Here is a 57,671-nt window from a genome sequence, read left to right on the forward strand (position 1 = left end):
TCGGCCGCAGCGATCATGCGGTCCGCAGCGGCCACACTCACCGCGATCGGCTTCTCGCACAGCACATGCATGCCCGCCTCGGCGGCAGCGACGACGATCTGCTCGTGCACGGGATGCGGAGTGCACACCGTGCACGCGTCCAGGCCGAGCGCGAACAGCTCCTCCGCCGAGCCGGCGGCGTGGGCAATGCCGTGCCGACCCGCGAAGGTGCCGGCGCGCTCCGGATCGGCGTCAGCGCAACCCACCACCTCGACACCACGACACCACGACTCTGCTGCAGAGCCCGGACATGATTGTCGGCGATACGTCCGCATCCGACGATGCCTACCCGCAACGACATCAGAAGTGCTCCTCTCGCTCGACATCGCGTGCGGCGCTCTCGCCGCGGTCGAGGGCGTCGAGTGCCGCGATGTCGGCAGGTTCGAGCCGCACCTGGACGGCGGCAAGGTTCTCCGCTTGCCGCTGCGGGTTCGCCGAGCGCACGATCGGGACCACCTCATGCGCCCGGTGCCACGCGAGGATCACCTGAGCGGGGGTGGCGTCGAGACGGTCGGCGATCGCCGTGACCACCGAAGAGTCCAGGACCTCACCCCGCCCGAGGGGGCTCCACGACTGGATGAACACACCGAGTTCGTCGGCAGCGCGCCGCACGGGGACCCGCGCGATGGTCGGGTCCATCTGGATCTGGTTGACCGCCGGCGCCTCTCCGGTCTCGGCGACCACCCGACGCAGATGGTGTTCGAGAAAGTTGGACACCCCCGCGTAGCGGACCAGACCGGCGTCGCGGCACTCGAGAATCCCTTCGAAGGCCGCGACATACCGGTCGAGGCGAGGCATCGGCCAGTGGATGAGGAACAGGTCGAGACAGTCGAGACCCAACCTGTCGAGACTGCGTTCGACGGCACCGCGGATACTCCCGGACACATGGTCACTGCCACGAAGTTTCGTGGTGACGAACAGTTCGTCACGGGGCACACCACAGGTCGCAAGGGCTGTGCCGACATCATCCTCGTTGTCGTAGACCGTGGCGGTGTCGATCAGGCGATAGCCGGATTCGATACCGGTGAGCACCGCGCCGGTGGCGGCCGGTCCCGTCAGCGGCCAGGTGCCCAGGCCGATGGGCGGCAACGCATCACGTACGGCAGCACCGTAGGTCTGTGCAGCGATGTCGGTTCCGGGTTTCATGCGATGGCCTCCACGCGAGCCTGTGCGGCCGCGGTGATGCGAGCAGCGACGTCGGCCGCGGTGACGTTGGCGGCGTGAATGGACCCGCCGTCACCGCTGGCGTCGCCCACGCTGTGCACGCCGAGTCGCGCGCCGAGCCCGCGTAGCGCAGTCAGTAGCTCGGCGCGGGGTTCGATGCCCTGGGAGACGAGAAGTTCTCCCGGTGCGGGCACCGTGTGTTCCCGACCGTTGGTGGAGATCACCATGTGGTCCGCTTCGACACGGACGATGATCGACGACAGGTGGGCGGTGAAGTTCTCGGCCGCGGCCAGTCTGGGCAGCAGCACGATCTTGGCGCGCCGGCCGACGTCGTGGGCGATGGTTTCCTGCGGTCCGATCATCACCACCTGCGTGCCCTTGTGCAGCAGGTCGTCGGCCACAGCCGCGGCTTCGCGGTCGGCACCGAAGATAGTGATCGCATCGGGCGCCGGATCTCCCGAGGCCAGATATTCCCGCACGTCCCGTACCCGACGGGTGTCCAGACCGGGCACCTCCAGCGTGGGTCCGACGCCGCCGGTCGCAAGGACGATCGCGTCGAAATCTTCGGTCGTCAGGGTCTGAGCCTCGACCCGGACACCGGTGTGACACACCACGTCCAGCTCGGCGAGCTCGGCGAGATACCAGTCGACGATGCGGCGGTACTCGGGATACTCGTGCAGATCCGAGGCCAACGCGAAATCCCCGCCGAGCGTGCCACGTTCATCGTAGAGGGCGACATGATGGCCGGCGGAGGCAAGTTCCCGTGATACCGACAGCCCGGACGGTCCGCCGCCGATCACCGCGACCCGAACCGGGGTCGCAGCAGGTTCGGTGGGCTGCTCGAGTTCGCGGCCCACCCACGGGTTGACCGAACATGGGACAGGTCCGGCGGCCAGGCTGTCGATGCAGTAGTTGCAGGCGATGCACGGCCGATACCGGGTGCCGGCGAGCGCCCGGTTCGGGAACTCCGGGTCGGCGTGCAGGGTGCGGGCCATACTCACGAAGTCGGCCTGGCCGGAAGCGATGATGTGTTCTGCCGCCTCGGGAGTGTTGATGCGGCCGGCGACGCCGACGGGGATGTCGAAGTCACGCGTGTACGGCGCCGCGTGGGGAGCCAGCAGACCGCGGGGCCACTCCCCCGGCTGGATGATCCACTGGCCCGCTTCGTAGTTGCCCGCAGACACGTCGAGAAAGTCGAGGCGAGCGGTGTCGATCGCGTCGATGCGGTCGCGCGTCGTGCGTGCGTCGAGACCCCCGTCGACGCCCTCGAACGCGGAGAACCGCAGTCCCAGGGCCACCCCCGGAGCCATCGCACGGACGGTGTCGATGACGCGATTGACGAACAACGTGGGCTCGGCCCACGTGTCATCTCGCTTGTTGTAGGCCGGTGACAGGAACTGATGGATGAGATAACCGTGTCCGCCGTGCAATGAGATCACATCGACACCGGCCTTTTCGCACCGCGCCGCTGCCTCGCCGAAGCATTCGATGATGTGCTCGATATCGTCGTCGTCGAGTTGTTCGGGCATCTCACCACCGACCACCGCGCACGGGATCGGCGACGGCGCGACGGGCACGAATCCGCTGACGGCTCCTTGTGCGGTGCGGCCACCGTGGTTGAGTTCGACGCCGACGAGCGCGCCGTGAGCGTGCAGCGCTTCGGCCATGCGTGCGATCCCGGGGATGCGGTCGTCGTCATCGACACCCATCTGTCGGATGCGGCCCTTGCCGTCGGCACGCACATAGCTGGCCTCGGTGAATACGAGTGCCGCTCCCCCTGCGGCGCGGCGTTCGAGGTAGGCGATGTACTCGTCGGTCATGCCCCCGTCGGGGGCACAGTAGTTGCGTTCCATCGGCGCCGAAACGAAGCGGTTGCGGAGCCGGACCGGTCCGAAGTCGAGCGGCTGCGCGAAGGCGGAGGTGGTCATCGGATCTCCTCGGTCGTCAGGAGTACGGCAGGACCGGCGGCGGTTGCGGCGGCGAGATCCCGTTGCTCGATCAGTTCGTCGAGGTGGCGGCGCATTCGGCTCGCGTCCGGGGAGACGCCGGTGAGCAATGTGAACGTGTCGGCGGCCTGCGCCACGAGCATCTGGCCACCGTCGAGCACGTCGCACCCGAGTTCCATTGCAGTGGCGAGGAGTTCGGTGCGCAGGGGTCGGTAGACGATATCGGCGACCCACTGGTCGCAGCGCAGCGCGGCGGTGTCGAAGGGCGTTCCGAGGTGTCCGGTCATGCCGATCGGCGTCGCGTTCACCACCCCGCGACACGTCCGCAGCACGGTCGCGACGTCCGACGCCGTGACCGGGGTGACCGACGCGGCGGGAAACGCCGCGGCGACGCGAGCACACACATCGGTGGCGCGGGTCGGGTCGACATCAGAGATCCTCAGCTCGCGTACGCCCGCCGCGGCGAGCGCGTACGCCACGGCGGAGCCGGCGCCGCCCGCCCCCACGAGCAGCACCGAGTCCAGCGCAGCGCCCGGCAGCCCCCGCTGCAACGCTGTGAGGAACCCGCTGTGGTCGGTGTTGTGACCGATCAGCCGGCCGTCACGGACGACGACGGTGTTGACGGCACCGAGCAGTCGCGCGTTGTCGGACAATTCGTCGAGCGTCGGAACGACCAACTGTTTGCACGGGTGGGTGATGTTCAGTCCCGTGTAACCCTCGCGCACAGCGTCGCGAACGAACTCGGCGGTGTCCTCGACCGGCACGGACAACGCGTCGAGGTCGAGCAGCTCATAGCGATAACCGGTGAGGCCCAGTTCCGCGGCTTCACGTTCGTGGAGTGCGGGTGAGAGCGATGAAGCGATCCCGGCACCGACGAGACCGATGCGGTGCGCAGCAATGGTGGACACGATGTGCTCCTACGTCAGGGTGGGCCTCGGTGCTCCGCTCGAGCACCGAGGCCGGTCGAACGGTCAGGCGTCGGCGCGGATGAAATTCTCGGTCGGCTCCGCCGGGGCCGAACGGCGCGGTTCGCCGAGTTCTTCGGTGGGGGTCCGGTACGTCTCGGGTCCGGTCTGCGCCGCGATTGCGGACAGCGCCGCAAAACTCATGCACATGATCGCGACGGGCATCCAGTTGGCTGTGTCGCCTGCTGAAATCAGTTGGGCGATAGCGGGGGTGAACCCGGCGACGAGCAGACCGAGCATGAGACTCACAGCCATGCCCGTGTACCGGACCTTGGCGGGGAATTGCTCAGGGAAGTAGGCGGGATAGATGCCGTTGGGCATCGAGTAGGAGAAGCCGATGAGGATGATGCCGCTGGCGAACACCATCGGTACGCTGCCGGTTCCGATCGCGTAGAAGAATGCGAAGACCATGACACCGGAGCCGAGAGCGCCGAACACGAAGACCGGCTTGCGGCCGATGCGGTCGGCGAGGATGCCGAAGAGCGGCGTGGTCAGCACCGCGACGAAGTTGGCCGCGGCGATCGCCCACAGCATCGTGGAACGTTCCATGTCCTGGACCTCGACCGCGTAGGCAAGAGCGAAGACGTTGACGATGGTGTTGATCATCGCGAATGTGGCGCTCAGACCGATGCGGATCACAGTGCGCCAGTGGGAACGGAACATCTCCACCACGGGCAGCGCGGCGGTCTCACCACTGTCCTGCATCTCTTCGAACACTTCGGGCTCGTCGAGTTTGCGGCGCAACCACACGGCAACCACGGTCACGAAGATGCTGAGCCAGAACGGCACCCGCCAACCCCAGGAATAGAGCGCGTCGTCGGGAAGCGAGGCAACCGGAATGAACACCAGGCTCGAGATGACGATGCCGAACATGATGCCGCTCATGGTGAACGAGGTGAAGAACGCACGACGCCGTGCCGGAGCATGTTCGAGCGTCAGTGACGACGACCCCGGGGATTCGCCGCCGGCCGACAGGCCCTGCAGCAACCGGAGCAGCACCAGGATGACGGGTGCGGCCATACCGATCTGGTCGTAGGTGGGCAGGCAGCCGATGATGAATGTCGAGATACCCATCATGAGCAGGCAGGCGAGCAGGGCGTTACGCCGGCCGAATTTGTCGCCCCAGTGTCCCCACAGGACCGCGCCGAGCGGGCGGGCCACATAGGCGACGCCGAGGGTGCTGATCGACAGCAGCGTTGCGGTGGCACCGCCGCCGGGGAAGAAGATGTGGCCGAAGACCAATGCCGCGGCGGAGCCGTAGATGAAAAAGTCGTAGTACTCGAGGGTGCTGCCGAGAAAACCGGAGACGGCTGCCCTGCGGGCATTGGCGTTCCGGTGCCCGTCCGGTCGGGCAACGTGACTGTTCGTCATGGGGGTCCTTTCGTCCCAGAATCCGACGAACACGGAGGCGACCGTTGCGAGACGGCCCTCACACTCGCCGGGACGAATCGAGGTTGTCACGCCGGACTATGTGCAGTCCAACACCAATAATGTCTTTCACAAAGACCGTCTACGTCTCAATCGGAGTGGGGAGGATTTCTTCGGCCAGTTCGAGCGCTACCTCCACAGCCGGCGATACTCGCTTGGCCGACCACCCCAGACCGTGCTGCATGTAGACAGGCTCGCCCGCCAGCGGCACGAACATCGTGCCGGGCGGGGCGATCGGCGCGATTCCGGAGGTCATCAGCGCAATCCCGACACCGGTCGAGACGAGCAGCAAAATCATGTATGGATCGGTGATTTCCTGCACCACCCTCGGACGGAATCCGGCGTCGACGCACGCCTTCATCGCCACTTCCTGCAACGATGAACCGGCCGACAGCGGCGTGGTGACGAACCCTTCGTCCGCCAGTTCACGCAACTCGATCTCCTCGCGGTCCGCCAACGCATGGTCGACGGGGAGCACCACACCGAACGGCTCTCGGCGAATCAATCGAGTCGCCACCGCCGAGGACTGCACCGGCAACCCGACGAACGCAAGATCGAGTGCTCCACTTTCCAGTTGGGCCACAGCATCACGGGTCATGATGCGGCCGACGAGAGTGAGCTCGATATCGGGATAGCGTTGCCGCAAGGCGCGGGTCAGCGGCGGCAACGACAGGTGGTTGAGCACACCGGTGAACCCGATCTTGATGTGCCCGTAGACCCCGCCCGAGGAAGCGCGAGCGGCTTGCCGTGCAGTCTCGACGCTTTCGAGGATGTGATACGCGTGGGGCAGGAAGGCGTGTCCACCTGCAGTCAGCGCCACGCTTCGCGTATTGCGCTCGAAGAGCGTCACTTCCAGGTCCTTCTCGAGCTTTCGCACGGTTTGACTCAGCGGCGATTGCGCCATCTGCAGACGCTGGGCCGCACGCCCGAAGTGCAACTCTTCTGCAACCGCTACGAACGCCTGCAACCAGCGGATCTCCACGACTCGTCTCCTTCCGCGGGTTGACGTGCACACCGCAGCCGTATATCAATTTCAATCACAGTATCGCCGCAATTAAGCTTTGTTTCCACATAATGTGTGCTCGATTCTCACACAATCCATAAGGAGAAGCCGATGATCACCTACCCCGAGTGCGCGCGGGCACTTGTCACCGGCGGCGCCAGCGGCATCGGCGCCGAGTGCGCGAAACTCCTGTCCGAAACAGGAATTGATGTCACCACGGCCGACTTGTCTCCTGACGCTGACGAGTACGTCGACGTCAGCGATGCCGAATCCGTCGCACAACTTCGAGCCCGAGTCGGTCACGTCGACATTCTCATCAACAGTGCGGGGATCGTCGGTCCGTCGACACCGGTAACACTTACCGAGCTTGCAGACTGGCACCGCACGTTCCGCGTCAACGTCGACGGCACATTCCTCACATGCCGCGCCTTCGTCCCCGGCATGGTCACCTCCGGATGGGGACGCATCGTGAACCTGGCCAGCATCGCAGCCAAGGACGGCAACCCGAACCAAAGCGCCTACTCTGCATCCAAAGCAGCCGTAATCGCGCTGACGAAATCGCTGGGCAAAGAACTCGCCACGACAGGCGTCCTCGCCAACGTCGTAGCACCCGCCGCCGTCGAAAGCCCGATGAACTCCGGCACTGACCCGGCAATCCTCGCCCGATCACAGAGCCTGACCCCGATGGGACGCATGGGCCGACCCGACGAAATCGCCGAACTCGTCGCATGGCTGTCGTCGAACGCTCTGAGTTTCTCCACAGGCGCCGTGTACGACGCAAGCGGTGGGCGCGCATCGTATTGACATCTGCTCTGCCCCACATCCCGGGTCGAAGCGACCCTGCCGGTACCCGATCCCACCACGGATCGGTGGTCAGCGCATTCACCAACAGGGACAATCAGAAGAGTTCAACGAATCAGCCGGACAGGCGCTGTCGGCGCGATGCACTCTCCACAGTTCAGTGCCCGCGGGACCTCGAAGGGCTGCGACGGTCGAGAAAACCGACCGGCGTCGGCGACCGCGTCGGCTGCACTGTGCACATCGCTCTGGCCCTGCAGACGCGTGTTCGCATACCGCACCACCGGATGGATATGATGCCGCGCCCGGTCCAGCCGGAACGCCGGACAGCGGTAGTCCCGACGCTATTACAGGCGATTTGATCGACTCGCCGACAGCCCACGCAATCGAGCCGTCGAGGTCGGTGCGCTGGTGCATCACGACTCGAGCGCTTATCCATGAACACCGCAGCCGCCGGCAGCAAACACTCGAAAATCACCGTGAGTACTGGAACAGAAGCCGACCTTGCCTTCTTGTATCCAAGATGTATTCTAGTTTTCGTTGCAGAACGACACACCGAACGGCACGAGGACCGACCGTCCAACGCGTGTCACGCCTACTTGCCACACGAGCACCGCGTCTCGAACCCGACGAGACCGTGGTTCCTGAATTGTCCACACACGCAAATTTTCTCGGCGACAGAGTGACCCCGTGGACCAAGACATCGCGACATACCTGCGCCAGCATGCCCTCTGGCAAACTATGCCGCTCCAGCGGGCCGGATGAACCCGAAAGGACCGTGCCGTGCCGATACCTCCACACGCGGTGACGCAAGCCAAGCTGATCGCCGCACAGTTGTTCTCCGGAGCCGGAATCGCATCCGGCTACGCCGTCGGTGGATTGCTCGCCGAACAGATCACGGGGCAGACCGCGATGGCAGGATTCGCGCAGATGAGCGTAATCCTCGGCGCCGGGCTGATCGCCTACCCCTTGGCTGCGCTCGCGGCACGTACCGGACGACGCAGAGCCCTCACCTTGGGGTTCGGGATCGGCACGCTCGGCGCCTCGGTGGTGCTCGTGGCCGTGGCGACAGAATTGCTGCCACTGTTCATGCTGGGAATGATGCTGTGCGGCTCGGCGACTGCCGCCGGCCTGCAGGCCAGGTACGCCGCTGTCGACGTCGCCGGTCCCTCGGCCACCGGGCGGGCGATGTCTTTGGTGGTGTGGGCAACGACCATCGGGTCCGTGCTGGGGCCGAACTTCACCGGCCCCGGCGCACACCTGGGTGAAGCACTCGGAATGCACCCGCTGGCGGGCCCCTACCTGATTTCGATGACCGCTTTCGCCCTTGCAGCTCTGGTCGCATCGACTCTGGCAACCCCTCCCCGTGCAAGCACCACACAGCCGAACCGGACCACCCGTAGCGACGGAACCGATGTCGGCGCTGCAATCACCGACACGACCACCGCGGCACCCCCGCCGCTCGGCCTCACGGCGGCACTGCGTTTCGTTGCGGCGCGGCCGGTTCCGTTGTTTGCGATCGTCACGATCGTCACCGGCCAGATGATGATGACGAACGTGATGGTGATGACACCGGTGCACATGCATCACCAACAATTCGACCTCGGAGCCATCGGCGTCGTGGTGAGTATCCACATCGCCGGGATGTACGCACTCTCACCGATCTTCGGATGGATGTCCGACCGCTGGGGACCGGGAACCGTGATCGCTTCCGGAGTCGTCGTCTTCATCGCGACGATCACACTCGGCGTCGTCGACGCCCTGGCCCCGGTGTCATCGATGCCGCTGCTGACCACCGCGTTGCTGCTCCTCGGAGTGGGGTGGTCCATGTTCCTTATCGGTGGCTCGGCATTGCTGACGGCCTCGGTGCCGCCCCATGCCAAGGTCACGCTGCAGGGCGCCTCCGACTCTGCGATGAACCTGGGCGGGGCACTGATGGCAGCCATGGCCGGCACGGTGTTGGCGATGGGCGGCTTCCTGTGGATCAACCTCATGGCCACCGCAGTTCTGCTCATCACGCTGGCGTTCGCCGTCAAGGCGGTGCCGCTGATGACATGGCCCGGTAGAGCAACGCCATCCGCTACCGACGAGCATCCCCTCGAAAAAGTACAGCCGTAAGCCGCCTTCTTCATGCACTGACGACCAGGGCACATCCCATTGATCATCGGAGAGCATGAAAGCGGAACAAGGATGAACACGCACGGTCCGCGCTGCAGCTCGGACCTCCTGATCGCGACAACCGTCCAATCCGGTCCCAGCAGGCATGGCCGAGTCGGATGCTGCAGATCGCTACGCTCGACAGTCCCAGGTAAATCCATCTCGGATTCGAGTCGAGGACGAGGAGACCACGATGACCGCCGGCCCGAGCGAGAGCCCCAGCGCCTCCGAGCGTGCCTACCGGGTGATCCGCGATCGCATCCTCGACGGCACCCTCGTTCCCGGCACCATGCTCGGCGAAAACACCCTTGCAGCCGATCTGGGGGTCAGCCGAACACCCGTGCGCGTCGCACTTGCGCGCCTTCAGGACGAGGGGTGGATTGCCATCTACCCCAAGCGTGGTGCCTTGGTGCAAGGAGTGAGCGAACGGACCGTGGCCGAACTCGCCGACGCACGGTTCGTCCTCGAGACGACGGCGGTGGACCGAGCCTCCGGTGAACTGCGCCAACGCCTGGCCGAACGCCTCGAACACTCCATCGACGAGCAACGCGCCGCCTTCGCCGACAAGGACGTCCGCCGATTTATCGACCTCACCCTCCGGTTCCACCGCGGGTTCGTGGAAGCAGGAGGCAACAGCGTCCTGCTCGAGCTCTACGACCAGCTTTCCGACCGGCACCGTTTCGTGCTCTTCGCCTCGGGTGAGCACTTGCTGACGCGCTGCGCCGATATCATCGCCGAGCACGCCACCCTCGTCGACCATCTTCGGGCGGGCAACGCGGCCGAGTTCGCCGAGACACTACGCGGCCACATTGCGGAAAACGCCCCGGCTGCGGCGGTCGGCCGAGACATGGTCGAGTTCACCCCTGCCCTCGAGAAGTAAGAACACCGCCTGGACATGAGAACCCGTTCGACCAGCGCGGACAGCCTGTCCCGGCTTCGCCCAGCGGCACTGTCGTCATGTCTTCGTCACGGCGTGAGTCGGACTTCCGATAACCGGTGTATTTTGACTGATCAACGCTTATCTTGAACACTGTTCAAGTGATCGACACCGAAGTGCTCATCGTCGGCAGCGGCCTCGCCGGCCTCGGCGCCGCCCTCCACCTTGCCCGCCGCGGCCGGACAGTCCACGTCCTCGAACGCAGCCCCGGCCCCGGTGGCGCCTGGCGCGAGAACACCTACCCAGGCTGCGAATGCGACATCCACCCCGCCCTGTACTCCTACTCCTTCACCCGACTGGCCGGCTGGAGCAGCGGCCGCGCCGAGCAGCACGACATCTTCCGTCACTGCCGGTACCTCGCCGACGAGGTCCGCCGCATCGCACGGCTCACCTACGACACCGAGGTCACCTCGTGCCGTTGGGACGACACCGATGCCCGCTGGCACGTTCGTACCCGCCCCGGGGCACTCCACCGCGCCCGCTTCCTCATTCTGGCCACCGGCGCACTGAACGTTCCGCGGATCCCACGAATCCCCGGCTCCTTCACCGGGCCGGTCCTGCACACCGCCCGCTGGAACCACGACCTCGACCTGCACGGTGCCCGCGTCGGAGTCATCGGCACCGGCGCCAGCGCCGCCCAACTGGTTCCCGCCCTCGTCGACCACGACAGCCGGGTCACGGTGTTTCAGCGCACCCCGGCCTGGGTCCTCCCCCGGCCTCGCACCGGCCTGCCACTGCCCTACCGAGCACGCCGCACCATCGAGTACTGGCGCAACGAAACACTCGTCCCCGCTCTGACCGGCTCGAAGCGCCGCCGCACCGCCCTCGAAGCGCGGGCCCTGCGACACCTGCACACCCAGATACCCGACCCCGACCTACGCCTGGCCCTCACCCCGTCGTATCGGATCGGCTGCAAACGCATCGTCTTCTCCGATACCTTCTACCCCGCGCTGGGCCACCCCACCACCACCCTGGTGACCTCCCCCATCACGGAACTCGCAGCAGATACCGTGCGTACCGCAGACGGTCGGCAACACGAAATCGACCTGCTCGTTCACGCCACCGGTTTTCACGTCTCCGCCGCCCTGATGCACCTGCCGATCCACGGCCGAAACGGGGCCGGCCTGCAGGAGATCTGGGCTCGTGACGGTGCCGCGGCTCACCTCGGCACCACCGTGGCCGGCCTACCCAACGCGTTCGTTCTCGGCGGGCCGAACACCGGAGTCGGCCACACCTCGGTGCTCTTCATGCTCGAAAGTCAATTCCGTTACATCGCGGCCGCACTCGACGAAACCGAGCGCACGGGCGCCGACGCCCTCGTGGTGCGTGAGCAAGCACAACACCGATTCACTGCATTCGTCCACCGCGAATCCGCTGCGAGCACGTGGACGCGAGGCGGCTGCCGCAGCTGGTACCTCGATCGCGAGGGGCTCAACCGTTCTTTGTGGCCCGGACCCACATGGCGCTACCGGCTTCGCACCCGCACCTTCGACTCCCGTAACTACACACCGATCCGCTCGGCCGTACACGCCTGCGGCGACGTCGATCAGGTCGAGGGAGCAAGCCGATCGGGCGCTTGAACATTCCTCACGGTCGTGCCGGCGGGTTCGAACTTTCCGCACCCGACGTGATGGACGGGCGCCTGTCCGCAGGGCGACCGCCACCCGACCCGGGGCACTGAGATCGCGCGCCTCACCTCCGGTCGACGACTCCGACTCCGGATTTCCTACTTTTCTGCTTTGTCGACCAGAATCCACCACGGTCTCCCCGAGATCCCCTACGGGATGGTCCCGTCCTACCACCGCAGCAAGGACGACACATGCAGTGGCATTTCGCCGCCGATTCGACTCTGCTTCCCCGGCAAGACTTCTCATGGCGCAGACATCGGTGCCGCGGTCCTGCTCAGCGCCGCATGTTCGGCCGACATCGAGGAAGCAACCCCTGCCACTGCGGCATCCACCACTCTCCCGCCACCATCGCCGGCCAACAGGGCACAGACGACGGCGGCACCACCGACATCGACGTCGCAATCGGAGACTGCGTCACCCCCGGGGAACCATGACCGCGGCCACCATCGACACGGCAACGTGCGGCAGCGCCGAATCGAACTACCGCGTGATTGCCAAGGCGCCGGGGCCGGATTCGACTCGCGGGCGATCTCGAGACGTACACCGGTCAGGCCCGGGGCGTGCGCCCCATCGTGTAGAACTCGACGTTGGGCATCATTCCCGTCACGCTCGCCATGCGGTTGCTCAACCCGAAGAACGCGGTGATCGCCGTGATGTCCCAGGCGTCTTCGTCAGTGAAGCCGTATGCATGCAGCGCTTCGAAGTCGTCGTTGCAGATCTCGTGCGAACGCGTGTTGACCTTGCTGGCAAAATCGAGCATCGCACGCTGACGCGGCGTGATCTCGGCGATGCGGTAATTCGTTGCCACCTGCTCGGCCACGGTCGGCTTCTTCTCGTAGATCCGGAGAATCGCTCCGTGGGCGACTACGCAGTACAGGCATTTGTTCGCTGCGGAGATGGCAGTCACGATCATCTCGCGATCGCCCTTCGTCAACCCTGACTCTTCGCGCTGCATGATCGCGTCGTGATACGCGAAAAATGCTCGCCACTCGGCGGGACGACGTGCGAACGCCAGGAATACGTTCGGGACGAACCCGGACTTGTCCTGCACCTCGAGGATGCGCTCGACGATGTCCTCGGGCAGATCCGCGAGGTCGGGTAGCGGGTAACGTTCACTCATAGTCAAAGTTAATCACAATTAACCGACTGTTCCGGAGTTGTCGCTGATCTCCCTCTGCGCGGCCGGACGGCGCTCTCGCTGCTACCCGATTCCGGAGCCTCCCCACTGGGCGCGCCCTCACTGGAGCGATACTGAACGTCCCGACATCGAGTGGAGCCGCTCCGCACGCCGACGCTGCACCGGGTGACGGCATCCAGCAAGGACGCTTCCTTTACCCCGGAACTCGAGATACGTTCCCGCACAACGAATACAGGTGGAGTTCGCGACCACCTGGAAAGGTCTCGGCACCCCGATCTCTGAGCGCACGGTGGAGTGGGCCGGCCGCACCGTCGCAGTCGTATGCCGCGTCATCGGCAGGACGTCGACGCCCCTGAACGCCGAAAACATGCCAACCGGTCGCATCTCCAGCAAGATCACATAAGTACTCACTCCATTCGACCCGTCAGGAGCCTCGATGCGATCGATCATCCGTACTGCTGTACTCACCGCCGCCGTCGCTGCCTTCACTGTGACGACCCCTGCCATCGGGTCCGCTGCCGACGCCGGCGAAGTCAGCTATGCCTTCGGGGTCGCCGGCACGGACGTGACCAACACGATCACCAACACCACCGGCGGCGTGTTGACGTGCACGACCTCACTCGCTCCCGCCCCGGGTGGGATGCTGCCTCCGATCTGGGAGGTCACCGGCCCCGGCCAGACGCTGTACGCCTCGGGCCAGGTCCAGCCCGGGACCACTACACAGACCGTCACCGAAGTGCCTGACGGCTCCTATGTGGCCCTGGCGACCTGTGTCAACGCCGACAACACTGCGATGTGGGCCTCGGACTACCCCGGCATCGGCGAGATCCTTGCCCTGTTCCCTCTGACCGCGTTCGCAGTCCAGCAATCCTCTGCGGTTGTCACCGTGCCCACCGACACCCGCGGTCCCCTGGTTCCGGAATTCGGACTGCCGACCTTCGGCAGCAGCAACTGACGCACCGGGCCGAGACACGGCGTGGGCCTGCGCCTTCATCGTGCAGGCCGCACACCGGCGGACAACTCGTGCCTTCACACCGGCAACAGAACCCGCCTCCATTGGGACGCGCTGGGCCGGCCCGACGACATCGCCGAACCCGTCGCTCGGGACAGCGACGGCCGCTGGTTACGAAACCAACCTTTCCCCTGTCGAGCAACCAGGCCACGACATCACACCGCCACGTCAGGGGAATCGACTATGCCGAGTTCCAGGACCACCGCACTTCACCGTTCCGAATCAACTGCTGCGGAACGGTAATGAACTGTTCTCTGGATCTACGAATTCACATCGATCCGCAGAGTTCGAAAAGATGCATGGACCGAACGCCCGCCACTGAGCGGTCTTCGCGCCTACGCTGAGCGCCGAGCCGTTGCATTGCAATGAGGCGGGCAGGATCCGGACTCGAGTGCAGTGGAATGCACAGAGTCCATGTGCGACAGTCACGCAAGCATCGAACACCCCAGGTCCCGCCGGGCATGGTCGACGCGTCCTCGACACCAACCTGGTAACCGACCACTACCTGCTACGCGATGCCCTCGACGCCGGTACTACCGCAGCACCTCGAGATCGGACTGTTTCCAACCTGATCCGACATGCAAGGGACAACGGACGATCCATCTGGTACATCGAGTTTCATCGCTTGTCCTTCTTCGTTTGACGTCGTGCGCCGGCGGCGATGCTGGAGGCTTCGAACTTCTTGCGCCCTGGGGAATCACGGGCGGAATCGACCCGGGCCCTTCCCTCCGTATGTACCTTTCCGTCCGTCTCGAGGTCACCCGGTGCGCTCGGATTGATCTTGCGAGCCCTCGCGAGTCGTTCCTGTTTCAACGATTCCGCGGACTTGCGAGCCTCGGCTGCAAGTCGACGACTCACTCTTGCCAGCGCGTCCTCGAAAACCTCGGCTTTGGCGGCGTTGCGCTCGTTCGCCGACTTACCTTTGGCGCGAGACTTTTTCGACTCAACCTTGCCAGCACCAGCCCGACGGTAGAGTTTCACGTACTTATTGCGGGCACGACGGATACGGGTGTGCAAATCGATCAATTCATCTTCGTCGAGCCCTTCAGTCTGAGACTTCTTCGTCTCACGAATCAGGGTGTATTCGTCCTCGGACAACGAGTTCACGATCTTGCTCATGTCGATTTCCGATCACCTGGTTGAGCACCGATAACGTATCTGCATGCTAACGGGTCGCGAGGAAGGACAGGCTCGAACTGCAGCAACCAAAGGCTGACACAGGCGCTCGAGAGGCACGCCCCAGCAGCGCAATGTCAGCCGTAGAGCGTCGCTACGTCCAGTTCTTACGAGCAAGCGGAAATCTGGGAGGACATACACAGGTTACTCATGGTGTGCATACAAGTGGGACTGTTGCAGGTGTTCCTCCGACTATGCGCGGCGAGCAACCTCGTATCCTGATCGTGATTCTGTCCGGTCCGGCGCCGCCGACAGAGGTAAAGTCCCGAGATGGGCACCTCTCATCTCGGTCGATGCCAATCTGAACGCACAAGAATCGTGCCCATTACGTGGTGACATGTTCGAGCATTGCGGTGTGGCACTCGAAGATTGCTCGCGTCGAAGCAGGAAAAGCGCTGATCCAAACCGTGCTCGTCGCCACTGGGAACTGCAGCGACATGGTCATGAACGCCACGTACCGAGTGCGCTCTGCGATCCTCATGCGGTGAGCCGCGTATCTGCCCGCCCGCCCACAGGGGAAGGTTGCAGATCCCATACTCACCGCCACGGTGGCTACGGCAGCGGCAGACCTCTCGCACCAACTTTCCCGTCGTCACCATCCGACACCCGCGTCGTCGGCCGCACCGGCACTCGTGGGAGCCGAAGACACTTCGGAAGGAATCCTGACCGGACGCGCCGAAACGGACCCGAATCACCGGTTCGACCCCATGCCTCGACCGATATGCTGCGACAACCCTGACTGTTGCAACGGCCCCGCCTTCCCTACCAGCACGGTCGTGCAGAGATATGATCGTCCTACCGAGACGTGATCGAGGTAGTCGATCAACCCCGGCTATGAACGAGGCAGCCGATGGCCGAGATCGATCCGCTGGCGACGCAGCGGACAGACCCGGTGGGCATCGTGGCCGAACTGACCGCGGCCGGATTCGAGGATGTGTACGAGATCGGCCGGGGTGGTTTCGGCGTCGTCTACCGATGCCGGCAACCCGCCCTCGACCGCACCGTGGCCGTCAAAGTACTGACCTCGGAACCGGACCCCGAGAACCTCGACCGTTTCCTCCGTGAGCAGCGTGCGATGGGACGGCTGTCCGGACACCCGAATATCGTCACCGTCCATGAGGTCGGCGGCACCGTCTCCGGTCAGCCGTACATCGTGATGGAATACCACCGCCGCGACTCGTTCGAAACCCGCGTCCGCAAACAGGGCCCACTTCGCTGGGAAGACGCACTGGGGGTCGGAATCAAGATCGCCGGCGCGCTCGAGACCGCGCACCGCATGGGCATGCTGCATCGCGACGTCAAACCCGCCAACATCCTGCTCACCGATTACGGCGAGCCCCAGCTGACAGACTTCGGGATCGCGCGGATCACCGGAGCCTTCGAGACCGCCGACGGGGCGATCGCGGGCTCGCCGGCGTTCACCGCTCCGGAGGTTCTCGCCGGTCATACCCCGTCCCACTCGGCCGATGTGTACGGACTCGGCGCGACCCTGTTCTGTGTGATCACCGGACATGCCGCATACGAACGACGCCGCGGCGAATCGGTGGTCGCCCAGTTCCTTCGGATCACCGACGGACCGATACCGGACCTCCACACCGGCGATGGCGTCCCCGATGACGTCGCCGACGTTATCGAGCGTGCGATGGACCGGGATCCCAAGGCACGCACCGGCACCGCTGCCGCACTCGGCGAACAGCTGCGTGCGGTCGAGCAACGCCACGGGCTACCGGTGGACGAACTCCCGGTGCCCGAAGCCAGCGGGCCCACTTTTCTCGGCGTCTCCCGCCCCCGCACCACGACCGGCACCGGCCGGCGGCAACGAACCGGATCGGGCCGGCTGAGCCCACCGGTGCCGGCCACACGCCTGCGTCCACCCACAGCGGCCCGCCCGCTGGTGATCCGCGAGCGCCTGTTGCAGTTGCTGCGCGCAAGTGGACGACGCATCCTGACCGCCATCACCGCACCGCCGGGTTTCGGCAAGACCACCCTGGCTGCACAATGGTCGCACGAACTGGTCGACAGCGGCGTCCCGGTGGCCTGGCTGTCCGTCGACCACGACGACAACAAACCCGTCTGGCTCCTGGCGCACCTGGTCGAATCCGTCCGCCAGGTACGGCCGGCCCTGGCCCAGGATCTCGATGCGGTCCTCGAAGAATACGGCGACGACGCCACCCAGTATGTGCTCACCGCGCTGATCAACGAGATCCAGCAGTCCGAAGAGCACATCGTCCTGATCATCGATGACTGGCACCGTGTCACCGACTCCGAAGCCCTGGCAGCAATGACGTTTCTGTTGGACAACGCCGACGCCGATCACCTACGAGTAGTCGTGACCAGCCAGGCACGCACCGGGCTACCGCGCAGCCGTATGCGACTACGCGACGAACTGATCGAAGTGGACGCGGCCGCCCTCCGATTCGACCCGGCGGAGGTACGACGACTGTTGGTCGAGCTGAACGGATTACGACTGACCGACAACGATATCGACGCACTGACCCGCGCTACCGGCGGTTGGGCGGCGGCGCTGCAACTGGTCTCGCTTTCCCTGCGCGACAGCGACGACCCCGCCGAGCTGATCGGTGGCATCACCGGCCGCCATCACGCCATCGGGGAGTACCTCGCCGAGAACGTCCTCGACACCCTCGAACCTCGAATTCTCGAGTTTCTGCTCGCCACCTGCATCTGCGAATACATCTCCGCAGACCTCGCCGCCACGCTCACCGGCACCACTCGATGCCAATCGATGCTCGAGGAGATCGAGGACCGTGGCTTGTTCCTACGTCGAATGGACGACGAGCGCATCTGGTTTCGCTACCACCATCTGTTCCGGGAGTACATGCAACGCCGGATCGAACGAGAAAACCCCGAACGCGTGACACAGCTGCACCGCACGGCGGCCCGGTGGTTCGCCGGGCACGAGATCATCCGTCACGCGGTAACCCACGCCCACGCCGCAGGCGATCAGGACATGGCCGTCGATCTGGTCGAACGGCACGGCACGCACCTGCTCGAGCACTCTCAGCTGGCGTCAACCCAGGCGTTGCTCGATAAACTCCCTCCCACGGTGCTCACCACCCGCCCCCGACTACAGCTGATGCTGGCATGGATCAGCATCATGTCGAACCGCGTCCGTCCCGCCGAACAAGCCCTCGACAACGTGGACGTACTGCTTGCCACCGCACCCCTCACCGACGACACCGAGGACCTACGCGCCGAAGTCGGCGTGGCACACGCCGCCATAGCGACCCGATGCGATCGTTTCGACACCGTCGACGAGCTTGTCCGTCCCGCCCTGAACCGAGCCGACTCTCTGATGCCCTGGGCGGTGTCCGCAGCCGCGAACCTCGCCACCCTCGCCGCGATCTACCGGTTCGATTTCGGCGCAACCGAACAACTCCAGGACTGGGCCGCGCCGTACCACGCCCGCAACCATGGACCGTATTCCCAGATGCACGGCTATTGCTATCTCGGCATCGCCGCGCACGAACAACTCGACATCACCACTGCCGAGGAACGCTTCCGGCAAGCGTTGCGGGTGGCCCGCAGCCAGGACGACGGCCACTCGCTCGCCGCACGGCTGGCAGGATCACTGCTCGGCGAGCTGCTGTACGAACAGGATCACCTCGACGAGGCAGGACAGCTCCTCGACGAGGCCTACCTACTCGACTATGAGGGCGGCGCCGTGGATTTCAAGGCCGCTCGCTACGCCGTCGGCGCCCGGATCAAGGCATTGCGAGGCGATCGCGCTGCGGCGGCGCAGTGCCTGGATGCAGGCGCTCGAGCCGCGCACGCTCTGTCCTTGCCCCGGCTGCGGGCCCGAATCGAGGACGAACGTGTGCGACTGGGACTGCCTTCCACTGCCGGTCTTCCCCCATTTCCACCGATCGTCCATCAGCAGCGACGCCGGCCGGTGCACGGTATCGACGCGATCACCGCCCAACTCGACGAAACCGTCGCCATCTGGGCATTGCTCGACAACGGCACACCGACGTCGACCGAACTGGCGTGTGCTTGGGCACAGGAATGGGTGGACATGCTGGCAGACGCCGACCGGCCGCGGGCGCTTCTGCAGGCCCGGCGGCTGCTGGTCAACGCCCTCGCCGCGGCCGGCCGCATCGACGAAGCCAAGAAGGTGCTTGCGACGATCACCGCACAGTGCGCTGCCCTCGGCATCGTGCGCTACCTGCTCGACGGCGGCTCACACCTGATGGGGCTGCTTCAGGAGCTGCACGTGGACCGTGTGGCCGGACGGTGGCGGGACGAATGGCCTACAGTGCCCGACCCGTTCTGGGAGGTCCTTCCCCCGGTCGAACCCTGATGCCCGGCATCACGGGCTCATCGCATCTCCCTGACCTGTCACATGCTCGGAACCGCGAGCGGCAGGCCTCGAACGCATACACACCCGCCATAGATACCCGGCACAGCGGTGGGTCGGCTCAGAACAGGACGACTCCGCGCAGGTTCCTGCCCTCGTGCATGTCGACGAATCCCTGGGCGATGTCGTCGAGCTTGTAGGTGGTCGTAACCAGTTCGTCGAGCTTCAACGCACCCGAGGTGTACAGATCGATCAACCACGGGATGTCCGCCGTCGGCGCGGAGGCGCCGAAGAGCGAGCCCTGCAAGCGCTTCTGGTAGAGCACCAGTTCCATTGCGCTGACGGGGATACCGACATCCGTCATCTTGCCCAGCCCCGTCACGACACACGTCCCTGCCTTACGGATCGCCGAGAACGCCTCCGCGATGTGTTCGCCCGTCGTCACACCGACGGTGACGATCGCCGAGTCCGCGCCCTGACCGTTGGTGTACGACCGGGCAATCTCCGTCGCCTCCGCCATGTCGGCGACCGCGTGCGTGGCGCCGAACCGCAGCGCGGACTCACGCTTGAACGGCACAGGGTCGACCGCGATGATCCGGGCAGCTCCCGCGTGCGCAGCACCCTGTATTGCGTTGATGCCGATGCCACCGATGCCCTGGACGATCACGGTCTGTCCCGGATACACCTCGGCCGAGTTGACCGCCGCACCCCAACCGGTCCCCACACCACAACCGAGCAGGCACAGCTTCTCGAGCGGCAGGCCCTTGTCCACCTTGATCGCCGAGTCGACACTGACCGTCGTGTACTGACTGAAGGTCGACAGCCCACAGGTCTGGGCCACCGGCGCCCCGTCGAGGGTCAACCGGAAACTCGTCGGATCGTCGGGTCGGCTGCCGGTCATGATCGCCGCGCCCCGGTCGCACAGATTCTGCAGTCCCTTCGCGCACCAGCGGCATCGGCCGCAGGCGGCCAGGAACGAGAAGACCACGTGGTCCCCCACACTCCAGCCGTGCGTTTCCGGGCCCACCTGCACGACGACACCGGCGCCTTCGTGGCCACCGCAGATCGGGTAGACCCCGACCGCATGGTCACCGGTGGCGATGTGGTCGTCGGAATGGCACAACCCAGCGGCCACCATCTCGACGGTCAGTTCGCCGCGGCGCGGCTCGTCGAGCTCGAGGTCGACCACCTCGTAGATTCCGGGCGTGCTGCGGATGATCGCGCCGCGAGTTCTCATCTGTTCTCTCCTGAAAGCGTCGAAGGGCGGTACGGTTGCGGAATTACGGCGTCACCTGAGCGGACATGCCGGCTCGGTAACCGTCGGCGTAGGGAGGCAACATCCCCCACTCACGCCGCGGGTCGCACTCCGGAGAAACGAACACGGTTCGGGTGTGACTGAATTCGAGGAATCCCTCCCGGCCGTTGTAGTGACCCATGCCGGATGATCCGATTCCCCCGAAGGGCGCGTCGAGCATGCCCGGGTGCATCGCGATGTCGTTGATGGTGACGCCGCCCGAGGTGGTGCATTCGAGGACGATTCGCCGTTCGTCGTCGTCCTGCCCGAACCAGTACAGCGCGAGCGGTTTGCGGCCGGAGTTGATCGCGCCCAGCACCTGCCCCAGGTCGTCGTAGGCGCGTACCACCATGACCGGACCGAAGATCTCTTCCTGGGAGACGGCTGCGGACTCCGGCGGGTCGACGACGATGCGGAGCGGACGGCGGCGCTCGTCGGTGGTACCGGGCTCGTCCGGTGTCACCACGACCCTGGCCCCGAGTTCCTGTGCCTGACGTACATATCCGTCGATTCGCGCCACGTGCCGGTCGTCGACGATCGCCGTGACGTCCGGGTTGCCGGCAATCGTCGGGAACAGTTCCCGGTAAGTCGCGCCCACCGCGTCGAGGAACGGCTCGAGCGCCTCTGCCGGGACGTACACGGTGTCAGGACCGACGCACAGCTGGCCGCTGTTGGTGGCCTTACCGACCGCGATGCGGTAGGCGGCCGTCGCGATGTCCGCGGACCGACCGACGATCACCGGAGACTTGCCTCCGAGTTCGAGCGTGACGGGCACCAGGTTGAGAGCCGCGTTCGCCATCACCGAGCGGCCGGCTGCTTCCCCGCCGGTGAACACGATGTGATCGAAAGGCAGGGAGGTCAGCGCCTTCGCGACGTCCGGTCCGCCGGTGACCACAGCGATGTCGGCGGGGTCGAGGAACTCGACGGCGGCGTCCGCCAACGCCCGGGACGTGTGCGGTACGACCTCGGACGGCTTGAGAACAGCGCGGTTCCCTGCGGCCAGGACGCCCGCCAGCGGGCTGAGGAGGGTGAACACCGGGGCGTTCCACGTTCCGATGATCGCGACCGAGCCCTTGGGCTGATAGTGCACCGACGCGGTCGCACCCAGCTGGTCGTACGGGGAGAAGGGGGTCCGCTGCTGCGGACGCATCCATTCTTCGAGGCGATCACGCGCGTATTTCAGCGCCGAGAGTGAACCAAGCACATCGTTGGTCGTCGAATAGCCGGGATGGCGTCCGCCGAAGTCGGCATCGATCGCGTCCACGATCTCGTCCGTGCGGGCGACGAGCATGTCGATCACACACTGGATCCGCTTTCGTCGTTGCGCGCCCGTGCTGCTGCGCTGGGAACGGAACTGTCGCCGCTGCTTCTCGAGCAACTCGCCGAGACCGGGATCGGCGCTGGTCACAATAGTCATGCGACGGACGCTATGAGGCGCATCACAGTCCCACGCACGGATTCCCGCTCATCGGGACCGCGGTCCTCGAGGCGAGAACAGGTCAACCGAGAATGCTGCCGAACAGCCGGGGTCTGCCAGGTCAACCGAAGAAGCATGGCTTCGATGCGCGGCACGAACAAGCTCGTCTCGGAGTTGAAGATCGGCCCGGCCCTGGACCGGACAGCGCTGAGCCGCCGACCTGCCGGAAGCCTACCCGCACGCTCTGGTGGTAGTCGGTATCGCGGAACGCTACCAATCCGGAAGGGTCGACGTCCCATCGCCTCGGCGTGCTGCCACCGCTACGGGTAGATCTCAGAAGCGTTGGACGAATCGATACCAGTCGCCGCTGTACGGCTCGTATCCGATATCACCGTCGTGGCGCGGTTTGCCCAGATACGGTGCGCCCTCGGGCAGATAGGCCAGCCCGATCGAGTCGATCAGACCGCCTTCGATGTAGAACAGGCACCCACCGTCGACGGGCTGGATCCGCCACACCCGGTACACCCCGAACCAGCGATCGTCCCATGACTGCGCGCACTGCGCCGATGCTGCGGTCAAAGACCCCTTCGACACCGCAAACGCCACCGTCGACGGAACCGACAACATCACCAATCCAGTGGTGGCGAGCACCATCACCGGCGCGATCGTGGTGAGACGCAGAGTGTGAAACCTGAACCAGCCGACCAGCCCGAGCACCAACCACACCGCACCCGAAATCAGAAGAACCGTCGAGGCGAGAGCAAACCACGGGAAGAGCACCACCGGCGGGACGAACGTCCACACGATCACACAGCACACCAGGGCGACAAGCACTGTGGTTACCCCCGACAGCACGGTCCACCACCGAGCCGGACGCACCGCGAAAGTCATAACCCACCTTCGCACGAACCCCCGCCGCAGAACGCAACCCCGGGCCCCGTGTCGGCGCACGCGGCCCTTCCGGAGAGTCCACGAAAAAGCCGGTGCCGCCTGGATGATCGGTACCATCCGACTATGAGGCTTCGAGCGGCGTCCTTCTCGCTGGTCCTGGCTGCCGCCCTGGCCGGCTGCGCAGACGCGAACCCCGGCGCGGGCACCGACCAGGTCGATATGCCCCCGAGTCCGCCGCCCCCGAGCGAACAATCGCAAATCTATTCTGCTGCCCTGCACCAACTCATCCTCGTCGACAATCCCTACGCGACAGCCCCGACCCCGGTCGGGGCCGTCTACATCGTCGACGGCCCCGCATCACGCAGCGCAGAACTAGTCATCGCCCCCGATGGGCCACCCTTCGACACCGAACTGAAAAACGAGATCACCGCACAGTCCGCCGCCCTGCCACCTGTCGAGTTCGTCGCCGGTCCCGAGTTGCCCGCGAACCCCGCGCCCCAGGGCCTGACCGGGGTCGCAGGCGACGGCGTCATCGTCGGCCTGTCCCCCACCCGGCGGCAGGACGACGGCACGGTCCACGTCGGTGCCGGACTGTGGTGCGGCATCGACTGCGGTCTCGGCCTCACCTACGTCCTCGACCGGATCGACGGACAATGGACCGTGACCGGCACGACCGGGCCGGTCTCCGTCTCCTGACTGAACCTGTTCTCAGGCAGGGATTCCCGAGCTTCCAGCGAAACCGTCGAGCAGTACACGGACACATCGTCGTACTCGGCAGGAACCGATCGGCAAGGCCGCCTCCGAGAACAAGGGTCCTCACCGCCACACACTCCCACCGCCGACACGCCGTCATGGCTCCCGTTGGACCTCGGAAGCCGTGCGGCGCCAGAAGAACAAACCAGTGCCTGGAACGGGATCATCAGGACGGCGACGAGAACCGCACCGAGCACGGCCTGAATCAGGATCCCCTTGGATTGCAGAGGCATTCGAGCGCCGATTCCGGCCCGAGGTTCACCGTGGCGGCGTCGCAGTGGCCGTTGCTGCGACATGGGAAGGGGAGAACTGTCGATTTTCGAGCGTCGTCGATGATCGCGATCTCGTGCCGACAGCGGATCGACCGACACCACAAGGGCGTACGGTCGATCCGCTGCTCGTTTGTTCACATCACCGGTAACTGTCGAACCCCGCAGCACGTACGAGTCGGTTTGCTACCGGACGCGATGAAGTCGGCCGGTTCCCGAGTACCTCACCGAGGATCGATCGGGGTGAATGTGCCGGCCCGCGCCTCGATGATGGCGGCAGCATCGAGCAGGGTATCCTCATCGAACCGTCGGCCGAGCAACTGCACCCCCGTGGGTAGACCTTCGACGATCCCGGTCGGCACCGACATGGCGGGGAATCCGAGGACGGGAATGGCCATCATGGAGGCCTGCGCGGCCATGAGCCGGCGCATGCTTTCGACACTTTCGATATCGGCGTCCTGCTCGAATGCCTGCTCGGCCGAAACCGGGAGGAGGACGATCGGATAGGAATCGAGAATCTTCGCGAGTTCACGGATGAGAGTGCCCCGCCGCGCGTAGCCGTTGATGAAGGTCTCGAGAGTGGGCTTCTCGCCCCACCAGTCGGAGGCTACGGCGTAGTAGTGGGCTGCTGCCTTCTGCATTCCCTCATCACCCACCTCTTCGACCATCGGCATGGCGAGACGGAACTCCTCCATGCACAGCAGATACCACAGCCGGTAGGCCTCGGCGAGGACGGGCAGTTCGATGTCCTCCACGATGTAACCGAGGTCCTGAAGCCAGTAGGCAGCCTGGTCGAGGGAAGCACTCACTGCGTCCGTGGGTTCGGCGACACCTAGGCTCCGCACGCGGCCGACCCGCAGCGGACGCTCGGGGCGCGCGGCGGCCCGTGCACCGGGAACGAAGGCCGGATCCCGGGGGCTGAAGTCGCCGAGTGCACTCATCGTCAGCCGGATGTCGGCGACGCTGCGGGCCAGTGGACCCTGGACCAGCATGGTCTGCACGGACAGGCTCGCGTCGACATCGTCCGGATGGTAGGTCTGCGCTACGCGTCCGACGGTGGGTCGCAGGCCCACCACTCCGCAGGCGTATGCCGGGTACCGCACCGACCCACCGATGTCGTTGCCGCCGGCGACGGGCACCATTCCGGAGGCGACAGCGGAGCTTGCTCCGCCGCTCGATCCGCCCGGTGTCCGGGAGGAGTCCCACGGATTGAGGGTGCGCCCGTGCAGGTCGTTGTTGGTGAACCACCGGTAGGCGAACGCGGGAGAGTTGCTTCGTCCCATGAGCACGGCCCCGGCACGGCGCAGGCTCGCCACGTGCGGACTGTCTTCCTTCGCGATGGCATCGCGGAATGCCACCACGCCCTGGGTGGTGGCGTAGCCGGCCTGGTCCGAATTCACTTTGATCGAGACAGGCACGCCGTGAAGGGGTCCGAGCTCCTCCCCGGCGGATCGGCGACGGTCCGCATCGTCGGCCAGAGCAAGCGCCTCGTCCGGGCGCACCTCGACGAGGGCGTTGAGGTGCGGATTGACCTCGTCGATCCGTTCCAGGCAGCTTGCGACCACCTCGCGGCTCGAGACGCGGCCGGTGGCCACCGCCGAGGCCATCTGTGTGGCGGTCCATTGCCACGGCTTGTCATCCGAGGTGATGCCGTGAGGGACGACTGATTCGGGTGTGGGATGTGTTGTCATTACACGGATTCCTTAGTTCGATCGTTGCTCTCGTCTCTGTCTCGGCGTGTAGCCACAGCAGACGTGCGACGAGTTTCTGCCTCCGATACGAGTCGGGGCGCACTGATGGTTCGGCCCACGACGGTGGGCGATCTGTTTCGAGGGGTGTCACATGTGCCGGATGTGCGGGTGAACGTCAGGCCGCGCGTGTGATCCCGGGTTTCATCCTGATGATCATCCCGAATATATTGTCCGGCAGTGCTTCTGCGCGAATGTGACGGAGGGAGCTCGACGGCAGCGGTGACTTCGAGCGCGATATTTCCGCGCCTTGGGCGCGGTACCGGAAACAGGCCGTGGAACTCCCTTCCTCCGAGGCTATGGCTACCACTCTTTCCGGCGAAGGATGTGGCGTGCTTCATATGATCCGATCCGACGTAATATAGGTCAACAGTGTTGACATAAGGAGGTCACGGTGACCGATCGAGTAACGCGGGAAGCGGACCGCAGGCGTCGAAGGCCGACCAAGACAGGCGTCACGCTCGACGAGAAGATGATCGTCGACACGGCATTGCGGATGCTCGAGCAGCACGGGCCGGCGGGACTGTCGACCCGCCGACTCGGCCGGGCGCTCGGAGCGGACCACACCGCGCTCTACCGCTACTTCCGCGGCATGGACGACCTGGAACTGGCCCTTACCGATGAGTTGATCAATCGCGTGACCGAGAACTGGCACCCGACAGGAGACTGGAAAGCGGACCTGTACCGATGGGGTCTGAGCGCCCACGCCGTATACATGCAGTACCCACAAGCGGCGATGATTTCGGCTACCCGCATCTCGGGTCGCCCCGCCGAACTCGCAGCTGTCGACCGGATTCTCGGCCTGCTGCGCAATGCCGGATTCTCGGACCGCCACACGGTCATGTACTACGAGTGCTTCACTACCCAGATGCTGTCCTACGCCGCCTGGGACGGTGCCAGGAAACTGATGCCCGGGCGGAATCAAGAGGCCGACATCCGACGATGGCAGAACATCTACGCTCGCGTCTCCCCCGACCACTACCCGAACATCGCCGCAACCGCGCAACACATCGCACAGTTGGGAGCGCGCAACGCCTATCCGCTTGCGTTACGAATCCTGATCGCCGGCATGCAGGCCACACTCGAACATCCCGGCACGTCACCGACAACCGTCACCGGCCGTAGCAAGTAGGAATCGAATTCGACTATGTCTTCCATGGCCGGCGATACAGCAACTTACTCTGGAGCCGATTCGGCTGGTTCCTTCACCGAGGGGGTGGCGATGGCCACGAAGTCATGGTGGGGATGGGGCAACGTCGAGGACGCGGTCACCGACAGTGAGCGCGCGAACCTGACCGAGCGAGTAGCCGCCCTGATGCCCGGCGCCGACCTGACCGTCCACGAGCCGCCGCCGCTCAACGAACTCTCCGTGCCCTCACCCCGGATCCAGGCTCCCCAGACGCTGGCCGAACTGGCATCGACCGACCTCCAGGACCGCGTCGCACACAGCCACGGCCAGGCCTTCCGCGACGTGGTCCGCAACCTGATCGGGCGCGTCGAGCACGTGCCCGATCAGGTGCTGCGTCCACGAACCGAGCACGACGTCCTCGCCATTGTCGACTGGTGCGGTGAGAACGACATCGCCCTGATTCCTTTCGGCGGAGGCACCTCGGTCGTCGGTGGTGTCGAGCCGCGCACCGGCCATGAGTACGCCGGGAGCATCTCCCTCGATCTGGCCCGGCTCAACCGCATCCTCGAGGTCGACCGCACCAGCCGCGCCGCCCGCATCCAGGCCGGCATAGTCGGACCCGACCTGGAAGCGGGTCTGCGTCCCCACGGGCTGACGCTGCGCCACTTCCCGCAGTCCTTCGAGTTCTCCACCCTCGGGGGCTGGCTGGCCACCCGTGCAGGTGGGCACTACGCCACCGTCTACACCCACATCGACGACATGACCGAGTCGCTGCGGGTGGTCACCCCCGCCGGCATCAGCCAATCGCGTCGCCTGCCGGGATCCGGTGCCGGCCCCTCCCCGGACCGGTTGTTTCTGGGCTCGGAAGGCATCCTCGGGGTCATTACCGAAGCCTGGATGCGCGTGCAGGACCGTCCCCGCTACCGCGCCGGCGCCGCGGTGCTGTTCGACGACTACCCCACCGCGGTCGACGCGACCCGCACCATCGCCCAAGCTGGGCTGTTCCCCGCCAACTGCCGCCTGCTCGACCCGATGGAAGCCTTCCTCAACGCCGCAACGCCATCCGCCGGTGGCGTGCTCGTGCTCGGCTTCGAGTCCGCCGATCACCCGGTCGCAGAGGCGATGAACCGGGCCGCTCAGATCTGCACGGACTTCGGGGGTCGAATACCCGACGGGATCAGTGTCACCGAGTCCGATGACACCGCCACCCGCCCCGGCGCCGCCGACACCTGGCGTTCGTCGTTCCTGCGGATGCCCTACCAACGCGACGCGCTCGCCGCGCAGTCGATGATCGTGGAAACCTTCGAAACCGCGTGCACCTGGGATCGTTTCGACGAACTGCGCCACGCCGTGCACGCCGCCGCCGAGCAGGCCTTCGCGTCCATCGGCTCGACCGGCCTGGTCAGCTGCCGGTTCACCCACATCTACCCCGACGGCCCCGCACCGTATTTCGGCATCTACGCCTCCGGCACCTGGGGGCAGACCGTCGAGCAGTGGGACGAGATCAAAGCCGCGGTCTCCGAAGCGCTCGCGACCTGCGGTGCGAGCATCACCCACCACCACGCAGTAGGTCGCGACCACCGGTCCTGGTACGACCGTCAACGCCCCGAACCGTTCGCCATCGCGTTGCGCGCGGCCAAGTCCGCGCTCGACCCGGCGGGCATCCTCAACCCCGGCGTCCTCATCGACCCGACCTCCCGAACACCAGGCAGGCGGTGATCGCCGCGATCACCGGGCACACTCATCATCGGGCCCGAGAACTCGCTCGCCCCACCCAATGAACACGGATGACCTCTGCATCGTGTCAACTGATCTGCTGCGTATTGCATCCGATGAATCATTCGTGGCAGGGGGCGAAGCGCCCTCGAGGTTCGACGCTGTTCGAGCCGACATCTGCATCGGCGCGGCCAAATCACCCCAGTGACAACCGGAGTCGGGGCTCGTCCTCGATGATCAGCACGCGCATGCAACCACCTGTCGCGGTATTGCTTCGTCGACGGCACAGCCCAGTTACGAGATACGGCATACCATCCGGCACCCGAGGGCCGGGTCCGGGAACGGACACCGCCGTCACGGACCGGCCCGACAGTGCTGTAGTGGACACCTTCCTCAGATCCGGAACGTCTGTGACTCCAGCGGGCTCCGCGCTCCTCGCTCACATGTGGAACAAGAAAATATCGCACCGCCGCGAGAGCCTTGGGGCTCTGTGGGCATCCGGTCGACGCCTGCCACCGCGACGAGATCCTCGTGCCAGGTGACCGTGGGCGTGGCGTGGCGCGGCTGTCGGCGGAGCGGACGGTGACGAATACGGCCAGCGGTCGCTGTCGCGGTTGCGGTTGCGGTTGCGGTTGCGGTTGCGGTTGCGGTTGCGGTTGCGGTTGCGGTTGCGGTTGCGGCGACAGGATTACCGCTGGCGAGGCGGCCGCGCCGCCTGGAGCGACTCAGTCATTGCTCTGCTCGCGCGAGCACTCTGCGCGCCTGCCGAGCAACCGCTTCGTCGATCAAGAACCCTTCCGCGTCCACAGCAACCCCGGAGTCCGCCGCGTCGAGACACGCAAGCACAGCACGGGCATCGCGCACCTCGTCCTGCGAGGGGGTGAACACTCGACGGACCGGTTCGAGCTGCGCAGGGTGAATACATGCCCGCCCGACGAACCCGAGCCGCGCAAGAGCTCGGGTGTCGGCCTCCAGGGCGTCCCCGTCGCGGAAGTTACGCGACACCGCGGCCGGGGGCGGGTCGATGCCTGCCGCCACACTCGCCGCGACGACTCGACTACGTGCGAACAGCAACGCGGTGCCATCGTCATCGACTTCGACACCGAGATCCGCGGCCAGATCCACTTCCCCGAGTTGCAGAAACCGCAACCGGGGCGCACGCGCGATGGCCAGGGCGTCGAACACACCGGCAGCGGTCTCGATCAACGCGGACACTGTGGCGTCGGGGCAGACGTCGGCCAGGAGCCTGTCGACCTGCTCGACCTCGCTCGCGGATCCCACCTTCGGCAGCCACACTCCCGCAAGGTGCGGGTGGGCGACAGCGCAGATGTCTGCTTCCTGCAAGGCGCCCGGGTTCACGCGCACCCACACCTCCACCGATCCGGGTGCGAGCGCAGCAATCCACCGAGCTACCGTCTCACGCGCAAGCACCTTTCGATCAGCGGCGACCGCGTCCTCGAGGTCCAACACAATCGCGTCGGCGCCCGAGGTGAGCGCCTTGTCGAAACGCTCCGGGCGGTCCCCCGGGACGTAGAGGTAGGTCAGCGCTACGGTCACCCGATGACCCCGGAACCGGAGACCAGTGCCTTGGCGATGACGGTCCGCATGATGTCGTTTGTGCCCTCACCGATCGACATGAGGGGAGCGTCGCGGTACAACCGCTCGACGACGAACTCCGTCGAGTATCCGTAGCCGCCGTGGATACGCATCGCTTCGAGGCTCGCAGTGATGGCAGTCTCGGACGCGAAGTACTTCGCCATTCCGGCCTCCATATCCACGCGCTTGCCCGAATCTGCTTGTGATGCCGCCCAATACGTCATCAGACGCGCAGCCTGCAGATGAGTGGCGATGTCCGCCAGCTTGAGTTGGATGGCCTGGAAATCTGCGATCGGCTGCCCGAACGCGGTGCGCTCCCGCGCGTAGGACAGGGCTGCGTCGTAGGCGGCCTGTGCGATACCGACGCTGCGGCCCGCAATGTTGAGCCTCCCGATCTCGAGGCCCGACAGTGCCTGCTGCAGACCGCGACCTTCCGTTCCCCCGAGCAACACGTCGGCAGGGACCCGGACATTGTCGAGCAGAATCTCGCAGGACTCGGTGCCCTTGTAACCCAGTTTGCCGAGGTCGCGTTGCACCTCGAACCCGGGGAGCGTGGTGTCGATCAACAGGATGCTCATGCCCTTGTGTGCCGGCTCCGCGGACGGGTCGGTCTTCACCAGGACCGGGAGGACATTCGCGTGCCGAGCATTGGTGATCCACGTCTTGGCACCGTTGACGACATAGTGGTCACCGTCGCGGCGCGCGGTCGTCCGGATGCCCTGCAGGTCCGTGCCCGCGCCAGGCTCGGTAAGACCGATACCGGTCCGCCACTCCCCCGTGGCCAACTTCGGCAGCAAGTTCTGCTTCTGTTCCTCGGTGCCGTGCCGGTTGATCATCCAGCAGGACAGGTTGTGGCTACCCAGAATCCCGGCGATGCCCATCCAGCCGCGGGCCAGCTCCTCGTATACCAACGTGAACGACACCTTGTCGAGGTCGATACCGCCGTACTCCTCGGGCGTGGTGATGCCGAACAGTCCCATGGCCTTCATGTGTTCGACGATCTCGGTTGGATACCGTCCCGACCTCTCCCACTCATTGGCGACGGGCACGATTTCCTTGTCCACGAAGTGACGCAACGCCTTTCGGAACTCCAATTGCTGCTCGTCGAAGGTGAAATCCATGATGGCTCCTGAGATGTTCGGTGCACGGGTAGTCAGTGCAGGGGTGCGGGCGCGATGAGGGCCGCAAGATCGAGGACTGCGGTCAGATCCGGCTCGTCGACAAGCCCGAAGATCCGGTCGGCAAGCTCCGCGGCACGAGGATGATCGCCGCAGTTGGCGGTGAACTTGGCGAGCAACTGCTGGTCGTCGAGGGGGAATGCGGCGGTGCCGCGGCTGCCTTCGACGCGTCCCTCGAGCACACGCCCGTCGGCGAGGGTGATGATCGCATGCCCGGGTGCCGACGCCGCCGGCCCCTCGGTCGGGGCTTCGACGACACGAACCGTGCGGGCGGTCGCGAGTACCGACTTTCGGGCGATCGATGCGTCGGTGTAGGTCGCGACGTCGATACGTCCGTCGTGCACGAGTGCAGCGACGCTCCACGGCAGGTCGAATTTGCCGTCGTAGGTGCTACGGGGTGCAGCCACACCGGCGTTCGGACCACACACGATCGGCACGGAATCCGGATGAACGTGCACCTCGATGTCGGCCACCTGTGCGGGATCCGCAGCCGTATCGGTCAGAGCCGCTGCGACCGCGTCGAGGGTGACGTGCATGAGTTGGCAACTCGGGTAGGGCTTGATGCCGATGCGGGTCGCTTCCCAGTCGGTGCCCAATCCATCCGTCAACGCCGTGAGGTCTGCGGGTCGCTCCGACATCGACGCGTACACACCTCGACGCCCTTCGAGCACCGAGGTCGGGCCGCTGGCGCCTGCAGCAGCCAGTCGGGCTGCGAGGATCCCGCCCAGTGTGGCCGAGCCGGGGTGAAGCGCCTTGGTGTCGGCATCGGTATCGAGGAACTCGAGCAGCCCTCCACTCGACGAGCCCGCGACACCGAGAGCGTGCACCAACACCGGCACCGGCAACCTGGTCAACTTGCCCGCGACAAGGGCCGCGGCGAACGGTCCGACCACGGCTGTCGCGTGCAGTCCGCGTCCGTGGAAGCCATGAGGGCTGACGGCCCCGAGCCGGCACGCCGTCTCCAGTCCGATCGCAGCGGCGGTGAGAACTTCTGCTCCGGTAGCTCGAACTTGTTGTCCGACAGCGAATGCTGCAGGCAGCGACACCGCTGTAGCGTGAACGAGGGCACCGGCATGGGTGTCGTCGAAGTCCAACGCGTGCACCAGCACCGCGGTCGCCATACCTGCAGCCGGAGCCGAGATCGCCCGCTTCGCGGTCAGCGCTCTGGCCTCGGCCGGACCGCCGAGCGCATCGGCAACCGTCCACGCCGCTTGCCCGTATCCGAGGCGTTGCGCGGCGACGGCATTACCGACCCCATCGAGAAGATGCCGGGCTACAGCGTGCCGGACATCGTCGGACAGGTCCGCGATGGTCAGGTCGTGGGCCCATTGTGCGAGTACCGACGACGTCACGTCCGAGCCCCGCTCGCCTGCTTGCCGAAGGCACCTTGACCGGTCAGCTCCGCAACGCGCTCGGTGCTGTAGCCGAGATCGCGGACGATCTCGTCGAAGTGTTCGTTACGCAGCGGAGCACGCCGGTACTGCGGTGGCTCGGAGCCGAACCGGACCGGCGAGGCGACTTGGCGTACCGTGCCGAAGGTGGGGTGTTCGGTCTCGACGAGGAGGCCTCGTGCAAGAGTGTGCGGTTCGGTGAGAGCCTGGGCGACGTCGTTGATCGGGCCCGACGGCACACCGGCCGGTTGCAGGCGCGAGAGCCAGTAGTCCACAGGCTGCGTCGCGAAGGCCTGCTCGAGAATGGGGAGGAGTTCGCCTTGGTTCTCACCGCGCAGTGCGAAGTTCGCGAAGCGGGGATCGGCGCCCAGATCGGGCCTGTCGATCGCGACGACGAGGCGCTCCCAGAACTTCTCCTTGGCGCAGCCGACGACGAACCAGCCGTCGCTGGCCTCGAATGCCTGGAACGGTACGAGGGAGGGATGCGCCGAGTTCTTGGTGCGTACCGGTTCGAAGCCGGCGTTCAGATGCCAGGTGGCCGGGTAGGTGAGCAGCGACATCGCGGTGTCGTAGAGCGAGACGTCGCAGTCCCCACCGACGCCGTCTCGTTTGGCGGCGTGGAGTCCGGACAGCAGGCTGATCGCGGCGACGAAGCCACCCGAATAGTCCACGAGCGAGAGGCCGGACTTGGTGGGAGGTCCGTCGGGGTCGCCGGTGACGCTCATCCAGCCTGCGAGTCCTTGCAGGATGTAGTCGTAGCCGGGCTCTTTCGCGCGTGGGCCGGTCATACCGAAACCGGTGAGACTGCAGCAGACGATGGCCGGATTGAGATGCTTGAGGTCGTCATAGGTGATACCGATCTTCGCGGGGACGTCCCCGCGAAGGTTGGAGTAGACGGCGTCGCTGGTGCGGACGAGGTCTTCGAACACTGCGCGGCCGGCCGGGGACGACAAATCCAGCGAAAGACTGCGTTTGTTGCGGTTGAAGGTCTCGAAGAACAACGAGTCTTCGCCGTCGTTGTAGGGCGGGACGTAACGTCCGACATCTCCGCCGACATTCGGGTCCTCGATCTTGATGACGTCGGCGCCGAGGTCGGCGAGGTGAACGCTACCGAAAGGACCGGCCCCGTATTGCTCGAGGGAGATGATGCGGACGTCTGCGAGTGGCTTCATGACAGCGCGCCTTCCGGGGCGGGTGTCGGCAGTTGCAGCGGCCCGCTCTTGGCTTCGGGGAAGTAGTTCTGGCCGATTCCGCTCTCGCGGGTGGCGACCATGACCGATCGCTTCCATGAAATGACTTCGGTGCCATCCTGATTCAGCCCACGGGTGATCATGGATACGATTCCGGCATAGGGACGGGATTCGGACAGGCGCAGTCCCGTGCAGATGCTTTCCGCATAGATGGTGTCACCTACGTAGACGGGATGCGACATCTTGATGTCGGTGAACGCCAGGTTCGAGATGGCGTTCTGGCTCATGTCGAGCACCGAGATCCCCAGCACCACAGCAACGGTCAGGCCGGAGTTGACGATGACCTTGCCGTCGGTGATGGGGTTCTGTGCCGCGAGGTGGGCGTTGAAATGGTTCTGGTTGGTGTTCATCGACAGCAACGTGATCCACGTGTTGTCGGCTTCGGAGATCGTGCGCCCGATGGGGTGCTGGTAGATATCCCCTACTACGTAGTCCTCGAAGAATCGGCCGAGAACAGCCTGATGCACTGCCACCGTGTCTCCTCACATCAGTTCGGCGAGTACGTTCCCTCGAACAATACATCAGACATTTGAGGGGTCAATAGGGCGGCGCAAGCCAATTTTCGCAAGACAGGGTGCTCAACAGTGCATAAAAAGCAGATGTTTTGGATCTACGCGGAGCCGCGCCGATCCATGCGGCGATAGGAGTCACCCAGATTGTCCAGATGCCGACGCATCAGATCCATTGCAGCCATCGAGTCCCCGGCGGCAACGACATCGAGGAGCGCGCGATGATCGTGATCGACACACTGCCAGAAGCCTTCCGGGGCGCGATCGCGCCCGAATCTGCTGGACAGCACCCGGAACACCGGAGCGGTGATCAACTCCAGCAACGGGTTGTCGGTCGCGCGAAGGAGAATCAGGTGGAACTCCTGATTCTTCGCGAACGTCTCGGGACCCTGCAGCTCGTCCGGGTCGAAGATGGACGCTTCGAGGTGCGCGAGGTGCTCCTCCGTGCGACGGAACGCAGCCATGCCCGCCGCCGGCACCTCCATCAGGTTGCGCACTTCCATCAACTGCGCCACAGTGACCGTTTCCGCCGCCGCCATCAATGCCACACCCGTCTCGAGATGCGCGCTGATATGCCCGACGCTGGGTGCGGCGACGAAACTTCCCCCGGTGACACCTCTAGTGGTGGTGATCAAGTTCTGACTCGCCAGCGAACGCAGAGCCTCGCGGATCGTGCTGCGGCCGACGCCGAATTCGGCGGTCAGCTCGGCTTCACCGGGCAACCGGGCACCCGGTTGCAGCTCACCGGACAGGATTCGGTTGCGCAGATGCTCGGCCAGGACCGCATAGGCAGGTCCGTTCTTGGCGGGCGCATCCCGGGTCGTCGGTTCGGTCACGAGGGTCGACTCTTTTCTCTCGAAAGCGGCGGTGGATGGGCCGAGCCTAACCCGACCCTCCGGTCGGGACAGGACATCACGCATGCACCCCACACGACGTAATCATCCGCTCTTTAGGCTCCTTTTCCAAGGATTAGGCCTCAAGAAGGCGGGATCCGTCGCAGATTTCGACTGAAAACATCTGAGGTATTGATTTCTCGGGCGCCCTCAAGCACGATGACCTACATCACCTCTCCCGGTGACCCCCACCCCAGACTTCGGACCGCCGCACGGCTCGGTCGTCCCCTCCGCTCCTCGCGGGCCCCGAAAGATTGGAAGTATTGATGAAGAGAATCGGAGTCGACGTCGGCGGCACGTTCACCGACCTCGTGCTGTGGGACGACGACGGCACCGTAGTGGTCCACAAGACTCCGTCGACGAACCACGACCCGTCCATCGGAACCATGGACGGAATCGAGGTCCTCGCCGAACGCGCCGGCATCGACCCATCCGACATCGACATGTTCTTCCACGGCACCACCGTCGCCACCAACATCGTGCTCGAACACAACGGGTGCAACGTCGGCATGATCACCACCGAGGGCTTCCGCGACCTTCTGCACATCGCCCGCAAGAAGCGTCCCCTCAACTACTCCAACTACCAGGACCTGCCCTGGCAGAAATGGCAACTGGTGCCGCGCCGCAACCGCCGGGTCGTACCCGAACGGATCGACGCTGCAGGCAACGTCCTCGTACCGCTGGACGAAGATTCAGTGCGTCGAGAAGTTCGCCTGCTCCGCGAACGCGGAGTCGACGCCATCGCCGTCGCCTTCCTGCACTCCTACCGCAACCCCACGCACGAAAAGCGTGTCAAGGACATCATTCTCGAGGAATATCCCGAGGTGTTCATCTCGCTGTCCAGCGAGGTCGCACCTCAGTACCGCGAGTACGAACGCTTCTCCACCGCGGCACTCAACGCCTTCATCGGACCGAAGACCTCGAGCTACATCGCCAACCTTGCAGAGAAGGCCGCCGCGGCTCAGGTCGGCGACGACGTGCACCTGATGACTTCCGCCGGCGGTCTCGTCACTTCTCGTAGTGCGAGTGAACACCCGGTCTCCCTTCTGACCAGCGGCGTGGTCGCCGGACTGCTGGGTGGATGCGCCATCGGTAAGGCCTCCGGATTCCCGAGTGTCATCACACTCGACGTGGGCGGCACGTCGGCCGACATCGGCGTGGCCCCCAACGGGACCCTTCGAATGAAGCACCTCCTCGACACCCGCATCGGCGACTACCACGCCATGGTGCCGATGGCCGAAGTCGACACGATCGGCGCCGGCGGTGGCTCCATCGCCATGGTCGACGAGGGCGGCATGTTCCGGGTCGGACCCCGCAGCGCCGGCGCATTCCCCGGACCCGCCTGCTACGCCCGAGGCGGCACCGAACCGACCTCGACCGACGCCATGGTGATGATGGGCTGGCTACGCGAGGACAGCTTCCTGTCCGGAACCATGGAAGTCGAACCCGGACTCGCCCGCACCGCGATCCAGACCCACATCGCCGACAAGCTCGGAACCGACGTGGACGAAGCCGCGATGGGAATCTTCAAGATCCTCGCCCACTCCATGACCGAGGCGATCAGCCTCCACTCCGTGCGCAAAGGCTACGATCCGCGCGACTTCTCGCTCATCGCCGAAGGCGGCGCAGGGCCGCTCTTCGCGTGGCAGATCGCAGACCAACTCGGCATTCCGCGTGTCATCGTGCCCGGACACCCCGGAATCACCTCGGCAGTCGGCCTGCTGACCACCGACATCCGGTACGAAATTCCCACCACTGTGTGGACCTCGTCCGCGGACGCGGATCTGAACCTGCTGCAAAAACAGATGGACCGGCTCTCCCGCGAGGCAGCGGCTCAACTCGAGGCCGACGGTGTTCCCGCCGAGAACATCTTCCTCGAACGAAGCGTGGACTGCCGCTACGTCGGGCAGGGCTACGAACTGCGGGTCCCGGCACCCGACGGTGATATCGACGATGTCTGGGTCAAGACCGTCGCCGAGGCCTTCCACGAGGCACACGGACGGACCTACTCCCAGCGTTTCGACGACAAGTCCGTTCAGTTGATCAACATCCGCGTCACGGGTGTCGGTGCCGTACCGCACGTCCGCATCACCGAGATCGAGAAGGGCACCGCAGATTCCTCCGCGGCGATCAAGACCATGACCCGAGCATTGTTCTGGCGCGACGAGACTGCTCCCCCGGAGTGGATCGACACTCCGGTCTACGACCGCGCGCTTCTCCTGGCAGGCAACACCATCGAAGGTCCCGCCATCGTCGAACAGTTCGACTCCACGACCATCATCGGCATGAACCAGCACGCGACCGTCGACGCGGTCGGCCACATCATCATCGAGAGGAAGCCCGCATGAGCAAGACCCTGATGCCCAAAACCGGCGTGTCGCTCGCGGGCGAATCCCACCGTACGTGGAACGACGTCGAAGTCGACCCGATCACCCTGCGCGTCATCGGCGGTGCACTGCAGTCCATGGCCAAGGAAATGGCACAGGTCCTGTACCGCATGGCGTACTCGAGCCTGATCCGCGAATCCGAGGACCTGGGCGCCGGCATCTTCGATGTCAACGGTCGCGAACTGTGCGAATCGGATTCGACGCCGATGCACTGCGGTTCGATCCCGGCCTACATCCGGGGTGTCAACCGCAGACTCGCGGGCACGTATCGACCGGGCGACGTCGTCCTGCACAACCACCCGTACCACGGTGCAGCGCACTCCCCCGACTACGGCGTGATCATCCCTATCTTCTGGGAGGGCGAGCACATCGGATTCGCCGGATGCACCGGACACGTCTCCGACGTCGGCGGCAATTTCCCCGGCCTGTGCATGGACGTCGTCGACGTCTGGGCCGAAGGCAAACTCATGGACTCGATGAAGATCTACGACGCCGGCGTTCGCAACGACTACCTCATTCAGCACATCCTCGACAACGTGCGCACACCCGAACAGAACCGAGGCGATCTCGAGGCTCTGATCGCCTGCGCGCGCATCGGAGAGAAGCGGTTCACCGAACTGCTCGAAAAGTACGGTCTCGACACCGTCATGAGCGCCAGCGAACGGTGGATGGACTATTCGGAGAACATGCTTCGGAGCCGGATCCGCGAGATCCCCGACGGCAGCTACGAAGCACCCATCGGATACCTCGACGACGACGGAAAGAACCGCGGTGTCCCTCTGAAGGTCGCCGTTCGTGTTCAGGTCGAGGGCGAAGACATTCTCATCGACCTCACCGGCTCGAACGACCAGGTCCCCACCGCCTTCAACGTGCCCTTCGAGGGATCGGTCCTTCCCGTTGCGGTAGCCGCGATCCGCACCATCCTGCTCGACGAAGATCTGACGGAGGAATTCGTCCCCCAGAACGACGGTTGCTTCCGCCCGGTGAGGGCGTATGCACCGGAGGGAACGATCTTCAACCCGGATTTCCCGGCCTCGTGCTTCGCCCGGTTCTCCCAAGTGAACCGAATCTTCGACTCCATCAATCTTGCTCTGGCGCCGGTACTTCCCGACCATGCGATCGCGGGATCGTCGGCCGCACTGTGCGCCATCGCCTACTCCGGCGTTGCCGAGGACGGCGAATCCTACTGGGTCTACATCGAAATCAACGAAGGCTCGTACGGCGGACGCAACGGAAAGGACGGCATGGACGCCGTCGACTCGCTCATGGCGAACACCCGCAACAACCCCATCGAAGAACTCGAACTCAACCATGCCATGCGGGCCCTCCGGTACGAACTTCGTGACGAAGCACCCGCGCCGGGTCAGTGGCGAGGAGGCATCGGCAGCGTCCGCAAGTGGCTCATGGAGACCGATACCTTCCTCGGATCCGAAGCCGACAACCGCTCCGATCCTCCCGCCGGTGCGTTGGGCGGGCACGACGGCGTCGCGGGTGCGTTCACCCGAAACGCCGGCACGGACCGGGAAGAGGTCCTGTTCTCCAAGGTTACCCAGGAAACCATCCGGGCAGGTGAGACCCTGGAGATCAAGCTGCCCTCCGGCGGTGGCTTCGGCAATCCCTTCCTCCGCGACCCGTTCCAGGTGCTCAGCGACGTCTGGGACGAGTACCTCACGGCAGACGATGCCCGACGCGACTACGGCGTCGTCGTCGACATCGACTCGTGGACCGTGGACGAAGAAGCCACCGCGGCACTTCGTGCAGGGAGCGCATCCTGAACAGCACCACAGGTCGGGCTGCCGCCGCTGCCGGCGGCGGCCCGACCGCTCGTCTCCTCGACGAAACGCTGGGCAGCGTCGTCACCTGGATCGACTCCCCGGACGCCGCCACCGACGGTCCTCTGGCCGGAATGCGTATCGGCGTCAAGGACAACATCGACGTCGCCGGTGTTCCCACAACGTGTGCATCCCGGTTCTTTTCCGACCACATCGCACCCGCGCACGCAGATGTCGTCGGCAGGTTGATCGCCGCGGGCGCGCAGATCACCGCCAAACTGAACATGGCCGAGTTCGCGGTCGGAGTCACCTCCCAGAACTCCGCCGCGGGTCCCGTCCGCAATCCCTGGGATCCGACGCGGGTCCCAGGGGGTTCGAGTGGAGGCTCCGGCGCGGCGGTCGCTGCAGGTCTGGTGGATGCCTCATTGGGCACCGACACCGGTGGGTCGGTCCGTCTGCCTGCATCGGCATGCGGCATCACAGGACTGCGACCGACCTGGGGTTCGATCAGCAATGCCGGAGTCTTTCCCGTCAGCGACGCCTTCGACACCGTGGGTCCGATGGCACGGTCCGTCACGGAGGTCGCCCGACTCTTCGACGTATTGCGGACCGGACCCCGCACTGCCGTCGCTCCGACACGACGGATCGGTGTACCAGCCGTCTTCTTCACCGACGATGTCGATGCCGCCATCGCCGACGCCGTGGACACCACAGCCCGGCACCTTGGGACGCTCGGCTACAAGATGGTGCCGGTGACGATTCCCGGAGCTGCCGACGCGCAGGACATCGTCTACACACTGTTGTACTCGGAGCTCGCCCAACTGCACCAGGACCGCATCAGCCGCTCCCCCGAACTGTTCCAGCCCGCCACCCTCGAACGTGTCTCACTCGGCTTGCAGATTACTGATGGTCAACGAGCACACGCGCTTACGGCGCTGTCTGCATTCCGCCGCGGGCTCGCCAGCGTGTTCGCCGACGTGGATGCGGTCCTTACCCCGACGATGCCCGTGGACGTGCCGCTCATCGAGGCTCCTGACACCGTGGTCGCACAGTCGAGACGTCTAGGCCAGTTCAGCTACCCATGGTCGCTCCACGACGGCCCGACCCTCGCCATCCCGGTCGGCTTTCATCCGATGTCCGACATGCCGATCGGCGCGCAGCTCACCGCTGCTGCGGGCTACGAGGAACTGTTGTTCGCGGTCGGGCGAGCGTTCCAGCGCACAACCGAATGGCATCTCGCGAGGCCACCGCTGAACGTCGCTGCCGACACGTGACTTCGTTGCTCGGTCCACGCCTCACTCTGCGTCCATGACCGATATACATGTCGGCAATTCCAGAAGCGCTCGGTTGGCATCACCACGTCACCGCAGCCACCTGTTCCTGACCACCCTGCGGCTGACCGATCTGTCACCACACCTTCTCGACCTGACAGATTCCTGACCAGGTCGGCCGCACCGACATCAATCACACGCGGGCGCCGGAACATCCTCGAACAGCGGCGATCCGATCGGTACGAGGTACACCACGTCGAGGATCACCGGCTCCGCGCCGAGATTCCGACCCATGTGCAGATGGTCGCGACCCGACGGCTCGTCGATGACATCGCCGGTCTCGAACACCACAGGCTCGCAGCTCCCTCCCGGATGCGTCAGGGTGCCGGCCCGGACGATGCCGAGCACGGGGCCATCGTGATAGTGCCATCCGGTGCTGCCGCCCGGTTCGATCGTGATCTCTCGGGCTACGGCGTGCACGCCGTCAGGTACAAACGGCAGCAGTCCCGGGGGAACCTCGATGTCCACCCACGTCACCCCCGAGACCCCCGTACTCGGGGTGGCCTGCGCCCAGCCAGGTACCGCCACCGTTGCAGCCCAGACCATCGTCGCAAGGACACCCTGCATGGACCGTTTCATGCGCACGGACGCTACCGCCTGCACGACACTGCCGCCGGGTAACCGATGATGCACGCGACGAGCCGAGCCTTCAGTTTCCGCTCGGCCACGTCCTCGGCGATGACCGGACATCGACGGCCTTCGATCCGTTCGTCGTGTTGTTCGGCAAGCACATCACCGACCAACTGGAGCAACGCGGTGCGAGCGGGGAAAGATCCCGACCACGTCGATGCGACGCCGGATCTCCCTTACTCGACCGCTCCTGCGGATTGTCGGACCAGATCTGCCGCCAGATCGGCTTCGAAAAAACACGGTGAACTTACTGCGAGGTCATGTCGCTTCGGCTGAGGAATCGGTCGAGTCCTCTTCGAACACCTGCGGTAGGAACGGTGGTCGCAAACCATGCGGCCTCGACCGCGAGGCCTTCGTCGATGGGCAGGTTGATGCCGCGGGTGACCGCTGCGAGACAGGCGTGCACTGCGGTAGGGGCGTGTCGTTCGATGCGTACCGCCAACTCCAGCGCGGTGGCGAGCAAGTCGGAGGCCGGGACGACATGGTTGATCAAGCCCATCTCATGGGCGCGCTGGGCATCGACGGCGTCGCCGGTGAGGATCATCTCGAGTGCACGTTTGCGGCCGATATGGCGCGGTAGCCGTTGCGAGCCCCCGAACGGTGGCGGAAAACCCAACGAGATCTCCGGTTTGGCGAAGGAGGCATGGTCAGCGGCTACCGCGAGATGTGTTGCCTCCACGATTTCGCATCCACCGCCGTAGGCAAGACCGTTGACCGCGGCGATGACCGGTTTCGAGAATTGTTCGATGCGTCTGGTCAACCCTTGCCCGCGGGCCACGATGTCCTGCAAGGCGTGCGCGGTGCCGGCGTCGATACTCTGTGCCAGGCACGAGATGTCCGCGCCGGCGCTGAAGGCCCGGTCGCCGGATCCGGTGAGCACGACCGAGCGGATCGAGTCGTCGGTCGAGGCGTTGTCCAGCCATGCCGACAACTCGTCGATGGTGGTGAAGTCGAGTGCGTTGAGCTTGTCTGGTCGATCGATCGTGATCACAGCCGTCGACGCGGCGTGGCGCACGGTAATGCTCATATCTCTTCCTCCTGGGGGTTGCTGTCAGATGCGACCGACTTCGTCGGTCGTGTCCACACCGGCGTAGCGGTCACAGTGAAAGCGTGTGGCAGGCCGGGTCGTAGCGGTCGAACTGCTGGAACTTGCGCCGCATCCGGTGCAGGAGATGCCAGGGAGTGCGGGCGATGTCGTAGGCGAGTTCACAGGCGCGGTCGAGCACCCTGCGGTCGCGGACGATCTCCGTCAGTAGCCCGACGGCCAGGGCTTCGTCGGCGTCGACGGTTCTGCCGGTCAGGACGAGTTCTCGTGCCCGGGTCGAACCGATGCATTCGGCGAGGGGACCGTAGACGACAGGGAATCGGCGGTGTTCGGGGTGAGAGAAGCTCGTGCGTGGAGTACCGAGGCGGATATCGGTGAGCACCGCCAGGTCCGCGCCTCCGGCCACGACCGGCCCGTCGAGAGCGGCGATCACCGGCACCGGGTGCGCCGCAATCACCGCGTTCATCCGGTTGGACGATTCCCACAGGCCCTCGCCGTCGACCCGGTCGAATTCGGCAAGGTCGAATCCGGCGCAGAAGACGTCTCCGTGACCGGTCAGGACCACCACGCGGGCATCGTGGGCCAGTGCTTCGAAGGCGTGAGCGAGGTCGAGTCGCATAGCGTGTGACAAGGCGTTCTTCTTGTGCGGACGATTCAACGTCACGACGGCCACACCATGGTCCTCGACAGCTGTGGTGTCCACTTCGATGAGACGGCTGTCCATCGGTTTCCTTCGGTGTCAGGGGCGGGGAACGCCGATGGGATTGGGCAAGGGGATGGCACCGGTGTCGAACAGACGACGGCTGATCGGTGCCGCGATCGCGATGATCGTTTCGATTCCGGTCTGGCCCAGGGCCGTCACCGGATCGGCAGCAAGAAAATCGGTCCGGTCTTCGATGCTGCGGCGCAGCGCTCCCCCACTCTTGGTGAGCCGGCCTTTGACATCGATCAGCCCACGCGCCCGCAATCTACGTTGCGAAGACTCCCACTCCTCGTCGTTCCAGCCACGATTGTGTTGCATCAACTCCCGGGTAACCGTGCCGGTGGCCGCGTGCGCGACAACCGCATCGATCCCCTGCAATCCGGCGTGCACACACGCGATGACATGCCCGTCCCCGCGATGTTCGCGCAGGACGGTGGCGGCAAGCCACAGTTGCGCGGCGACGTCGTCGGGTCGCAGGACCCTCGACCATCCGGCCGCCAACGGCCGACCGGCGAAATGACATCCGTCGACAGCCATTTCGAGGTACGAGGCAAGCATTTCCAGGTCGCGTCCGGGAACCTGTCGGAGGTGCTCGGTCAGCACAAGACGTGCAGTGGCAAGACGTGCTTGAAGTACCGTCGCCGGATCCACGCACGCCCAGGCCTCGGGCAGTGCCCTCGCAACCCGCCGAGTGGGGAAACTGAAGAACATCGATTCGACAGGGGCCGCGGTCATCGCACCGAGCGGTGCGGCACGGCCGGCGAAGTAGCCCATCCAGTACCCGCTCATGCCGAGATCGAGGGAGATGCGGCGATGGTGTGGAGAAAAGTACGGTGCCGCATGCAACGGTTCGATCGCCTCCCACAGGCGCCGAGCCAAAGTTGCCGCCGGTTCTGCCATCGCCGTCCCTCCACTCACTGGTCGTGCAGTGACCAGCATCGTGCTTGCGACACGGGGCCGGACAGTGCCATTTTTGTCGAGTGGACCAGGACATTGCGTGGTGGACAACCGTCGTCTTCGGCACGGACGAGCGCACCGACCTCCCCCGCTATCTGCGGATCGTCACCGCCATCGAACAGGCCATCGACGCCCGTACCGTGATCTACGGCCAACGGCTTCCCGCCGAACGCACGCTCGCCGCAGCACTGTGCGTCAGCCGAGGCACGGTCGTCCGCGCATTCGAAGAACTCGTCGGACGGGGTGTGCTCGAACGAGTCCACGGTTCGGGCACCTTCGTCCGCCCCCGCCCCACCACATCACGCCCGGTGATACGGCACCTCGACTCGTCCACGGACGAGGTCGGCGACATGATCGACCTGTCCGGCTCGGCCCCTATCGGTCCGTCGCACCTTCCGATCATCGACTGGGATTTCGACCCAACCACGTACGGTGCGAACCTCCCAGCTCGGGGTCTTCCGATCCTGCGGCAAGCACTGGCACGACACCTCACACGACTGGGTGTGCCGACCGAAGCCGAGCAGATCATCGTGACCACCGGCGCGGCGGAGGCCCTCGACCTTCTTCTCCGCACACACTCCGCCGCGAAGCGACCGGTCGTCGTCGGCGCCCCGATGTGGCCGGCACTGCGGTCGGTCGTCACCGAACGCACTGCACCATCGCTGTGCCTGTATCCCGACGCCGGGGGCGTCGATCCGGCCGCTGCACGGCGCGCTCTGCGGCGCACCGGTGCGTCGATCGCATTCTTCGATGTGATCGAGTCCGGACCGAGCGGGCGCACCACTGCAACGTTCCGGTCGCCGCGCATCGCCGCGGCGATCGAGGATCACTCCGCCGTCGCGGTCGAAGATCTGTCCTTCCTTCCGCTCGCGGCAGCCCACGATCCGCAGGTGCGCCCGCTCGCGGCACTGTCGGAGCGTGTCACTGCGATCGGCGAGCTCAATCGGATGTTCTGGGCAGGGTGTGGCATCGGCTGGATCCGGGAGACAGCGCCGGACGCCACGTTGCTGACCGCCTCTTTCCGCCTTCCGATTCCGGCGTTGAGCGCGCAGGAACACGCCGCGCGCCTACTCGATGCGGCGAGCGCGCAATGGTTCGCCGATCGTTACGACCACCTCGCCCGAACGGTGACGTATCTGCGCGATCTGCTGGCGAAGTCGGTGCCGAGTTGGACGGTGGAGCCCTCCACCACCGGGGACGGGGTATGGATCCGGTTGCCGGTGGTCGACGCATCGACGTTTGCACATGTCGCAGCGCGCAGCGGGGTTCGTGTGTGTGTCGGATACGAGTGCGTCACCGACGGGGGTCTGCGCGAGTACATCCGGGTCTCCGCCGCTGCGGACCTCCCAGTCTTGGAAGGTGCGGTCGATCGGCTCGTCGAGGCGTGGGCGACGTATACGCGGCGACTGGCAGCGAGTGTGTGATCGGGTGTTCACATACGTGCGCGAGTGCCCTCCGCCGGGCCGAAGACCACCACAGTCGCGAAGTCCTCGTCGGCGTCGACGAAGCGGTGAGGCAGCCCGGCGGGGACGACCAGCACCGCCCCGGTCGGGGCCGGTACGGAACTGGTCGGTGTCCACAGGGTCGCGACGCCGGAAGTGACGATGTAGACCTCGTCCTCGCCGTGAGGTTGTTGCGCGTCCGTGACGCCCGCCGGGATCGAGTACGTGCCCACACTCAAATCGGGGCTCCGCAGATGTTCGACATAACGGGCGCCTGTGGTGGCATCGAACCGGCCGGCACGGTCGAGCCGCCGCCCCGGCCGGCACCGCCCGTCCCGAAACAGTGATGCCCTGTCCGGGTTCACCGACGCACACCCCGATCTCACTGGGCCGCCCCATCTCGACGCCCTGACGGACGACAAAACGATCATCCGGATGCGCCACCTCGGGGTGGCGCACGTACCCACCGAGAGCAACCGCAGCGGACCCGGTGGCGGGATCCTCCACGACCCCACCGACCGGGAACCGACTGCGGTTGTGAATCTCGTCCGCGGAGCGATACCAGAACAATTGGGCGGTCACCGCGCGCCAGTCCACTCAGCACAGCGCAAACCGACCCGATGGGGGGCTCCGACCGAGTGACATCATCTGCACCTGCCCCCGGTGATTGGTGGCGCCGGCCTCATCGTCGTAGCGGCCACTGCAGCGAGTCCGCAGGGCCGCAGCCGCCTGTCGACCTCGGAGTTTCCTTTAGCTCTACAGCGAGTTCCGTGCGATGTCGCGGCCGATGATTTCCTTCATGATCTCGGTGGTACCGCCGTAGATTGTTTGGATGCGGCAGTCGACGTATGCGCGGGCGATGGGGTATTCCATCATGTAGCCGTATCCTCCGTGCAGCTGCACACATCGATCGACCACGCGCTTCTGCAATTCGCTCGCCCACCATTTGGCTTGGGCAGCCTCGACGGCGGTGAGATCCCCGTCGTTGAGAGCGAGGACCGCATTGTCGATGTACGCCTGGGTGACGTCGATTTCGGTGAGGAGCTCGGCCAGCACGAAGCGGGTGTTCTGAAAATCCCCGACGGACTGACCGAACGCCTTGCGTTCGAAGACGTAGGTCCTGGTCCACTCGTAGGCGGCACGGGCACTGGCGATGGCGCTGACCGCAATCGAGAGCCGTTCGCGGGGCAGTCGTTCCATCAGGTGGACCAAGCCCCGGCCTTCGGTACCGAGAAGGTTGCCCGCAGGGACCCTTACATCGACGAAGGACAGTTCTGCGGTGTCCTGTGCGGCGAGCCCGACCTTCTCGAGCTTGCGCCCCCGTGTGAACCCCTCCATGCCTCGCTCGACGACGAAGAGGCTGTATCCGCGCGAACCGGAGTCAGGATCGGTTCGAGCGGCGACGATCACCAGGTCTGCGTGAATTCCATTGGTGATGAAGGTTTTCTGGCCGTTGAGAATCCAGCTGTCGCCGTCGCGGACGGCAGTGGTCCTGATTCCCTGAAGGTCGCTGCCCGTGCCGGGTTCGGTCATCGCGATGGCGCAGATGAGTTCACCGCTGGCCATACCGGGTAGCCATCGCTGTTTCTGTTCCTGCGTGCCCAGGTCACACATGTAAGGGATGGTGATGTCGTCCTGGGTGCCGAGACCGGCACCGAACGAGGTGGTGCCGGTACGGGCGATTTCCTCTGCCATGACGTACCGGTACCGGTAGTCCTGCTCTCCGGGGCCTCCGAACTCTTCGGGAACAGATAGGCCGACGATGCCTATCTTCCCGGCGGCCGACCATGCGGCCCGGTCGATCAGCCGCTCCTTTTCCCACTCCTCGTAGTACGGGAGGACTTCGCGGGCGAGGTATTCCCGGACGGTTTCCCGGTAGGCCTCGTGGTCTTCGCTGAAAATTTTGCGCCGCATAGTTTCTCTTCGGTTATCAGGCGGGAACGCGGTCGAGCATTCCGCCGAGCCGCTCGGCGATCAGGTCTTCTGCTTCGGTGGTAATGCGCCTGACCAGCTCGGCGACTGTCGGGATGTCGTGGATGAGACCTTGTGAGGTACCAACGGTCCAGATTCCGGCTTCGGGGTCGCCCAGTTCGTACACGGTTCGGCCGCGTGCACCGGCGACGAGTTCGCGGACGTCTTCGAATTGGCCGCCGCGGTCGAGGATCTCGACGACTTCCCGGCTGACGGCGTTACTCGCGACGCGGGCAGTGTTCCGCAAGGGCCGGAAGATGAGTTCGGTCTGGGTTTCGTCGGCCGCAACGATGGCTTCTTTGATGTTCTGGTGGATCGGCGATTCAGCGGTGCACATGAACCGGGTGCCCATATTGATTCCGTCGGCGCCGAGGGCGAGGGCGGCTACGAGGCCGCGGGCGTCGGCGAATCCGCCCGAGGCGATCATCGGGATGGTGATCTTGCGGGCAGCCGCGGGGATGAGGACGAGACCGGCGATATCGTCCTCGCCGGGGTGTCCGGCGCACTCGAAGCCGTCGATGCTGATTCCGTCCACACCTAGTTCCTGTGCCTTGACGGCGTGGCGCACGGTGGTGCACTTGTGGAGAACTTTCACTCCCGCCTCATGGAACATCGGCAGGTGCGGTCCGGGAGTGGATCCGGCGGTCTCGACGATCTTGACCCCCGACTCGATGATCACCTGCCGGTACTCGTCATAGGGCGGCGGCGTGATCGAGGGCAGGATGGTCAGGTTCACGCCGAAGGGTTGGTCGGTCAGTTCACGGCACCGGGCGATCTCGCGAGCGAGATCCTCCGGTGTGGGTTGGGTGAGCGCGGTGATGAGCCCGAGGGCTCCGGCGTTCGCAACCGCGGCGACCAGCTCGGCGCGGCCAACCCATTGCATCCCTCCTTGGACTATGGGGTGGCGGACGCCGAACGTTTCGGTGAATGCGGTGGAAATCATCTGATGGTCCTCTTCCGTAATGGGATGCGGGAATGGGTTGGGGCGCAGACCATGTTGAGGGCGAGGTGACATAGCGCCACGCGACGATCGACGGTATGAGATCCGGCGAACGCGACCAGACACCGTCACCGATTGCCCGTCGGGCAAGGGCCGACGGCGGGCACCCCGCCTGGATCACATACCGGCCAGTCCTCGGGCGCTCGTTCCGATGGTGGTTTCCGCGTCGTTCGCGCTGATCCTTGCCACTTCTTCGAGTGCACGCAGCGCGCCGACCTGGAACGCCACTCCGGGAACCCCATCGCCGCCGGGCATTAGGGTGAACGGACGAGCGTTCCTTCGGTTGCGGGAGCCGAGTTGGGGCATCGACTTCTCTTCTGGAACCGGGAAAGGGTGGTCACAGCATGAATCGGCGCGAGGAACCTACCGGTCCCGACGAACTGGAGAAGTCTCCGTGGTGGCCTCACCTGGCTTCGACAGACACCCCGAGGTTCACGGTGGGTGTGTTCTCACAACCGGTCGATGCCGGCGATCACGCTGACGTAGTCGCGGGCTCGTGTCGGGTCGAACGAGCGGGAGATCTGCAGCTTCTCCGCCTCGAGAGAGAGGTGGAGGGGGCGACGTAGAACGCACTGACCTGCTCGCCATCGACCTCGGCGACCGCCAGGTCCGGACGGTCCGCAGCAATGTCATAACAAATCGCCGAATGGTCCACCGCCAGAGCCAGTTCGGGCTCGCTGACCACATCGTCGATCCGCCGTCCCCGATAGAAGACCCGCCGCCCGTCTGCCAGACCCTGCCGGAACTCGTCACCGGTACGCAAACTCACAATGCACTCCTTGTTCAGCTGGCGACATACACCGCTCATCAGGTATTGGTCGATAGACGAGTTTCCAAGCGGGTGAAGACCCGAACTCTTGGAGACGCCCCGCGAATGCCATGGGAGCGATCGGGGACTTGGATGAAGCTCGACCAGTTGAGATCAGTCGGTGAGGAAAATGGACTTGGTGTTGAAGTAGGAGGCGAGACCTTCCGGTCCGAGTTCGCGGCCGAGACCACTGGCCTTGATCCCTCCGAATGGAGCACCGAAATCGAGCGTGTACCCGTTCACGCCGAAGGATCCGGTTTCCACCCGCCGGGCGACATCGAGCCCATGCTCGGTGTCGGCCGTCCACACCGTTCCGCCGAGACCGAACTCGGAGTCGTTGGCGATCGCGATTGCCTGCTCCTCGTCGGTGTAAGGGATGACCGAGAGCACGGGCCCGAAGATTTCCTCGCGAGCGATGGTGTGGTCGAGTCCGACCTCCCCGAAGACGGTCGGTTCGACGAACCATCCCCGGTCACGATCGGCGGGCCGCCCTCCACCGGTGGTCAGTTTCGCACCTTCGCTACGGCCGGCCTCGATGTAGGACTCCACCCGGGCGCGCTGCCCGGCGCTGACCAGCGGTCCGATGAACGTGTCTGGATCGAGCGGGTCACCGACCGGCAGGGAGGACACCATCGCCGTGACCGCGTCGAGAACCTCTGCATAACGGCTTTGCGGGGCAAGTATTCTCGTGGATGCGTAGCAGGTCTGACCGGTATTGATCAGGGATGCGGTCGCCAGGCCCTGCACCGTAGCAGCCAGGTCGGCGTCGTCGAGGATCAAGGCGGCGGATTTGCCACCCAACTCCAGCGACACCGGTCGCAACAACCTGCCACAGGTTTCGGCGATCTGTCGCCCGGCCGGAGTGGATCCGGTGAAGGCCACCTTTTGCACACCCGGATGGGCGACGAGGTGCTTGCCGATCTCCGGTCCGCCCGTGACGATGTTGAGCACACCGGCGGGCAGGCCGGCCTCGACCGCGGCCTGGGCCAGGACAAACGAGTCGAGCACCGTCTCGGGCGACGGCTTGAGGACGACGGTGCACCCGGCAGCGAGCGCCGGAGCGATCTTCATCATCGCCAACAGTGCGGGAAAGTTCCACGGCGCGATGGCAGCGACGACGCCGATCGGCTCTTTCCGCACGACCGTAGTGCCGTTGCCCGCCAACGCCGCTCGGCGCTCTTCCAACTCGGTGGCGCGGGCGAGGGAGGCGTAGTAGCTCAGCAGAGCGGTCGGACCCTGCCCCTCGGCGACAGTGGCAATCGAGATCGGCATCCCGTTCTGCTCGCTGACCAGACGGGCGGACAGTTCGGCTCGGTTTCCCAGCGCGACCGCGAACCGCTCCAGAACATCGGCACGCTGCACCGGTGTGAATGCGGACCAGGCACGGAACGCGTGGCCGGCCGCCGCAACGGCGGCGTCGACGTCGGCCGGGGTGCACTCGGGTACCTGCCCGATCTTTTCCTCCGTCGATGCCGAATGCACTTCGATCACATCGGACGAGAGGGGCGTACGCCACTCACCGTCGATGTACAGGGCAGCGTGATTGTGGGGCATGAGGCCTCCTCGGACCGTTGGGCGCCGTGTCGAACTCGCGGGGGTCTGCAACACCTGGCACCACGAGTGACAGAATTTCTATAGCGATCGTTAAATAACGTATGTGCGTGGTCCGCGACTGTCAATGTGCGGGTGGTCGCCCATGCACGGCCGCGGTCACTTCGGCAGCTGCATCCCGCACGAGATCGCCGAGCTCGAGAGTGGCCGCGCCCGACATCGGGGCGGGGGCGTCGACGACACACAGCACCATCACTGGACCCCCGTCGGGTCCGAAGACGACAGAATTGACCGAGATCGGCTGATAGCTCATCTGAAGCTCGACCGCACCAACGAGTACATCCGCAGACAGCAGGCGCCGCGCCTCACGCAACGCAACGGTGGACCGATTTCCTCCGCTTCCGTAGCCGCGCAGCGCTGAGACTGCGTCCGCGAGCGAACGCTCTTGTTGCTGAAGACATTCGATCGCGAAGCCACGGCTCCGGATGAGCGTGAGGATCGGCTCGTACCGGGCCCGCAGCGAGTCCGCGTCCTCGTCGAGCGCTTGCGCACCGACGATGTACCACTCGTCGAGCCGATCAGATGGATACCAAGCGGCCAGTCCTGCACCCAACGGTGGTGCGAGCAGCACCTTGTCGCCGAGGCGCAACCCGAGCGTGCCTCGCCTGCCGCCGATCGGCTGAACGATTTCGGCGACCACCAGGTCGGACCCGGACGGAACGAAGGCGACGCAGGCCAGGTGAGTGAGATCCGCGAGCCGATGCATCACCGACCGTGCGAGATCGACGACATCAGCGGCCTGATCCGCCGCCTGCCCGATCGCAATAAGGGCAGGGCCAAGTTGATAGGTCTTGCGGCTGGGGTGGCGAATGAGCCACCCGGCCTCGGTGAGCGCGACGACCATCGGATAGCAGGTGGCCTTCGCGACGCCGAGGTGCCTGGCGATATCCGCCAGGCTACGGCCGGCTCCAGGTTCCTCGGCAAGGAGCTCCATAAGCATGACGATGCGCTCGGTTTGGGGAGAAGTACGTGTCATGTGTTCGCATAATGCCACTCTGGCGCCGCACTGTGATCACCGCTACTTTTGTGTTTATCGATCGCTATACAACATCTTCGAACCTTCGATAGGAGTCTCGATGACAATCAACGGTGGCCAGTTGTTGGCCCGAGCGCTGGCCCAGGCGGGAACGACGGAGGTGTTCACCCTGCACGGTGGGCATTTGGATGCCTTCCTGGTGGCGTGCGCCGGCGAAGGCATCCGGTTGACCGACACCCGGCACGAGGCAAGTGCCGGCCACGCCGCCGACGCCTACGCCCGAGTCACGGGCGGACTCGGGGTCTGTGTCATCACCTCGGGTCCGGGTTTCACGAACGCCTACACCGCGATTGCGAACTCCTATCTCGACCGCACCCCGACTCTGTTCGTCGTCGGCGCCCCACCGATACGCGAGACCGAGACCAACCCGCTGCAGGGCGGCTTCGACCAGATCGCGGCGGCGACACCAGTGACGAAGTGGGCGCATCGGATCACCGATCCTGCACGGATTCCCGAGATCGTCGCCCTGGCCGTCCGCAAGGCCACCACCGGCGTTCCGGGCCCGATTCTGCTCGAGGTTCCGATCGACGTGATGTTCGGAGAGGCCGACGAACACGTGGTGCGGTATCCGGTCAACTACACCATCGAAGCCCGCCCGGCACCCGCGTCGACCGCTGTGGAAGCGGCTCTGGACCTGCTGCAGACCGCGACGAACCCCGCGATTGTCATCGGTGGTGGGGTCACCTTCTCCGGCGCCGCGGACGCCCTCGTCGCATTCGCTGAAACCGTCGATGTCCCGGTCTTCTATCCGGGTAAGTCCGACGGTGCGATCCCCGCAAGTCATCGCCTGGCCGGCGGGGGCCTACTCGCCTTGGGCACCCTGCCCGCACTCGGCGAGCCGACCCCCGATGTCGTGATGATCGTTGGCGCACGGGCCGGGATGTTCACCGGCGGCCGGGCCAGCCTGTTCCCTGGCGCCCGGCTCGTCCAGATCGACATTGACGCCTCCGAGCTCGGTCGGATGCACGACGTCGCCGTCCCGATCCTCGCGGACTGCCGGGAAGCGCTGCTCGCGCTGACCGCGGCTGCCGCCACCCGCACCTGGCCGGACTGGTCCGGTTGGGTGCAGGCGGCAACGGGCGCCAAGCACGCCCACCGGGCCGGATTCGTCGACGAGACCACCGAGTCGGGCAAACCTCACCCGTACTTCGCGGCCCGCGCCATCGTCGATGCCTGCCCACCGGACACGATCTTCGTTATGGATGGCGCCGAGGCCCCCTCCTGGGCGGAATTCTTCGCCACCACCGAAACACCCGGTGGCGTCCTGCGCCTCGGGTACCTCGGATGCCTGGGTGTCGGACCAGGATTCGCGATCGGAGCGCACCGCGCCCGCCCGGACGCCCCCATCGTGATCATCACCGGTGACGGAGCCGCCGGCTTCCACATCCAAGAATTCGACACGATGGCCCGACACAACATCCCTGTGGTCACCGTGATCTTCAACAATGCAGTCTGGGGAATGTCGATCCACGGTCAAGAGGCCGTCTACGGCGAGCGCGGCGTAGTGGTCTCCGAACTCGCCGACAGTGCCTACGAGAAGGTGGCTGAGGCATTCGGTGGGTACGGCGAGCGAGTCGAGAGCACCACGAGAATCGGTGACGCGATGAAGCGCGCGTTCGACGCCGGCGTGCCGGCCTGCCTCAACGTCGAGATCGATCCGACGGTGGTGCACCCGATCACCACGATGATGCTCGGCGACGTCACCAGCACCGACGAAATCGTGGTCCCCTACTACGAGAACATCCCCCGATGAAGGGGTTGCTGTTCCGCGAACACGGCGTGGTCGTGCGCGCCGACCTCGACACCCCTATCCCCGGCGGCGGCGAGGTGTTAGTGCAGGTCAAGGCCGCCGGGATCTGCGGCTCCCACCTGCACGGCGTCGCCGATGGCATGTACCCGCACCCAGCGGTGCTCAGGCACGAGTTCGCGGGCGTCACCGAGGACGGCACCCGCGCCGCGATCACCCCGGTACCGCGTGACAGGCTGGTCCCGATCCCCGAGGGGGCGTCCTTCACCGCCGGAGCGATGGCCGAGGTCGTCGCGAACGGCGCCCACGCCCTTGCCCGCTCCGGCGGGGCGCAGCGAAAGACGGTCGGATCATCGGCGCCGGACCGATTGGGCGGGCCACCTTGCTGTGCACCCGCGAACAGGGAGCCAGCACCATCGGGGTCACCGACCTGATCGAGCACCGACTGGCGGTGGCCACCCGACTCGGCGCCGACGCAGTTTCGAACACTCTCGATGCAGGCGCATTCGACCTCGTCATCGACGCGGTCGGCGCGACCGTCACGCGCTCCGCTTTCCTGACAGCCTTGCGCTCGGGCGGCACAGCCGTGTGGATCGGGGTCAACGATCCGGCGGCGACACTCGCTGCGTCGATGGACGTGGTCATTGCCGAACGCAGCATCGTCGGGTCCTTCGCCTACACCGACGCCGTGTTCGCGCACGCGGTCACCCTCAGTGCCCGTCACAACTTCGACTGGGTCAGCACCTACCCGCTCGATGCCGCCGAACCGGTCTTCGCCGAGCTGAGGGCGGAACGATCGTCGATTGTCAAAGCACACTTCACTACCGAGGACAGGAGTCAACAATGACTGCACGAGTAGCAGACAAAACCGCAGTGGTGATCGGCGGTGCGTCCGGCATCGGGTGGGCATCGGCCGAGCTGCTGGCGAAAGAGGGCGCAACCGTGGTGATCGCCGACATCGACGCTGACAAGGCAGGCGATCGAGCACACGAACTCGGCGGACGCACCCGCAGTCGCCGAGTCGACGTCTCCGACGAGGAATCGGTCCGAGCACTGTTCGAGGACACCGCAAATGAAGTGGGTTCCGTCGACATCACCCTCAACTGCGCCGGAGTCAACCTTCCCGGGTTGATCACCGACCTCGACGCCGGTTCGTGGCAGCGCACGATCGATCTATGTTTGACCGGGGCCTTTTTCGTCATCAAACATTCGGCCCGGACGATGGCGACCGGAGCCGCGATCACCAGTATCGCCTCACTCAATGCACGTCAACCCGCTGCCGGTTTCGCCGGCTACTGCGCAGCCAAAGCCGGCCTGACCATGCTCACCCAGGTAGCAGCACTCGAACTCGGTGCCCGAGGTATCCGAGTCAACGCCATCTCTCCCGGCCTGGTCGAAACACCCCTCGTGCAGGGACTGACCTCGCATCCGGCAATCCAAACCGAGTTCACCGACAACACACCACTCGGACGCAACGGCCTGCCTGCCGACATCGCCGAGGCCGTTCTCTACCTGAGTTCGGACTCGGCCTCGTGGGTCACCGGCGAAATCCTCGACATCAACGGCGGAGCACACCTACGCCGATACCCCGACCTCATGAGACACCTCGCTGACGCGTCCGACCAGTCGAGTCACTGATCAACCCACCCTGAGTCCGTGGCTCTGGAAAAAATGCCGATGACCAACCGTCGAGACATGACGACACCTCGAGCCCTTCTTCGAGGCGGACAGTGTTCGACGACAACTGTCCTGGTACGTACTGAGCACCGATGAGCGGCACCTTCGGCTACCGCCCACTCGCATCGAGCGAACCCCCTCCATCGGCGTCCTCAACCTGCCCGGTCGGACCCTCCGCGTCCTCCACCCACGCCACACTCTCAATTTCGCCCGCAACCTCCCCGACATCCGCTGCTGCCCCCACGGCTACCAGATCGATCAACGCGGGGCATTCCCCGAAGCCTGCCCCGTCCCCAAACCGCCACGATGACCGAGAAGAATCGAGAGGACACCATCCGATGACTTACCGTCTCGCCGACGAACCCCGTCGGCACGCACTCGAGCGTCCCGATGTCCTGGCTCTGACCGGTCGTGGAATGTCGTTGACCTACCGTGAACTCGACCGCCGCACCAACCGTCTGGCCAATGTCCTCCGTGAGCGGGGCATCGGCCCGCAGTCTCGCGTCGCTGTGCTGGACAAGAGTTCTCCGCAGGTGATCGAGGTGCTGTTCGCGGCCGCCAAGATCGGCGCCGTCACCGTTCCCGCCAACTGGCGGTTGGCCGCACCCGAACTCGCCGAGGTTCTCAGCGATGCCGGCGCCGAAATTCTCTTTTTCCATAGTGCTTTCGAAGACACAGTGTCATACCTTCGGGCGCACGCCCCCGCCCTGAGCCATACTATCCGCATCGACGGAGACGGCGATGATGACTACGAAACCCTCCTGGCTGCCGCGGACGCTACCGATCCCGGATGGACCGGCGACGCCGACGACATCGTGCTCCAGCTCTACACCTCCGGCACCACCGCCAGACCGAAAGGCGTGCTCAGCTCCAACCGAAATCTCGGCGCCTGCACCCAGTCGGGCGGCCCGTGGGGATTCGATTCCTCCTCGGTGAGTCTGTGCGCCATGCCGCTCTTCCACATCGGCGGACTCGGCTGGGTGCTTGTCGGCATCGCCAACGGTGCCCACAACATCATCGTCACGGAATTCACCCCACAGTCCCTACTCGACGAACTCGAACATCACCGCATCACCAACACTTTCCTGGTGCCTTCGGTGATCGGCATGCTCGTCGAGGTCCCTGGCGCCGCCGAACGGAACTTCACCGCGCTGCGCTCGATCGCCTACGGCTCTTCTCCGATCACCCCGGCGCTGCTCAAACGCGCCCTGGCCACCTTCGATCGGCCACTGTTCCAGGTATACGGACTGACCGAAACCCACGGCGCCATCACTCAACTCGACGCGACCGACCACACCACCGAGGGCGACCGGACCCACCTATTGCGTTCGGTCGGCAAGCCCTATCCCTGGGTGGAACTGAAGATCGTCCAGCCCCACTCGACCGATCCTGCAGAAACTGGCGAGGTCGGCGAAATCTGCGTGCGGTCCCCCCAAAACACCGTCGGCTACTTCCACCGGCCGGAGGAGACATCGAACGCCATCGACGCGGAAGGCTGGTTCCATACCGGCGACGTCGGAAGATTCGACCAGGACGGATACCTCTACATCACCGACCGGATCAAGGACTTGATCATCAGCGGCGGCGAGAACGTCTATCCGATCGAGGTCGAATCGGTCATTGCCGAGTACCCCGGCGTCTCCCAGGTCGCCGTAATAGGTGTCCCCGACCCGATGTGGGGCGAGGCAGTCAAGGCAGTGGTTGTAACCACACCCGGACAGTCGATCGATGCCCGTGAACTATCGGCCTTCGCCCGCGAGCGCCTGGCCGGCTACAAGTGCCCCAAGACGATTGACGTCGTGCAATCCCTACCG

General features: G+C 65.1%; 45 protein-coding genes and 3 pseudogenes (2 of these 48 only partly in view). 18 read left to right on the plus strand and 30 right to left on the minus strand.

Annotation, left to right across the window (positions count from 1 at the left end; all coding sequences use genetic code 11):
* From GON09_RS06185 to GON09_RS06210, 6 genes and pseudogenes are all read right to left on the minus strand, one after another.
* A pseudogene (locus GON09_RS06185) lies at positions 1-340 on the minus strand (Gfo/Idh/MocA family protein); it reaches 757 nt to the left of the window's first position.
* On the minus strand, positions 340-1,185 hold the full coding sequence (locus GON09_RS06190) for an aldo/keto reductase (protein WP_213931050.1): 846 nt from the start codon (positions 1,183-1,185) through the stop codon (positions 340-342). The pseudogene GON09_RS06185 and the gene GON09_RS06190 overlap by 1 nt, the downstream one beginning before the upstream one ends.
* Positions 1,182-3,131 carry an oxidoreductase gene (locus tag GON09_RS06195; protein WP_213931051.1) on the minus strand — a complete coding sequence of 650 codons (1,950 nt, stop codon included), beginning with the start codon at positions 3,129-3,131 and terminating at the stop codon, positions 1,182-1,184. The genes GON09_RS06190 and GON09_RS06195 overlap by 4 nt, the downstream gene beginning before the upstream one ends.
* A complete protein-coding gene (locus tag GON09_RS06200) occupies positions 3,128-4,060 on the minus strand; it encodes a shikimate dehydrogenase (RefSeq protein WP_213934315.1) in 933 nt (310 codons plus the stop codon). The genes GON09_RS06195 and GON09_RS06200 overlap by 4 nt, the downstream gene beginning before the upstream one ends.
* Before the next feature lie 60 nt (positions 4,061-4,120).
* Positions 4,121-5,485 (minus strand): MFS transporter, encoded by a 1,365-nt coding sequence (locus GON09_RS06205; protein WP_213931052.1) that lies wholly within the window; start codon positions 5,483-5,485, stop codon positions 4,121-4,123.
* A gap of 139 nt (positions 5,486-5,624) precedes the next feature.
* Positions 5,625-6,524, minus strand: a complete 900-nt coding sequence (locus GON09_RS06210) for a LysR family transcriptional regulator (protein ID WP_213931053.1) — start codon at positions 6,522-6,524, stop codon at positions 5,625-5,627.
* Between the two features lie 132 nt (positions 6,525-6,656).
* Between GON09_RS06210 and GON09_RS06215 the strand changes: the two genes are divergently transcribed.
* The 4 genes from GON09_RS06215 to GON09_RS06230 all read left to right on the plus strand — a co-directional run bounded on the left by GON09_RS06215 (position 6,657) and on the right by GON09_RS06230 (position 12,017).
* Positions 6,657-7,349 carry an SDR family NAD(P)-dependent oxidoreductase gene (locus tag GON09_RS06215; protein WP_213931054.1) on the plus strand — a complete coding sequence of 231 codons (693 nt, stop codon included), beginning with the start codon at positions 6,657-6,659 and terminating at the stop codon, positions 7,347-7,349.
* Between the two features lie 777 nt (positions 7,350-8,126).
* Complete coding sequence (locus tag GON09_RS06220; RefSeq protein WP_213931055.1) at positions 8,127-9,461, plus strand: MFS transporter; 1,335 nt, start codon at positions 8,127-8,129, stop codon at positions 9,459-9,461.
* A gap of 232 nt (positions 9,462-9,693) precedes the next feature.
* Positions 9,694-10,380: a GntR family transcriptional regulator gene (locus tag GON09_RS06225; protein WP_213931056.1), complete on the plus strand. Its 687-nt coding sequence runs from the start codon at positions 9,694-9,696 to the stop codon at positions 10,378-10,380.
* A gap of 158 nt (positions 10,381-10,538) precedes the next feature.
* Positions 10,539-12,017 carry a flavin-containing monooxygenase gene (locus tag GON09_RS06230; protein WP_213931057.1) on the plus strand — a complete coding sequence of 493 codons (1,479 nt, stop codon included), beginning with the start codon at positions 10,539-10,541 and terminating at the stop codon, positions 12,015-12,017.
* A 595-nt stretch (positions 12,018-12,612) separates the two neighbouring features.
* Here the strand turns inward: GON09_RS06230 and GON09_RS06235 are convergent.
* A complete protein-coding gene (locus GON09_RS06235) occupies positions 12,613-13,185 on the minus strand; it encodes a peroxidase-related enzyme (RefSeq protein ID WP_213931058.1) in 573 nt (190 codons plus the stop codon).
* Positions 13,186-13,639: 454 nt separating this feature from the next.
* Between GON09_RS06235 and GON09_RS06240 the strand changes: the two genes are divergently transcribed.
* Entirely contained in the window at positions 13,640-14,158 is a 519-nt protein-coding gene (locus GON09_RS06240) for a hypothetical protein (protein ID WP_060654550.1), read from the plus strand.
* Between the two features lie 675 nt (positions 14,159-14,833).
* Here the strand turns inward: GON09_RS06240 and GON09_RS06245 are convergent.
* Positions 14,834-15,334 carry a hypothetical protein gene (locus GON09_RS06245; protein WP_213931059.1) on the minus strand — a complete coding sequence of 167 codons (501 nt, stop codon included), beginning with the start codon at positions 15,332-15,334 and terminating at the stop codon, positions 14,834-14,836.
* A 907-nt stretch (positions 15,335-16,241) separates the two neighbouring features.
* Here GON09_RS06245 and GON09_RS06250 point away from each other — a divergent pair.
* Positions 16,242-19,709 carry a serine/threonine-protein kinase gene (locus GON09_RS06250; protein ID WP_213931060.1) on the plus strand — a complete coding sequence of 1,156 codons (3,468 nt, stop codon included), beginning with the start codon at positions 16,242-16,244 and terminating at the stop codon, positions 19,707-19,709.
* 118 nt (positions 19,710-19,827) lie between these two features.
* Here GON09_RS06250 and GON09_RS06255 read toward each other — a convergent pair whose 3' ends face one another.
* From GON09_RS06255 to GON09_RS06265, 3 genes are all read right to left on the minus strand, one after another.
* Positions 19,828-20,943 (minus strand): NDMA-dependent alcohol dehydrogenase, encoded by a 1,116-nt coding sequence (locus tag GON09_RS06255; protein WP_213931061.1) that lies wholly within the window; start codon positions 20,941-20,943, stop codon positions 19,828-19,830.
* 43 nt (positions 20,944-20,986) lie between these two features.
* A complete protein-coding gene (locus tag GON09_RS06260; RefSeq protein ID WP_213931062.1) occupies positions 20,987-22,417 on the minus strand; it encodes an aldehyde dehydrogenase family protein in 1,431 nt (476 codons plus the stop codon).
* A 333-nt stretch (positions 22,418-22,750) separates the two neighbouring features.
* Positions 22,751-23,308: a hypothetical protein gene (locus tag GON09_RS06265; protein WP_213931063.1), complete on the minus strand. Its 558-nt coding sequence runs from the start codon at positions 23,306-23,308 to the stop codon at positions 22,751-22,753.
* A gap of 123 nt (positions 23,309-23,431) precedes the next feature.
* On the opposite strand from GON09_RS06265, the gene GON09_RS06270 reads away from it, so the two are divergent.
* Positions 23,432-24,004: a hypothetical protein gene (locus tag GON09_RS06270; protein WP_213931064.1), complete on the plus strand. Its 573-nt coding sequence runs from the start codon at positions 23,432-23,434 to the stop codon at positions 24,002-24,004.
* A gap of 550 nt (positions 24,005-24,554) precedes the next feature.
* On the opposite strand, the gene GON09_RS06275 is transcribed toward GON09_RS06270, so the two are convergent.
* On the minus strand, positions 24,555-26,021 hold the full coding sequence (locus GON09_RS06275) for an amidase family protein (protein WP_213931065.1): 1,467 nt from the start codon (positions 26,019-26,021) through the stop codon (positions 24,555-24,557).
* Positions 26,022-26,472: 451 nt separating this feature from the next.
* Between GON09_RS06275 and GON09_RS06280 the strand changes: the two genes are divergently transcribed.
* Both GON09_RS06280 and GON09_RS06285 read left to right on the plus strand, forming a co-directional pair.
* Complete coding sequence (locus GON09_RS06280) at positions 26,473-27,210, plus strand: TetR/AcrR family transcriptional regulator (protein WP_213931066.1); 738 nt, start codon at positions 26,473-26,475, stop codon at positions 27,208-27,210.
* A 90-nt stretch (positions 27,211-27,300) separates the two neighbouring features.
* Entirely contained in the window at positions 27,301-28,926 is a 1,626-nt protein-coding gene (locus GON09_RS06285) for an FAD-binding oxidoreductase (RefSeq protein WP_213931067.1), read from the plus strand.
* Between the two features lie 726 nt (positions 28,927-29,652).
* Here the strand turns inward: GON09_RS06285 and GON09_RS06290 are convergent.
* From GON09_RS06290 to GON09_RS06315, 6 genes are all read right to left on the minus strand, one after another.
* Positions 29,653-30,480: an HpcH/HpaI aldolase/citrate lyase family protein gene (locus GON09_RS06290; protein ID WP_213931068.1), complete on the minus strand. Its 828-nt coding sequence runs from the start codon at positions 30,478-30,480 to the stop codon at positions 29,653-29,655.
* Entirely contained in the window at positions 30,477-31,640 is a 1,164-nt protein-coding gene (locus GON09_RS06295) for an acyl-CoA dehydrogenase family protein (RefSeq protein ID WP_213931069.1), read from the minus strand. The genes GON09_RS06290 and GON09_RS06295 overlap by 4 nt, the downstream gene beginning before the upstream one ends.
* 32 nt (positions 31,641-31,672) lie before the next feature.
* Entirely contained in the window at positions 31,673-33,049 is a 1,377-nt protein-coding gene (locus GON09_RS28850) for an MmgE/PrpD family protein (protein ID WP_213931070.1), read from the minus strand.
* The gene (locus GON09_RS06305) at positions 33,046-34,260 is read right to left on the minus strand and encodes a CaiB/BaiF CoA transferase family protein (protein ID WP_213931071.1); all 1,215 of its coding nucleotides are present in this window, start codon (positions 34,258-34,260) and stop codon (positions 33,046-33,048) included. The genes GON09_RS28850 and GON09_RS06305 overlap by 4 nt, the downstream gene beginning before the upstream one ends.
* On the minus strand, positions 34,257-34,811 hold the full coding sequence (locus tag GON09_RS06310) for a MaoC family dehydratase (RefSeq protein ID WP_060654527.1): 555 nt from the start codon (positions 34,809-34,811) through the stop codon (positions 34,257-34,259). Before GON09_RS06310 ends, GON09_RS06305 begins: the two co-directional genes overlap by 4 nt.
* Before the next feature lie 137 nt (positions 34,812-34,948).
* A complete protein-coding gene (locus tag GON09_RS06315) occupies positions 34,949-35,683 on the minus strand; it encodes a FadR/GntR family transcriptional regulator (protein ID WP_060654525.1) in 735 nt (244 codons plus the stop codon).
* Between the two features lie 323 nt (positions 35,684-36,006).
* Here GON09_RS06315 and GON09_RS06320 point away from each other — a divergent pair, with 323 nt between their 5' ends.
* The 3 genes from GON09_RS06320 to GON09_RS06330 are packed head-to-tail and all read left to right on the plus strand — an operon-like array spanning position 36,007 to position 41,173.
* Entirely contained in the window at positions 36,007-38,088 is a 2,082-nt protein-coding gene (locus GON09_RS06320; RefSeq protein WP_213931072.1) for a hydantoinase/oxoprolinase family protein, read from the plus strand.
* On the plus strand, positions 38,085-39,902 hold the full coding sequence (locus tag GON09_RS06325) for a hydantoinase B/oxoprolinase family protein (RefSeq protein WP_081314841.1): 1,818 nt from the start codon (positions 38,085-38,087) through the stop codon (positions 39,900-39,902). The genes GON09_RS06320 and GON09_RS06325 overlap by 4 nt, the downstream gene beginning before the upstream one ends.
* The gene (locus tag GON09_RS06330; protein ID WP_307854329.1) at positions 39,848-41,173 is read left to right on the plus strand and encodes an amidase; all 1,326 of its coding nucleotides are present in this window, start codon (positions 39,848-39,850) and stop codon (positions 41,171-41,173) included. The genes GON09_RS06325 and GON09_RS06330 overlap by 55 nt, the downstream gene beginning before the upstream one ends.
* 186 nt (positions 41,174-41,359) lie before the next feature.
* Here GON09_RS06330 and GON09_RS06335 read toward each other — a convergent pair whose 3' ends face one another.
* From GON09_RS06335 to GON09_RS06355, 5 genes and pseudogenes are all read right to left on the minus strand, one after another.
* Positions 41,360-41,809, minus strand: a complete 450-nt coding sequence (locus tag GON09_RS06335) for a cupin domain-containing protein (RefSeq protein WP_060654601.1) — start codon at positions 41,807-41,809, stop codon at positions 41,360-41,362.
* Between the two features lie 110 nt (positions 41,810-41,919).
* Positions 41,920-42,095, minus strand: a pseudogene (locus tag GON09_RS28965) (transposase); the annotation flags it as partial.
* Positions 42,096-42,107: 12 nt separating this feature from the next.
* A complete protein-coding gene (locus GON09_RS06345; protein ID WP_213931073.1) occupies positions 42,108-42,887 on the minus strand; it encodes an enoyl-CoA hydratase-related protein in 780 nt (259 codons plus the stop codon).
* Between the two features lie 70 nt (positions 42,888-42,957).
* Positions 42,958-43,629, minus strand: coding sequence for an enoyl-CoA hydratase/isomerase family protein (locus GON09_RS06350; RefSeq protein ID WP_213931074.1), 672 nt, complete (start codon positions 43,627-43,629; stop codon positions 42,958-42,960).
* A gap of 15 nt (positions 43,630-43,644) precedes the next feature.
* The gene (locus tag GON09_RS06355; protein WP_213931075.1) at positions 43,645-44,508 is read right to left on the minus strand and encodes an SCO6745 family protein; all 864 of its coding nucleotides are present in this window, start codon (positions 44,506-44,508) and stop codon (positions 43,645-43,647) included.
* An 80-nt stretch (positions 44,509-44,588) separates the two neighbouring features.
* On the opposite strand from GON09_RS06355, the gene GON09_RS06360 reads away from it, so the two are divergent.
* The gene (locus GON09_RS06360; RefSeq protein WP_307854330.1) at positions 44,589-45,989 is read left to right on the plus strand and encodes an aminotransferase-like domain-containing protein; all 1,401 of its coding nucleotides are present in this window, start codon (positions 44,589-44,591) and stop codon (positions 45,987-45,989) included.
* Positions 45,990-45,997: 8 nt separating this feature from the next.
* Here GON09_RS06360 and GON09_RS06365 read toward each other — a convergent pair whose 3' ends face one another.
* From GON09_RS06365 to GON09_RS06395, 7 genes and pseudogenes are all read right to left on the minus strand, one after another.
* The gene (locus tag GON09_RS06365) at positions 45,998-46,240 is read right to left on the minus strand and encodes a cupin domain-containing protein (RefSeq protein WP_374195388.1); all 243 of its coding nucleotides are present in this window, start codon (positions 46,238-46,240) and stop codon (positions 45,998-46,000) included.
* A gap of 100 nt (positions 46,241-46,340) precedes the next feature.
* Positions 46,341-46,604: pseudogene (locus tag GON09_RS28970) on the minus strand (PhzF family phenazine biosynthesis protein); the annotation flags it as partial.
* Between the two features lie 159 nt (positions 46,605-46,763).
* Positions 46,764-47,921 carry an acyl-CoA dehydrogenase family protein gene (locus GON09_RS06375; protein WP_213931076.1) on the minus strand — a complete coding sequence of 386 codons (1,158 nt, stop codon included), beginning with the start codon at positions 47,919-47,921 and terminating at the stop codon, positions 46,764-46,766.
* A 16-nt stretch (positions 47,922-47,937) separates the two neighbouring features.
* Positions 47,938-48,921 carry an NAD(P)H-dependent flavin oxidoreductase gene (locus GON09_RS06380; RefSeq protein WP_213931077.1) on the minus strand — a complete coding sequence of 328 codons (984 nt, stop codon included), beginning with the start codon at positions 48,919-48,921 and terminating at the stop codon, positions 47,938-47,940.
* 529 nt (positions 48,922-49,450) lie between these two features.
* Entirely contained in the window at positions 49,451-49,786 is a 336-nt protein-coding gene (locus GON09_RS06385; RefSeq protein WP_244865410.1) for a 4-hydroxyphenylacetate 3-hydroxylase N-terminal domain-containing protein, read from the minus strand.
* A gap of 114 nt (positions 49,787-49,900) precedes the next feature.
* A complete protein-coding gene (locus tag GON09_RS06390) occupies positions 49,901-51,340 on the minus strand; it encodes an aldehyde dehydrogenase (RefSeq protein WP_213931078.1) in 1,440 nt (479 codons plus the stop codon).
* A 121-nt stretch (positions 51,341-51,461) separates the two neighbouring features.
* On the minus strand, positions 51,462-52,373 hold the full coding sequence (locus GON09_RS06395; protein ID WP_213931079.1) for an IclR family transcriptional regulator: 912 nt from the start codon (positions 52,371-52,373) through the stop codon (positions 51,462-51,464).
* A 100-nt stretch (positions 52,374-52,473) separates the two neighbouring features.
* Here GON09_RS06395 and GON09_RS06400 point away from each other — a divergent pair, with 100 nt between their 5' ends.
* From GON09_RS06400 to GON09_RS06420, 5 genes are all read left to right on the plus strand, one after another.
* Positions 52,474-54,186, plus strand: a complete 1,713-nt coding sequence (locus GON09_RS06400) for a thiamine pyrophosphate-binding protein (RefSeq protein WP_213931080.1) — start codon at positions 52,474-52,476, stop codon at positions 54,184-54,186.
* Complete coding sequence (locus tag GON09_RS06405) at positions 54,183-54,614, plus strand: alcohol dehydrogenase catalytic domain-containing protein (RefSeq protein WP_213931081.1); 432 nt, start codon at positions 54,183-54,185, stop codon at positions 54,612-54,614. The genes GON09_RS06400 and GON09_RS06405 overlap by 4 nt, the downstream gene beginning before the upstream one ends.
* The gene (locus GON09_RS06410; protein ID WP_060654497.1) at positions 54,563-55,027 is read left to right on the plus strand and encodes a zinc-binding dehydrogenase; all 465 of its coding nucleotides are present in this window, start codon (positions 54,563-54,565) and stop codon (positions 55,025-55,027) included. The genes GON09_RS06405 and GON09_RS06410 overlap by 52 nt, the downstream gene beginning before the upstream one ends.
* A complete protein-coding gene (locus GON09_RS06415; protein ID WP_060654495.1) occupies positions 55,024-55,818 on the plus strand; it encodes an SDR family NAD(P)-dependent oxidoreductase in 795 nt (264 codons plus the stop codon). The genes GON09_RS06410 and GON09_RS06415 overlap by 4 nt, the downstream gene beginning before the upstream one ends.
* 377 nt (positions 55,819-56,195) lie before the next feature.
* Positions 56,196-57,671 carry the 5' portion of a long-chain-fatty-acid--CoA ligase gene (locus tag GON09_RS06420; protein WP_060654494.1) on the plus strand. The gene runs 72 nt beyond the window's last position, so only the first 1,476 of its 1,548 coding nucleotides appear in the window; the start codon lies at positions 56,196-56,198; its stop codon lies off the right edge, out of view.

Source organism: Rhodococcus sp. B50, from assembly GCF_013602415.1.
In the GTDB taxonomy this organism is placed as follows: domain Bacteria; phylum Actinomycetota; class Actinomycetes; order Mycobacteriales; family Mycobacteriaceae; genus Rhodococcus.

Bases quoted from the DNA above. Each gene is read 5' to 3' on its own strand.
- GON09_RS06190 (WP_213931050.1), bottom strand. From the start codon at position 1,185: ATGAAACCCGGAACCGACATCGCTGCACAGACCTACGGTGCTGCCGTA.
- GON09_RS06195 (WP_213931051.1), bottom strand. From the start codon at position 3,131: ATGACCACCTCCGCCTTCGCGCAGCCGCTCGACTTCGGACCGGTCCGG.
- GON09_RS06205 (WP_213931052.1), bottom strand. From the start codon at position 5,485: ATGACGAACAGTCACGTTGCCCGACCGGACGGGCACCGGAACGCCAAT.
- GON09_RS06215 (WP_213931054.1), top strand. From the start codon at position 6,657: ATGATCACCTACCCCGAGTGCGCGCGGGCACTTGTCACCGGCGGCGCC.
- GON09_RS06225 (WP_213931056.1), top strand. From the start codon at position 9,694: ATGACCGCCGGCCCGAGCGAGAGCCCCAGCGCCTCCGAGCGTGCCTAC.
- GON09_RS06235 (WP_213931058.1), bottom strand. From the start codon at position 13,185: ATGAGTGAACGTTACCCGCTACCCGACCTCGCGGATCTGCCCGAGGAC.
- GON09_RS06240 (WP_060654550.1), top strand. From the start codon at position 13,640: ATGCGATCGATCATCCGTACTGCTGTACTCACCGCCGCCGTCGCTGCC.
- GON09_RS06245 (WP_213931059.1), bottom strand. From the start codon at position 15,334: ATGAGCAAGATCGTGAACTCGTTGTCCGAGGACGAATACACCCTGATT.
- GON09_RS06250 (WP_213931060.1), top strand. From the start codon at position 16,242: ATGGCCGAGATCGATCCGCTGGCGACGCAGCGGACAGACCCGGTGGGC.
- GON09_RS06255 (WP_213931061.1), bottom strand. From the start codon at position 20,943: ATGAGAACTCGCGGCGCGATCATCCGCAGCACGCCCGGAATCTACGAG.
- GON09_RS06260 (WP_213931062.1), bottom strand. From the start codon at position 22,417: ATGACTATTGTGACCAGCGCCGATCCCGGTCTCGGCGAGTTGCTCGAG.
- GON09_RS06265 (WP_213931063.1), bottom strand. From the start codon at position 23,308: ATGACTTTCGCGGTGCGTCCGGCTCGGTGGTGGACCGTGCTGTCGGGG.
- GON09_RS06270 (WP_213931064.1), top strand. From the start codon at position 23,432: ATGAGGCTTCGAGCGGCGTCCTTCTCGCTGGTCCTGGCTGCCGCCCTG.
- GON09_RS06275 (WP_213931065.1), bottom strand. From the start codon at position 26,021: ATGACAACACATCCCACACCCGAATCAGTCGTCCCTCACGGCATCACC.
- GON09_RS06285 (WP_213931067.1), top strand. From the start codon at position 27,301: ATGGCCACGAAGTCATGGTGGGGATGGGGCAACGTCGAGGACGCGGTC.
- GON09_RS06295 (WP_213931069.1), bottom strand. From the start codon at position 31,640: ATGGATTTCACCTTCGACGAGCAGCAATTGGAGTTCCGAAAGGCGTTG.
- GON09_RS06305 (WP_213931071.1), bottom strand. From the start codon at position 34,260: ATGAAGCCACTCGCAGACGTCCGCATCATCTCCCTCGAGCAATACGGG.
- GON09_RS06320 (WP_213931072.1), top strand. From the start codon at position 36,007: ATGAAGAGAATCGGAGTCGACGTCGGCGGCACGTTCACCGACCTCGTG.
- GON09_RS06325 (WP_081314841.1), top strand. From the start codon at position 38,085: ATGAGCAAGACCCTGATGCCCAAAACCGGCGTGTCGCTCGCGGGCGAA.
- GON09_RS06335 (WP_060654601.1), bottom strand. From the start codon at position 41,809: ATGAAACGGTCCATGCAGGGTGTCCTTGCGACGATGGTCTGGGCTGCA.
- GON09_RS06345 (WP_213931073.1), bottom strand. From the start codon at position 42,887: ATGAGCATTACCGTGCGCCACGCCGCGTCGACGGCTGTGATCACGATC.
- GON09_RS06350 (WP_213931074.1), bottom strand. From the start codon at position 43,629: ATGGACAGCCGTCTCATCGAAGTGGACACCACAGCTGTCGAGGACCAT.
- GON09_RS06355 (WP_213931075.1), bottom strand. From the start codon at position 44,508: ATGGCAGAACCGGCGGCAACTTTGGCTCGGCGCCTGTGGGAGGCGATC.
- GON09_RS06375 (WP_213931076.1), bottom strand. From the start codon at position 47,921: ATGCGGCGCAAAATTTTCAGCGAAGACCACGAGGCCTACCGGGAAACC.
- GON09_RS06380 (WP_213931077.1), bottom strand. From the start codon at position 48,921: ATGATTTCCACCGCATTCACCGAAACGTTCGGCGTCCGCCACCCCATA.
- GON09_RS06385 (WP_244865410.1), bottom strand. From the start codon at position 49,786: ATGAGCGGTGTATGTCGCCAGCTGAACAAGGAGTGCATTGTGAGTTTG.
- GON09_RS06390 (WP_213931078.1), bottom strand. From the start codon at position 51,340: ATGCCCCACAATCACGCTGCCCTGTACATCGACGGTGAGTGGCGTACG.
- GON09_RS06395 (WP_213931079.1), bottom strand. From the start codon at position 52,373: ATGACACGTACTTCTCCCCAAACCGAGCGCATCGTCATGCTTATGGAG.
- GON09_RS06400 (WP_213931080.1), top strand. From the start codon at position 52,474: ATGACAATCAACGGTGGCCAGTTGTTGGCCCGAGCGCTGGCCCAGGCG.
- GON09_RS06405 (WP_213931081.1), top strand. From the start codon at position 54,183: ATGAAGGGGTTGCTGTTCCGCGAACACGGCGTGGTCGTGCGCGCCGAC.
- GON09_RS06415 (WP_060654495.1), top strand. From the start codon at position 55,024: ATGACTGCACGAGTAGCAGACAAAACCGCAGTGGTGATCGGCGGTGCG.